Source organism: Ensifer sp. NPDC090286 (assembly GCF_044769565.1).
Classification (GTDB): Bacteria; Pseudomonadota; Alphaproteobacteria; order Rhizobiales; family Rhizobiaceae; genus Ensifer.
Map to the genome: position 1 here is coordinate 1992772 of NZ_JBIVYF010000001.1, position 54659 is coordinate 2047430.

Sequence of the window (54659 nt, forward strand, 5' to 3'; positions counted from 1 at the left end):
ATCGATAGAGATAACGCAACAGCTGTGATGATGGGTCCGCGCGGAACCGATGTCCAACGGGATCAGGGGGATAGAGACAAAAAAGCCGGGGACGAACCCCGGCTTTTCGATCGGATCAGACCGTTAGACGAGCGGCTTCAGCCGCGCCTCGATCTGGGCACGCTTCGGCTCCAGGAACGGTGGCAGCGACAGGCTTTCGCCAAGCGTTTCCATCGGTTCGTCGACGGCGAAACCGGGACCGTCGGTGGCGATCTCGAAGAGAACGCCATTCGGTTCGCGGAAGTAGAGCGAACGGAAGTAGTAGCGTTCGACCTCGCCGCTCGACGGCAGGCGGAAGCCGTTGAGCCGTTCCGTCCACTCCGTCAGCGCCGCATTGTCAGGCGCCCGGAAGGCAACGTGATGCACGGCACCGGCGCCCTGCCGGGCAATCGGCAGACCCGGCTGAACCGCGACATGCAGTTCGGCCGCAGGACCGCCCTCACCCATGGTGAAGACGTTGACTTCTCCCTCGCCGTCCGGCGACGGATAGGTCCGGCCCTTGCTCATGTTCATCACATGCGTGAGGACAAGCTCGGTGTTGGTGATGTCCGGCACGCTGATGATGATCGGACCGAGCCCCTTGATCTGATGCTCGGCCGGAACCGGGCTCTTTTCCCAGGGATGCGAGGGCTGAAGCCCGCCGTCGTCGACCAACCGGAAACGCTGGCCTTCGCCATCCTCGAAATCGAGCGAGATGCGGCCATCGATCTCGGTGACGTCTCCGGCCATGACCTTGAGTTGGTCGAAGCGGTCCTTCCACCAGCGAACGGTTTCGGCGCTACCGACCCGGAGGCCCGTGCGCGAGATGCTGTGCGTACCGCGCCCTTCCGGCCCGACCGGCCAGTCGAAGAAGGTCAGGTCCGTTCCGGGCGTTGCGCGCCCGTCGGCATAGAAGAGGTGATAGGCGGTGGTGTCGTCCTGGTTGACGGTCTTCTTGACCAGCCGCAGCCCGAGCACTTCGGTGTAGAAGCGCAGGTTTTCCGGTGCGTTGGCGGTGATCGCCGTCAGGTGATGGATCCCAGTCAGTTGCAAGCTCATGATTGCCTCCAATGCGTTGGCATTGCTGTTGAGCACCATATGGGATGTCCGATCGTTTCCGACAGTGGACCAATAGAGAACAGAACGTTCTCCTCAGGTGAACAACAAACGGCCCATCAGCGCTGTCGTCGCTGAGACGCAACTGCAGTCGGCGCCCGCTCAACGGCGATTGAGATCGCCGAGATAGGTGTTTTCAAGGCGGGAGATTGCGTAGGTCTTGGGGTCGATGTCGACGAGGAGCACGGCCTCCTGCCCCGATCCCGCTTTGGCGAGCAGCTGCCCGTCGGGTGCTGCAATGCGCGACAGCCCGGCGAAGGAGAACAGCGGGTCCGAACCACAATGGTTGATATAGGCGACGAACACCTGGTTCTCGAAGGCGCGCGTCTGGATCATGTGCTCGGCGATGAAATCGCCGGACCAACCCGCCGGCAGCGCCGTCGGCACCAGCACGGCTTGCGCCCCGGCGAGCGCCAGGCGCCGGACGTTTTCCGGAAACTCGACATCGTAGCAGATCAGCATGCCGCAGGTGACGCCGCGGTGCGCGAAAAGCCGGGTCGATGGTTCCGGCGCGCGGAAGATCGAACGCTCATAGTCGCCGTAGAGGTGGGACTTGCGGTAGACGACCGGTGCGGCATTGCCATCGACATAGACGGCGCTGTTATAGACGTCGCTGCCGTCGCGCTCGGCAAAGCCAGCGATGAGCGCAATGCCGGTTTCCGCCGAAATCGCCTTGAGGCGCTGAACGATCGCACCGTCAGGCGCTTCGGCGAGTGCCGTCAGCGCTTCTCCGGCGCCGTAGCCGGTGACACCGAGCTCGGGCGTCAAAAGCAGTGTCGCCCCTTGGGCCGCGGCTTCCGCCGCCGCGCGGGCAATGCGGTCGAGATTGGCGGCGACGTCACCCGCCGCCGATTGCATCTGGAGGGCAGCGAGCTTCATCATTTTCCATCCGACGACATGGCGCCCAGCAGCTTCGGCAGGTCGCCGAAACGGGCGACGAGGCTGAAGATCACCGCGGCGGTCGTGACGAAGAGAACCGTCACCGAGGCCATGGTCGGCGTATAGCCGTAGCGCAGCGCATTGAAGATCTTGATCGGCAGCGTTTCCACCGTGAAGCCGACTGTCATGTAGGCAACGATGTACTCGTTGAGCGACAGCACGAAGGCGAAAGCGTAGCCCGATACGATATAGGGCAGGATCAGCGGCAGCACGACGGTGCGGAAGATCGTGCGCTCATCGGCGCCCATGGTCGAGGCCGCCTCGACGAGAGACCGGTCGATCGAGGTGAAGCCGAGCGAAAGGGTCACGAGCGGCAGCGTCACGAAGAAGATCGCGTGGCTGACGACGGCCGTCCACGGCTGGCCGTAGAAGCCGACGGTCGCCCAGAAGGTGAGCATGCCGAGCGCGGTGATAACCGGCGGCAGCGTGAACGGTGCGACACCCAGAAGCTGGAAGATGTTCGCCCAGGGCGCGATGCGCCGCCACAGGAACCAGGAGAGCGGCAACGCGATTGCGACGGCAAGCGCTGCCGAAAGCACCGCCAGCGTCACCGAGGCGAAGAGCGCATTGCGCCATTCCGGATTAAGGAAGATCTCGCCATACCAGGAGAGCGAAAAGCCCTGTGGCGGAAAGGCGAGCGTCTGCTTCTCGTTGACCGAAACGCCGGCAACGACGATCAGCGGCAACGACAGGAACAGGCCGATCAGGAAGAAATAGACCTTGCGGAAAATCGAGGTCATGCCGCTTCTCCCTTGCGTCCGGCAATCACGGTGAGCGCCACCAGCCCGAGCGTGACGAGCACGAGGAAGACGGCCATGGCGGCGGCGAACGGCATGTTCGACTGGTAGATCGCCTGGTCGGTGATCAGCACCGAAAGCGTCCAATGCTGCGGCCGACCGAGAAGCTGCGGCAACAGATAGGAGCCGAGCGCGAAGATGAAGACCATGATCAAGGTGGCGGTGATGGTGTTTCGCAGCGCCGGCACGACCACGGTGAAGAAGGCTCGAAGTGGCGAAGCGCCGAGTGTGCGGGCGGCCTCCGTCAGCGTCGGGTCGAGGCGGACGAGCGCAGGGAAGAGCACGAGCACCGTATAGGGGAAGGCCTGGTAGACCATGCCGGTCAAGACCGCCCCGAAGCTCGGCGTCAGCGCCTTGGCTTCCGCCATGATTCCGAGCGCGACGAGAATATTGGTGATCCCTGCCGTGCGCGAAAACAGCGTCGACCAGGCAAAGCCGATGATGACTTCCGAGAGCGACAGGATCGACAGAAGCGCCACCAGCCAGACGACCTGCACCTTCCGCGCCATGCGCGTCAGCATGTAGGTGAAGGGCAAGGCGAGCACGACGCAGCAGATCGCGACGATGACGGCCAGCATCAGCGAAAAGCCGAGCACGCCGCCGAAGAAGACCGAGAGGAAGCGGGCGTAATTGTCGAAGACGAAGGCCGGCGTGTAGAAGCCGCCCTGCTGGCGCTGGAAGAAGCTGACGGCAATCATCGTGCCGAAAGGCACGACGAAGAAGATCGTCAGCATCGCTGCGGGAAAGAGGAGCGGCAGATAGTCGCCGAGGGTCTGGGGCGGTTCGCGTCTCATTTCTTCAGCACCACGCAGACATCGGGGGTGAGCGCGATGCCGACCTCCTGGCCGACCGAAACGTCGGGCCGGGCGCGCGGCGTGGAGACGGCGACGATCTGGCGGCCGGCGATGTCGAGGAAGGTTTCGATCGTGCCGCCGAGATCGCGCACGAAGGTGACCTTGCCGGTGAGCGCACCGGCGCCAGGCGCCGTCAGGTGCACGTCTTCCGGGCGAACCGACAGCGTGCCTTTGTTGGCTCCAGCCGGCAGGACAAGGCCCGGCACGACCTGGCCCAGCACTTCGGCACGGCCGGCGCTGTCGGCCTGGACCTCAAGCAGGTTGGTCTGGCCGATGAAGTCGGCAACGAAGCTGTCGGCCGGGCGGCGATAGATCTCGATCGGCGACGCGGCCTGGCGGATCTCGCCGCCGCTCATGACGACGACGGTATCGGCCATGGTCATCGCTTCGCGCTGGTCATGGGTGACGACGATAGTGGTGATGCCGAGCTTCTGCTGCAACTGGCGCAGTTCCACCTGCATCGCCTCGCGCAGCTTGGCGTCGAGCGCCGAAAGCGGCTCGTCAAGTAGGAACAGTTTCGGCGAGATCGACAGCGCCCGCGCGATCGCCACGCGCTGGCGCTGGCCGCCCGAGAGCTTGGCGACCGGCCGGTCGGCATAGCCAGAGAGATGGATCATCGACAGGAGTTCGTCGACGCGCTTCTTCTGGTCTTCTTTTGCCGCACCGCGGATGCGCAAGGGATAGGCGATGTTTTCGCCGACGGTCAGGTGCGGAAACAGTGCCAGCGACTGGAACACCATGCCGAGATTGCGCTTGTGCGTCGGCACGCGGGTGATGTCCTCGCCGTCGAGCCGGATCGCCCCACCGGTCGGCAGATCGAGACCGGCGATCATGCGCAGCAGCGTGGTCTTGCCGCAGCCGGATGGTCCGAGCATGCAGACGAAGGTGCCGTGCGGCACGGTCAGGTCGACATTGTTGACGGCCCTGAAGGCTCCGAATTCCTTGACGACGTTTTGAAGGGCAAGTCCGGACATTGTTTCTCCGCGGGAAAGGCCCCTCCGCCTCATGGGAGGGGTTCAGGCGGGGAGCGGCTGAAGGCCCCTCCCCGTCGTTACGCTTTGGCGCTCCCCGGCAAGCGGAGAGCAGTCGGGATCAGCCGACGATCAGCTCGGTCCACTTCTGGTTCAGCCAATCCGACTTGGTCTGGTAGAGATCGTAGCGCGGAATGATCGGCTCGATGTCCGACGAAACGGCTGCGAATTCCTTGTCGGTCAGGTCCGTGACCTCGCGCTTGACGGTCGGCGACGTGCCGACTTTCCGTGACAACGTCGCCTGGATCGAGGGCTGGCACATGTAGTCGATGAAGATATGCGCTTCCTCCGACTTCTGCGAGGCGCGCGACAGCGCCCAGCAACCGGAATCCTGGATGCCGCCTTCCTTCGGGAAGGTGGAACGGACCGGATGGCCGTCGGCAGCCGCAAGGCCGGTCACGTCGTGATAGTACTGGCCCATCGGGATTTCGCCCGACTTCAGCGACTGCTCGAACTGCGCTTCGTCGCGGTACCAGAGGCGAACGTTCGGCTTGACTTCGGCCAGCTTGTCGAAGGCCTTGAGCAGACCCTCTTCCGTGTCGAGCGCATTGGTGCCGCCCATGAAGGTCTTGGCCGTCACTTCGAGCAGGAACGAGTTGGAAACGAGCGCCAGCAGACCGAGCTTGTCGGCATTTGCCGGATCCCAGAAGGCGGACCAGGAGGTCGGCGCTTCCTTGTAGACGTCGGTGTTGGTCACCAGCGTGATGTACCAGGAGACGGCGCCGATGCCGGCGATGCGGCCATCCGGATACTTGTTGACGAAGCGATCGAGCAGGTTCGAGGCGTTCTTCATCTTCGCGGTGTCGAGCGGGGTCCAGAGTTCGGTGGACTGTCCCTTCAGCATCGCCACCTGCGACATCATCGAGACGTCAGCCGGCGCCTGGCCGGCGCGGGCAGCCTGCTCGAGCTGGACGAGCCAGGCTTCACCGGTCGGCTCGGCGATCGATTCGACGGCAATACCGGTTGCCTTGGTGAATTCCGGGAAGATGTTCTTGTCGAACGAGGTTTTGAAATAGCCGCCATAGACGCCGACCTTCAGCGACTTGTCCTGCGCGCGCAGGACCGACGGCATCGCCAGCATGGAGGCACCGGCAAGGCCGGCGCCGAGCAGCGTGCGGCGCTTGATGGAAGTGGTGATCATTCGCGTTCTCCTTTGTTCCGGCGGTGATCCGCCTTGTTCCCTGTTCTGTTTGATTTCTTGCACATTTTCAGTCTCAGTGCGCGGCTGTTTTGCGCTCCAGCATGCGCGAATATTGTGTCAGCGGATAACACAACACGAAGAAGATCACCGCGACCAGCCCATAGACCGTGAAAGGTTCGAAGGTTGCATTATTGATCGCATTCGCGGTTCTGAGAAGCTCTTCGAAGCCGATGATCGAGGTGAGCGCCGTGCTCTTGATCAACTGCACGAGAAAGCCGACGGCCGCCGGCCGGGTGATCGCGAAGGCCTGCGGCAGGATGACGAGCCGCAACTCTTGCAGACGATGGAGTCCGAGGCTCGCACCGGCGTCCCATTGACCGCGCGGCAACGCTTCCACCCCGCCGCGCCAGATTTCGGCGAGATAGGCGCTGGCATAGAAGGTGAGCCCAAGGGCGGCGGCTGTCCACGGCTCGATGCGGAAACCCAGCATCGGCAGGCCGAAGAACATCAGGAACAACTGCATCAGGAGCGGTGTGCCCTGGAAGAGCGCGATATAGCCGGAGCCGAAGCGCCGAGCCCAGCGGCGCTCGGAAATGCGTGCGGCGAGGATCATCAGCCCCACGGCCGCACCGCCGGCAAAAGCAACAGCCGACAGCAGGATCGTCCACCGCGTGGCGAAGATCAGGTTACGCAGGATATCCCAGAAGGTGAACTCGATCATGACACGCCCGCTCCAAGCACGCGGCGACCGCCGGCGACGAACAGCCGCCGAAGCGCCATCGACAGACCGAGATAGATCAGCGTGACGACGAAATAGGTCTCGAACGAACGGAAAGTGCGCGCCTGCAGCAGGTCCGCCTCATGCGCCAACTCGCGCACCGCGATCTGCGAGACGACGGCCGATTCCAGCATCATGATGATGACCTGGCTGGTGAGCGCCGGGAAAATCACCTTCAGCGCCTGCGGCAGGATGATCTTGACGAAGACCTGGCGCGGCTTCAGCCCGAGCGCAAACGCCGCCTCGCTCTGCCCCTTCGGCACCGCATCGAGACCCGCACCGACGATCTCGGTCGTATAGGCCGCCATGTTGAGCGTCATGGCAACGATGGCCGCGACGATCGGGTCGAGCCTTATGCCGAGGCTCGGCAGGCCGAAATAGATGAAGAACAGCTGCACCAGGAACGGCGTGTTCCTGACGACCTCGACGTAAACGGCCACCGCCTTGCGCAGGACGCCGTAGCGGCTGCGGCGGGCGGCGGCAAAGAGAATGCTGATCAGGATGCCGAGCACCGTGGTGCAGGCGATCAGGAACACGGTCATGGCCGCGCCATGGGCGATTGCGCCCGCGGCGTCCTTGAGCCAACCGAAGCTGAGGCCGTAGCCCATCGTCGCAACCTTTCCTCAAGCGGGCCGCGAGGGGGCTGCCCCCGCGGCCTCCGAGCTTGTTAGTCCTTGAGGTTGTCGGGGTTGAGCGGCGTCTTCAGCCAGGCCTCCGAACTCGCGTTCAACTTGCCGTCCGAGAGCATTTTGGCAACGGAGTCGTTGACCGCCTTCTTCAGGCCATCCTCGCTCTTGTTGAGGCCGATATGCGACGGCGAGGTCAAAAGCTGGAATTTCTGTTCCGGCTTCAGCGCCTCCTGACGGGCCAGCACCTGGGCGCCGACGTCGTTGCCGACCACCATCAGCTGCGTCTGGCCGGAGATGAAGGCCTGGATGACAGCATTGTAGTTGTCGAAGCGCTGGATGTCGGCGTTGGCCGGCGCCGCCTCGGTGAGCGATGTGTCTTCGAGCGTGCCGCGGTTGACGGCGATGGTCTTCTCGGCGAGGTCCTCCTTGCCGGCGACTTTGAGTTCGGCCGGGCCGATGACGGCGATGTAGTAAGGCGCGTAGGCCGCGGCGAAATCGATCACCTCGGCGCGCTCCTTGGAGAAGCCGACGCTCATCAGGATGTCGACGCGCTTGTCGTTGAGATAGGGAATGCGGTTCTGGCCGGTGACGCTGACAAGGTTGAGCTTGACGCCGAGATCATCGGCGATCTGCTGCGCCACATCGACATCGTAGCCCTTGATGCTCATGTCGGCGCTGGCCGAGGAGAAGGGCGGGAAGTCGGAGAAGATGCCGACATTGATCTGGCCGGCGGACTTGATATCGGCGAGCGCATCGGCCTTGGCGATGCCGGCGGCGGCCCCGAGCATCAGGGCGGCGGCGAAGGCTGTCTTCAGTTTGGTATGGATCGTCATGGTAATTCCCCTACCCGGAAGCTTTGTGATTGTGCAGTCTGGTGGTCGGCCGCCGTTTCCGGTCCGGCAGCCGACGAACCCTTAGTCAGGCCTCAGGCGGACTTGCCGGTGATCGCCGGGCTGAAGACCATGAGGCTCAGGATTTCGAACAGCACCTGCGCACCCGCATGGGCCGTGTTGGTGGTCGAGTCGTATTGCGGCGCCACTTCGACGACGTCGCCGCCGACGAGGTTGATACCCTTGAGGCCGCGGATCAGTTCCAGCACCTCACGGGTCGTGAGACCGCCCACTTCCGGCGTGCCGGTGCCCGGCGCGAAGGACGGGTCGAGGCTGTCGATGTCGAAGGAGAGATAGGTCGGGCCGTCGCCGACGATCTTCTTCGCCTTTTCGATGATCGCGGGAATGCCGAGGCCGGTCACTTCCTCGGCGTGGATGACGGTCATGCCAGACTCGTAGGAGAACTCCCAGAGATATTCGGCCGAGCCGCGAATGCCGATCTGCACCACGCGGGTCGGATCGAGCACACCGTCGAGCACGGCGTTGCGGAACGGACCGCCATGGTGGAACTTGGTGAGGTCGTAGGCGCCGCCGGTGTCGCAGTGCGCGTCGATGTGGATCATGCCGACCGGGCGCTTCTTGCCGACGGCTTTCAGGATCGGATGGGTGATCGAATGGTCGCCGCCGACCGACAGCGGCAGCACACCGGCATCGACGATCTGGTTGATGCGCTTCTCGATGTCGTCATGGCTGAGTTCCAGCCGGTAGCGGCTCTGGAACGGCACGTCGCCGATGTCGGCAACGCGCAGTTCCTGCACCGGCGTGCAGCCGAGCACGTGGTTATAGGGACCGATGCGCTCGATCGTGCGCAGCGCCCGCGGTCCGAAGCGCGAGCCCGGGCGGTTGGTGACGCCGAGATCCATCGGAACGCCGACGATCGCCACCTGCAGATTGCCGAAATCCGGGTTTTCCGCGTCGACCGGCATGTGCGGCGCCGTCAGGAGGGTCGGGATGCCGGAATAGGGTGCAAGCCGCGTGCCGCTCTTGTTGAAGATCTTGTCGGCGACCTTTCGGAAGGTCGGGTCGAACAGCTCGCCGCCGTGGCTTTCGCCATACTTTGCCTTCAGTTCGGCAAGCTTGTTGTCGTTCCAGGCCATCAGTCAATCCTCCGTCTTCCATAGCCTGAGGCATGCGCGCGAAGGCGCCACAGATATCTGTCTGCGGAAGGGGCCGGCTCGTCCGGCGCGTTCATGTTCCCCAGGCGTTTTCGCCTTTGTTGGTGAATATTAGGCGGCAATTCCCCTAGAAAATCAATTGACATTGTTATAGCGTTTCGTGTGAGAAAAATTCACATGATAGCAACCGCCGGATCGTCTCGATTTGTCCAGCCGCCTGCCTCCCTTGAACCCCTTGCGTGCCTTCGAAGCGACGGCGCGGCGGGGCTCCGTTTCGGCCGCCGCCCGCGAGCTCAACGTCACCCATGGGGCGATCAGCCACCAGATCCGGGCGCTTGAACTCTCGGTCAAGGCGGCACTGTTCGAGCGCGGCGGCAAGCGGCTGAAACTGACGCCGCAGGGCGCATTGCTACTGCCGGCCGTCACCCACGCCTTTGCCGAAATCGCCGCGGCAACGGCGGCGATGACGCGGCCGACGACGAGCGGTGAACTGCGTATCACCTGCGTCCCGGCGCTGCTGTCCTTCTGGCTGATCCCGCGGCTGCATCTCTTTACCGAGCAATATCCGGACGTGCGCCTGACGTTGATCGCCTCCAATGACGAGGCCTATCTGCATTCTCCGGATGTCGATGTCTGCCTGATCTACGGTGACGGCAACTGGTCCGGTGCCTGGGCAAAACTCTGGAGCCGGCTGGAACTTTTCCCTGTCGTCAGCCCAACGCTGCTCAACATGCGGCCCTTGCGCTCGGTGCGGGACCTGCGCGACCACGTGATGCTGCATGGCGACGACGGCCGCGAGTGGAACACCTGGCTGGCGGCGGCCGACGCCAGCGACCTGCAGCGCGGACGGCAGCATTTCATGAGCGACGCGCGGCTTTCGACCGAAGCAGCGCTGCATAACCAGGGCGTGGCGCTTGGCGATACGATCACCGCCGGCAGCCTGATCGCGCGCGGCGAGTTGATCGCCCCCTTCGACTTGACGGTGCCCGCCAACGACGCCTTCTTCGTCGCCTGCCGCAACGAGGTGCTGGCGGCACCGATCGTGCGCATTTTCATCGACTGGATGTTCGAAACACTCGAAAGCGACCCGATGCCGGAACTGCAGACATCGGCGCGCACGATTATTCGCAGCCGCACCTCGAAATCCGAGCCGACTGATCGTAAATCGGAGAAGAACGGTTTTCAGCCGGTTTCGGCGCCGAGCCATGCTCGCCGTACCGATCGTCCGCAGAAACGCAAAGCCAAGGCCTAACCCACAGGAAGCCCCCCATGCCGCATTTCAACCCGCTCGTCGAAAAGCTCTCGCCGCCGCCCGTGCCTTCGGTGCTGGCCTGGGCGAAATCCTACGACGGCTCCCGTGGCCCGCTGATCGACCTGTCGCAGGCCGTGCCCGGCTATCCCGCCCACCCGGACATGCTGGCCTGGCTCGGTGAGGCCGCAGCCTCAACCGCCTATACCGGATACGGGGCGATCGAGGGCGAAGCGGTGCTGCGCGACGCCTATGCGGCCCATGTCGCCGCGCTCTACGGTGCTTCGCTTACCGCCGACAACATCCACATCACCTCGGGCTGTAACCAGGCCTTCATCTGCACGGCGATGGCCATTGCCGGCGCGGGCGACACGATCCTGATGACCAACCCCTATTACTTCAACCAGGAAACGACGCTGTCGATGCTCGGCATCAATGTCGAGCTCGTGCCTTGCGATGCCGGCGCAGGCTTCCTGCCTGAAGTCGATGCGATCGCCGCAGCGCTCCACCCCGGCATTCGCGCGCTGGCGCTCGTTTCGCCTAACAACCCGACCGGCGCTGTCTATCCGCCGGAGCTGCTCGCCCGTATCCATGAGGCCTGCCGTGCCAAGGGCGTCTGGCTGATCCTCGACGAGACCTATCGCGACTTCCTGCCGGATGCGTCCGCGGCACCGCACGGCCTGCTCACAACCGAAGGCTGGCAGGAGAGCTTCATCGGCCTCTACAGCTTCTCCAAATCCTTCTGCATCCCCGGCCATCGCCTGGGCGCGATCACCGCCGGTCCCGATGTCATCGAGCAGGTGACGAAGATCATGGACAACCTGCAGATCTGCGCGCCGCGCTCGGCCCAGGCCGCGGTCGCCAAAGCCATCCCCGCACTTGCCGACTGGCGCGAGGGCAACCGCGCCGAGATCGCGGCCCGTGCCGATGCAATGCGCGACGTGATGAGCCGCCTGCCAAAGTGGAAGCTGCAGGCGGTCGGCGCCTATTTCGCCTATGTCCGCCACCCCTACCCGGATATCGACTCGCAGTTCATCGCCGAGAAGCTGGCCAAGCTCGCCGGCGTCGTCTGCCTGCCCGGCGACTATTTCGGCGAGGGCCAGGAAAACTACCTTCGCTTCGCCTTCGCCAACGCGGATGCCGACACGATCCGCCAGCTCGAAGAGCGGCTGGCGAACTTCACGCCGCCGGGTCTCTGAGACTTTGAATGACGCAATTCCGGACGGAAAACCGCTTCACACTTTTCCTGGAATTGCTGTCAGACCCGGACCTGTTTTGAAGAAAGCGCGCGGCATTATCCGCGCCGCGCGATCAGGATACCGACAAGCACGATCGCGCCGCCGATCGCCTGCATCATGCCGACAGGCTCGGCAAGCAGGATCCAGGCAAGGATCGCCGCCACGACCGGCTGCAACAGCAGTGTGAGCGAGGAGAAGGCTGGCGGCAGATAGGCGAGCGCATAGGTGATCGCCACCTGCCCGCCAGCATGACTGACGAAGGCCAGCCCGAACAACATTGCCCAACCGAACGCCGTCGGCGGCAACAGCGTCGGCTCGAACAGGATGGCCATCGGCAGCATGCAGATCGCCGCAGAGGCTGTGCTCCAGATCATGATGCGCACGGTGCTGAAGAGACTGCGCAGCCGCCCGATCGCCAGGATGTAGCCGGCATAAAACATCGCCGCGACGACGGCGACGCCATCGCCGAGCAGATTGCCATCACCCAGCGCCATCGGGCCGCCCTTGAGGGTGATCACACCGATCACAGCCGTCACCAGGCCGACCGCAAACACAACGCTGATCCGCGCCCGGAATAAGAGCCAACTGGCAAGCGTCACGAAGACAGGCGCGAGATTGGCCAGCAACGTCGCATTGGCAACCGATGTCTTGGTCAGCGCATAGTGCCAGGCACCGAGATCGATCGCCAGGAACACGCCGGGCAGGATCAGAAGCGCATATTCCGAGAGCTTTTCCGGCCGCCGCCCGCCGGCGCCCTCGGGGCGAAACCAGGTCCAGGCGAGAAGCGGGATCAAGGCCAGGGCCACACGCCAGAAGGCAGTTGCCATCGGCCCCACTTCCGACAACCGCACGAAGATCGGCGAGCCACCGATCGCAGCGCCGCCGATGAGAAGGGCAGCCATGGCAACGCGGTTATGGGATTGAGAAGCTTGGGTCACGGGAGGCATCCGGAAAGGCGCGGTCTGAGGCGGGAAGCCGACGAGCTACCAGAAGCGGACGGCCGGTGACAGCCCTGTCAGCGCCGAAGCCTGAAAGAAAAACGGCCGCCGCAGATTGCGACGGCCGTCGTTCAAACCGTGTGGCGCTGATTTCAGGCAGCGTCGGGAACGTGGACAGTCTTCACTTCGAGGAAGTCCTCGAGACCGAAGATGCCGCCTTCACGACCGTTGCCCGACTGCTTGTAGCCTCCGAACGGGCTGCCATAGCGGTGCGGCCCGCCGTTGATGTGCACCATGCCGGCGCGCAGGCGCGCGGCGACGCGCTCGGCCCGCTCCGGGTTGCCGGTCTGGACATAGGCGGCAAGGCCGTAATTGGTGTCGTTGGCAACGGCGATCGCTTCCTCCTCGGTGTCGAAGGGGATGATCGCAAGCACCGGACCGAACACCTCCTCGCGGGCGATGCGCATGTCGTTGTTGACGTCGGCAAAGATCGTCGGCTTGACGAAGTAGCCGGTCTCGAAGCCCTCGGGCTTGCCGGCACCACCGACGAGCAGGCGCGCGCCTTCGGCAATGCCGGCCTCGATCAGCGCCTGCACCCGGCCGAACTGGACATGGCTGACCAGCGGGCCGATATGGCTGCCTTCCTGGGTTGGGTCGCCGACTTTGGCCTCGCGGCCGACGCGCTTGGCGATCTCGACCACCTGATCATAGACGCTGCGCTCCACCAGCATGCGGGTCGGCGCATCGCAGGACTGGCCGGAATTGTTGAAGCATTCGAGCACGCTGCCGGTAACGCGATCTTCGAGATCGGCGTCGGCAAAGACGATGTTCGGCGACTTGCCACCGAGCTCCAGCGTCACGCGCTTGACGGTCTCGGCCGCATCCTTGCTGACGGCGATGCCGGCGCGGGTCGAGCCGGTAAACGACATCATGTCGATGTCGGGATGCTTCGACAGCGCCGCACCGGCGTTGATGCCGTCACCGTTGACGAGGTTGAAGACGCCAGCGGGGAAACCCGCCTCATGCACCATTTCGGCATAAAGCATGGCGTTGAGCGGCGTGAACTCGCTCGGCTTCAACACGCAGGTGGAGCCGGTCGCCAGCGCCGGTACCACCTTCAGCGCGATCTGGTTGATCGGCCAGTTCCAGGGGGTGATCAGGCCGCAAACGCCGATCGGCTCGCGCAGGATGACGTCGCCGTTCGGCAGCCGGTCGCGGCTCTTCAGGCGCTTTAGCGCATCGATGAAGCCCTGAAGGTGGCCGACGCCGACATCGGCCTGCTGTTCACGCGTCATGGTCTTCGGCGCGCCAAGTTCCATGGTGATGGTGTCGACCATCTCGTCATAGCGGCGCTTGTAGACGGCAAGCAGCTTTTCGAGCAGCGCCAGGCGTTCTTCGACGCTCGTCCGGCTATAGGCGGCAAAGGCCTTCTTGGCGGCGGCAACGGCCCGGTCGATGTCCGCGGCTGTGCCCATCGAGATCATCGCAACCGGCTTTTCCGTCGCCGGGTTCAGCACCTCGAGATCGTTGGCGACGATGGGGTCCACCCAGGCGCCGTTGATGTAGAACTTGCGTTTGTCGAGCATTCGCTCCTCCTTCCCGTCAGTTTGTCTTTTGTTTTTCAGCGAGCCAGCCCCGGATCAGAACGCGATAACGCTCACCGGAAAAGCTCGGAAAATGTCCGCCGTGAACGATACGCGCGGGTATCTTCAGCAGCCGTTCCATCGACGCCAGGTAGTCGTCGGCATTGGAATGATAGGTGTCCTCGATCAGCGGCCCGTCGTAGAGGATGTCGCCTGAGAACATGATCCCAGTCTTCGCCTCATAGAGCGCGATGCCGCCCGGCGAATGGCCGGGCGTGTGGATCACCTCGAAGACCCGGTCGCCGAGATCGATATGGTCGCCGTCTTCGAGCAGCCGCGTCGCCGGCGCCGCCTTCACCGCGTAGGTGGTCGAGAGATAGGGCTCGGGCGGCAGCGCATCGAAGATCTCGTCGGCCACATAGGGGTCGGCGAGCGTGTTCTTGCGGGTGGGATGCGCCAGAAGATCGGCTTCAGCGGAGTGCACGCAACGGCAGTCGAACTCGTGATGGCAGCCGATATGGTCGAAATGGGTGTGGCTGGCGACGGCATCCAGGGCGCGCTCGGTGACGAGCGGCACCCATTGCCGGAGCGACACGACGCCCATGCCGCTGTCGACGAGCATGTCACGGTCGCGGCCGCGCACATGCCAGATGTTGCAGCGGTAGAATTCCTGGATATAGGGCTCGTCGATGGCGGTGACGTCGTCGTCGAGCCGCCGCACCCGGTACCAGTTCTCAGCGGAAATTCTCTGCATCGTGCTACGCGTGTCCACCTGTGGCGGGCAAGGCTACGACGTCGGCGGCGCGCACGGCAAGCGGCACAATCTCGCCTTCGCGCACGCTTGCCGATTGCGGCAGGTGCGCAACCAGTGATCTCGTATCGGCCGCGCAAGGCTGCAGGTGGCAGCGGTAATGCGTGCCGAAGAAGGCGCTGCCGGCGACGCGCGCTTCGCCGAGCGCCACTGTCGGTCCCTCTGCCTTGTCGTCGGCGCGGAAATGTTCCGGCCGGATCGTCAGCGTGATGCGGTCGCCGGCCTTCGGCGACGAGGCGGTGAAATTGCCGGCCGGCAGCGCCAGGCTGCCGAGCGGCGTTTCGACATGGGCGGAGCTGGCATCGGCCGCAGCCACACGGCCCGAAACGAAATTGACCTCGCCCATGAATCCCGCCGAAAACAGCGAGCGCGGGCGCATGTAGATTTCCGATGGCGGGCCGAAATCCTCGATCCGCCCCTGGTTCATCACCACGATCCGGTCGGCGATCGCCATCGCCTCTTCCTGGTCGTGGGTGACATGCACGAAGGTGGTGCCGACCCGCTTCTGGATCGCCTTCAGCTCGTCCTGCATCTGGCGGCGGAGCTTGAGATCGAGCGCGCCGAGCGGTTCGTCGAGCAGAAGCACGTCCGGATCGACGGCCAGCGCGCGGGCGAGCGCCACGCGCTGGCGCTGGCCACCCGAGAGCTCATGAGGCCGCTTGCCGGCAGACGCTTTCAGACCCACGAGATCCAGAAAACCGAGCGCCTTTTCGTCGCGCTCGGCCTTGGCAAGGCCCCGCATCCGGAGCCCGAAGCCAACATTGTCGACGAGACGCATGTGCGGAAACAGCGCATAGTCCTGGAACATCGTCGTCGTCGGGCGCTTCGCCGGCGCCACATAGGTCATGTCCTGCCCGGCGATCGTCACGCGGCCGGCGCTTGGCGACTGAAAGCCGCCGAGGATGGAGAGCAGCGTGGTCTTGCCGCAGCCCGACGGCCCGAGCAACACGATGAACTCGCCGGCCCGGATGTCGAGGGAGACATTATCGAGCGCCGTAAATGCGCCGAAGATCTTGCTGACGTTTTCGATCGAGACGGAGGCGGTCATTGTTTTTTCGTCCTTCCGAACAGGGAAAGCTCAAGGATGAGAAGCACGGCGACGGAGGCGAGAAACACCAGCGAGCCGATGGCATTGGTCTTGGGGTTGAGGCCGGAGCGCAGCATGCTCCAGATCTCGACCGGCAGCGTCACGTCGAAGCGCGACAAGAGGAAAGCGATGATGAACTCGTCCCAGCTGAAGGTGACCGAAAGGAAGAAGGCGGCGAGGATCGACGGCATCAGCATCGGCGCCGTCACCAGCGCCATCACTTTGAAATCGTTGGCGCCGAGATCACGTGCAGCCCGCTCGATGTTGATGTGGTGGTCGCCCATCGAGGCATAGATGATGGCAAAGCACAGCGGCAGGTTGATCACCACATGGCCGATGCCGACCGTCATCAGCGACAGAGGGATATGCAGCGCGTTCATCAGCGACAAAAGGCCGAGCGCGATGATCAGGTAGCTGACCGTCATCGGCGCGATCAGCAGCCCTCTTTGCAGGGCCGAGCCCGGCAGTTTGTATCGCGCGAGCGCGTAAGCCGCGAGAAAGCCGAGCAGCACGGAGATGGTGGAGGAGACGAGCGCCACGACCATCGAGTTGCCGAGTGCCGCCATCAGCTTGCGGTCGGCGAACACCGCCTCGTACCATTGCAGCGAAAAGCCGTTGAACGGCGGCACCGGTAGACGGCCGTCCTGGAACGAGAACAGCACCAGCACGGCAACCGGCAGGAAAATGAAGGCGTAGACGAGGACGAGATAGGTCCAGGAGAGCACGCTTGCAAAGATCTGGCGCAGCATCGTCAGGCCCTCTCGATCTTCAGCCAGCGGGCGCAGGCGAGATAGGCGACGGTGACGGCCAGCATCAGCACGATCGACAGCGCCGCCGCCATCGGGAAATCCGCGCGGCGTCCGAGCTGCAGCATGATGATCTGCGGCAGCACCAGCTCGTTGTTGCCGCCAAGGATCTGCGGCGTGACATAGTCACCGATGCAGAGCACGAAGGTGAGAAACGCGCCGGTCATGATGCCGGGCAGCGTCAGCGGCAGCACCACGTGCCAGAAGGTCTGAAAGGCATTGGCGCCGAGGTCCGCTGCGGCGCGGCGGTAGTTCGGCGACAGCTGGATCAGGTTGGAATAGATCGTCAGCGTCAGGAGCATCACGAAGAAATGCACGAAACCGATCACCGTGGCGGTCCGGGTACTCGCCAGTTCCAGCGGCTCGGAGATCAGGCCGATGGTCATGAACATCTGGTTGATCACGCCGTTCTTCGACAAGACCAGCAGCCAGGAATAGGAGCGCACCACGTAGGAGGTCCAGAACGGCAGGATCGCCAGGATCAGCGCCATGCGCTGCAGCCGCTTCGGCACGCGTTCGGCGATGATCCAGGCGAGCGGATAGGCAAGCAGCACCGAGATTATCGTGACGATGACCGTGATCTCAAGCGAGTTGACGAGCCCGCGGAACAGGGCGTTCTCGGAGAAAAAGCGGATGTAGTTGTCGAAGTTCCAGGCATGGACGATGTCCCGCCCCTCGCGCTTCCAGAGGCTCATCGCCGCCATGAAGGCGAAGGGCACGACGAAGAAGGCGACGGTCCACAACAGCGCCGGAGCAACGAAGCCCCAGGCCTTGCGGCGGTCGGCGTCTTCAAGCGCTGTCGCTGATGTCAAAGCGGTGTCTGCCATTACCGTCCCAGATCAAAGGATTTCGGGCGAGCAAAGAAAAATGGCGAGCGCGACACGACGCGCCCGCTGCTGTCGTTACTGCTGCAGCATCTCCGTCCAGGCGTCCTGGAACTTCTGGTCGAGTTCGGCCGAGGGGATCGGATAGAGCTGCGTCTTCTTCAGGTATTCGGCCTGCTGGTCGAAGCGAAGTGCTGCCTTCTGCTGGTCGGTCAGGTGCTCGCCCGCCTTTGCATTGGCCGGCATCGCCCAGTAGCAGGAGGAGGTTGCAAGCCGCGCCTGGCCCTCGGGGCTGACGATGTACTGAACGAACTTCAGCGCCAGATCCTGCTTGGTGGAATCTTTCATGACGCCGATCGATTGTGCCCAACGCACCGCACCCTGCTCGGGAATGGTCCAGTCGAGGCTCGGCTTGTCGGCCGAAAGAACTGCGGTGATCCATTCGCCGCCACCGACGAGGATGTCGACTTCGCCGGTCGCAAGTGCGGTCTGCGAGGAGACGACGTCGCTCACCTGCTTGGAAACCGCGCGCATCGCTGCGAGCTTTTCCTTGATCGCCGGCATGTCCGCGTCGCTCAGATCGGCAGTCTTCTTGCCGAGGCCAAGCCCGACGAGACCGATCATCGGCAGGTAGTAGTCATAGAGCGCGATGCGGCCCTTGTACTTGTCCGACCAGATGATCGACAGGTCCTGCATGTCCTTCGGGTCGACCTTGGTCTTGTCGTAGGAAATCGTGTTGTAGCCGAACTTCTCGGTGACGGCGTAGGTCTTGCCGTCCTTCATGTTATTCGCCTCCATGCGCACTTCCGGGAAGATATCCGCGGTCGGCAGCGCATCGGCCGGCATTTCAGCCAAAAGGTCGAGATCGATGGCGCGATGCACATCGACACCGTCGATCACGAGCACGTCCCAGTCCCCCGGCTGCGACTGGTCGAGGATCGAGAGCCCTGCCCCGGTGCCCTCATAGACCTTGACGTTGACCTTGACGTCGTTGGCCTTCTCGAACGGCTCGAGAAGCGCCGGATCTGTGTGGTCGCACCAGACGAGCGCATTGAGCTCTTCCTGGGCAAAGACCGGCGCGGGGGCTGCGACCGTCGACAGAGCGGCGATCGCGATTGCGGCCGTGGAGGAGAAAAAACGGCGCAGGCGCGCACCGTCACGAACTGACTGAATCATGCTGTTGCCCTCTTGTTTTGACGCTCGTTTCGGCGTCTTCAAAAAAAGATTGAATGAATTCATTTTTTAAGTCAATCTCAATTTTGAACCAATTCATAATTCGGGGAAACACTGGAATGACAGGGCTGCGCGCACGGCAAAAGGCGGATCGCAACAGGCGCATTCTCGACGCCGCCGCCGTGCTTTTTCGCGAAGTCGGCTATGACAGCGCGCGCATCGAGGACATTGCCGAGCGCGCCGAAATCTCGGTCGGCACCTTCTACAACTACTATGAAAACAAGGGCGACATCCTGCTTGCGACCGTGTCGATGGAAGTCGAGGAAGTGCTCGCCGGCGGCGGATCGATCGTCGACAACCCGCCCGCCTCCGTCATGGGTGCACTCGATGCGCTGATCGGCGAATACTACGACCACTCGCTCTACTATCTCAGCAAGGAGATGTGGCGCACCGCCATGGCGATCGCCATCCAGCAGCCGGAAAGCCCGTTCAGCAAGCGCTATACCGAACTCGATCGCCGGCTGTGCGATCAGGTTTCGACGCTGATCCGCAAGCTGCAGGCCAAGGGCGTCGTCGCAATCGATATCGACGCCGAGGCGGTCGGGGAGATGTTCTTCAACAATCTCAACATGATGTTCACCGAGTTCGCCAAGCGCGAACCGATGACGCTCGACGACCTCAAGGCGCGGGTATCGCGCCAGAACCGCCCGCTGGCGACGCTGATCGCGGTGCGCTGACCATCACAAAAACCACCGGAGCAATCTGCTTCCGGATAAAGAGGGAACCCCATGAACGATCTCGAGCAGTCGGTGCTTCAGGCCGCCGACCGGCTGGTTGCCGCCTTCGCCAGGCACGACCGGACCGCCTATTTCTCGGCCTTTGCGCCGGAAGCGACCTTCATCTTCCACACGCTCGACCGGCCCCTGAAAAGCCGTGCCGAATACGAGGCAGAATGGTCGCTTTGGGAGGAACGCGACGGGTTTCGCGTGCGCGCCTGTCGGTCGAGCGAGCGGCATGTTCAAACCGTGGGTGATGTGGCGGTCTTCACCCACCGTGTCGAAACCGACCTGGAATTCAACGGCGCGCCGACGACCGCGGACGAGCGGGAAACGATCGTTTTCCAACTGTTGTCGTCAGGGGAATGGGTGGCCGTGCACGAACATCTGTCGCGCCGCAGCGAGTAAGGTCGAAGGATCGGTCAGAAGGCGCCGACGACGACGGCGCTGACGAAGGAAAACGCGGCCACGATGGCAATTGCGTGCGGAACCAGATGAACATGTGAGCGGCGTTGCGGTGTCGCCCCAAAAACAGCGTAGCGGGACTGGATCATCGGTTTCGCTGCGTTCATCGCGTCTCTCCGTTCCTGCGGGGGCCATGGCCCATCGACTGTCTTGTTCTCCTATATTCTCCATTGAGTTTGTAGATATTAAATTCCGCAAATCGCAGAAATCGTAAAAAATCGGTTCGCCGCAATCGCGCTCGTCAATGGCGGTTGCGGTCGCGGTCCTGAAGATGTTTCGACCAGGTTTCGCTGAACCATGGGGTGAGCAGCGAAACGTCGGAGGCACGGTGCGAGCCCTTGAGCGCGCTGTCCGTTTCGACGCAGGTCCAGACGGTGAAAGCGGTCAACTCATGTTTGCCGAAGGTCTGGATCAGCGGAATGTCCGCGGCGTCGCGGCCACGGGCGACCGCGATGCGCCCTGCACGCCGCTGGTTGTTCTTGGCGTCGAAGGTATGCCAGCGATCACCAAGATAGACGTCGAACCAGGCATTGAAATCCATCGGCGCAGGATTTTCGCTCTGCGGGAGGTCTGCCATATAGCCGTTCACGTAGCGCGCCGGCATGTTCATGCAGCGGCAGAGGGTGATCGCCAGATGGGCGTAGTCACGGCTCACACCAACACGATCCTCATGGGTCTCGAGCGCCGTACGCATCGCCTGGGCATAGCCGTAGCTGAACACCAGCCGCTCGTGCACGTAGTCGCAAATCGCCTGGACGCGCTCCCAGCCGGCCGGCACGTCGCCAAACAGACGCCAGGCGAGCGCCCCCAGCCGGTCCGTCTCGCAATAGCGGCTGGCCGCGAGATAGGGCAGTGTTGCCGGCGGCAGGGTCTCAACGGGCACCGCCTCGGCCAAGGGATCTGAGGCGTCGAGCCTGCCGTCGTCTTCTATGACCGCGTCATAGGAAAGCTTGAAATCCCCCTCCGGAGCCGTCATCCGCAGGCAGCCGTTGCCATGCGGGTCGGTAATTTCCTCCATCTGCACAAGCGGAAACGGCAATGGCCCGTGCTCGCGGCGAAGCCCCGCTCGCCGCTCCTTCACCACGGAAAGATAGGTCATCATCGGTGTTGGTTGCGGACAGCGAATACCGATCTCATAGCCGAAGCGTACGAACATCTCAGACCTCCAAGCTCGACGGAAAGCAATGCTTTCCGTCTGTCTTGCCCCGCCCGATGACGTGGCACCCCCTTGGTATCCGTAGGCAGGGCCGCGCAGTCGGCCCCATGTCAGCAATTGCTACGCGCCATGCCCTCCCGCGGACAGGCCGATCCCGGAGCCGATAGTAGCGCATCCGGCAGCGAGGCGATATCGCGATCGTGGCGAAAACGCCCCTTCCCGCATGCGCATTCTCTTAGGCTGCAGTCGCCAGTCTTCAGCCTAAAGACCGACGGCGTCCTTGAACTGGTACCACCAGGAGCCGATCGTCGAATATTGCGCGCGGAATATGCGCCCGCCGGGGAATGGGTACCAGGGCAGTTTCTCGAAGACATCATAGCGCGTCGTGTCGCCGTCGATCGCCTCGGCGAGTGTGCGGCCGAATAGATGCGAACCGGTCACGCCGTGGCCGCTATAACCATGGGCGAAATAGGTGTTGCTGCCGATCCGCCCCATCTGCGGCACACGGGTGAAGGAGAGCGCAAAGTTGCCGCTCCAGGCATAGTCGATCTTCACCCCCTTCAGCTGCGGAAACACCTTTTCGAGGTTGGGCTTGAGCTTGGCGACAACGTCGGCCGGATCGGTACCGCCATAGACGGTGCCACCGCCGAAGATCATGCGCTTGTCGGCCGAGAGCCTGAAATAGTCGAGAATGTAGCGCACGTCCTCGACGCACATGTCGCTCGGGATGAGCGAATGGGCGAGTTCTTCGCCAAGCGGCGCCGTGGTGATCATCTGGGTCGAGACCGGCATGACGCGCGAGACGAGCTTCGGCACCGCATCGCCGAGATAGGCATTGCCGCAGAGCACGACGATGCGCGCCGAGACTTCGCCGCCTTCGGTATAGACCGTCGGCCGCGCCGCCTCGTGGTCGACCCGGGTCACCGGCGACTGTTCGTAGATCGTGCCGCCGATGCTTTCGAAGGCGCGCGCCTCGCCGAGCACGAGATTGAGCGGATGCATGTGGCCGCCGGTCGTATCCAGCATGCCGCCGCAATAGGCGTCCGACGTGACGAGCTTGCTGAGCGCCTCACGGTCGAGAAGCTGGTGATCGTCCATGCCGTATTTGCGCCAGAGCGCCTGCTTGGCTTCGAGCTCCTTCATGTGCGCCGGCGTATAGGCGGCGTAGATGTTGCCCGGCTTCAGGTCGCAGTCGATCTGGTACTGGCTGACGAGGCGGCGGATAATCTTGCCGCCCTCCTGCACCAGCCCGCCGATGAAGCGCGCCGCATCGTCGCCGTAGCGGCGCTGGATGGTCGACAAGCTGGCGTTGAGACCGTTGACCACCTGGCCGCCATTCCGGCCCGAAGCACCCCAGCCGACCTGAGCCCCTTCGATGACGACAACCTTGTAGCCTTTTTCGGCCAGGTGGATCGCCGTCGACAGACCGGAATAGCCGCCGCCGACGACGCAGACGTCGGTCTCGACGCGGCCCTGCAGCCGGACCGGCGTGCGGATGATGTTGCGGGAGGCGGCGTAGTAGCTGGTCGGGTAGCTGCCGTCGCCGGCATAGGATTTCTGTTTCGAAAGCATCAGACGATTTCCAGATAAGCGCTGAATTCGTAGTCCGTGACCTGCTCGGCAAAGCCTGCGATCTCCTGGCGTTTGCAGGCGATCAGCATCGAGCGCAGCACGGGATCGAAGATTTCGGCGGCAATCGGCCCTGCCTCGAAGCTATCGACCGCCTGCCCCCATTCGGAGGGAATTTTGGGCAATTTCTCCGTTGCATAGGCGCGCCCTGAAACCGGCGCCGGCGGCTTCCACTTGTTGCGGATGCCGACCAAGGCGGCACCGAGGATCGCGGCGATGACGAGATAGGGATTGGCATCCGCGCCGGCGACACGATGTTCGATGCGGCGCGCATAGGGATTGCCGCCGGGAATGCGGATCGCCGAGGTGCGGTTCTCATACCCCCAGCACACGGCTGTCGGCGCATGCGTGTCGGGCCGCAGCCGCCGGTAGGAATTGAAGTGCGGCGCAAAGAGCAGCGTCGTCTCGGCCATGCCGCGCAAGAGACCGGCAACGGCATTCTTGAGGATCGGTGACCCCTCGTCACTGCCGTCGTTGAAGACGTTGTTGCCCTCCTCGTCGAGCAGGCTGAAATGGACATGCATGCCATTGCCCGAGCGGGTGCCATAGGGCTTGGCCATGAAGGTCGCAGCAAGACCATGCTTGCGCGCCACGCCCTTGACGATGCGCTTGAAGAAGATCGCGTCGTCGGCCGCCTTCAGCGGGTCATCCGTGTGAAGCAGGTTGATCTCGAACTGGCCGATGCCGTTTTCGGCGATCGCCGCATCCGCCGGCACGTTCTGCCGGGCGCATTCCTTGTAGACGTCGGAGAAGAACTCGCCGAAGTCGTCGAGCTCGTCGATCGACAGGATCGCATCGGAATCGAGACGCTTGCCGGTATAGGGCGAGATCGGCGGCACCGCGCTGTCGGGCTCCGGATCGATCAGGTAGAACTCCAGTTCGGTCGCGACGACGGGGCGAAGGCCGAGCTCCTTGTATTCCCGCACGACCGCCGCCAGTGCCTGGCGCGGATCGGCAAGGAACGGCTTGCCGTCCTCGAGCTGCAGCCAGAGCGGCACAAGCGCGCTCGGCCGCGAGGTCCAGTTGACCGGCAGCGCACCGCGGCCGGTGACGCCGCAGATGCCGTCCCGGTCGCCGCTCGCAAACACCTGCTCGCTGTTGATGATGTCCTCGCCCCACACGTCGACGCCGACGATCGAGAGCGGCATGCGGATGCCGCCACCGAGAACCTTGCCCGCCTGTTCCACCGGCACGCGTTTGCCCCGCATGATGCCGTTGAGGTCGCAGACAACCGCCTGGATGCTTTCGATCGGCCCGTTCTGCTCGAGCCATGCCTTGAATGCGCTGGGATCTTCCGCGTCGAGCGACATATCGCAAATCTCTTTTTGTGATCACATTTTCCGAAAGTTGACATAATTGAGGAATTGGAGTCAAGCAGCGGCAATGCTATCAGGCATTTGACGTAGCGCGGGACGAGGGAAAGTGTATGTCGCATCCCCCGCACATCGTGATCCAGGCAGAAGGACATGCGCCCTTGAAACCCCTTGTGTTGCCGCCACTTTCGCGCCCCGACGGCATGACCACGCACGACTACGCCTTCAATCGGCTGCGCCAGGCAATCATGGTTGGCGCCTTCCGGCCTGGAACGTCCGTCACCATCCGCGGCCTTGCCGAGGCGCTTGAAAGTAGCCCGACGCCCGTGCGCGAGGCGCTGCGCCAGCTGACCTCGATCGGCGCGCTGCAGTTTCTCGAAAACCGGCGCATCGTCGTGCCGCACATCACCCCTGCCCGCTTCGAGGAGCTGATATCGCTGCGCATCGCGCTTGAAAGCCACGCGGCGCGGCGCGCCGTCGCGCACCTTTCCGAGCGCCAGATCGAGAGGATCACAGCAATCGACGACAGCATCGAGACGGAGATCCGTCGCGGGGACAAGGTGGCAGCGCTGATCGCCAACCAGGCGTTCCATCGTTTGATCTACACCGCCAATCCCGATGCCGTTGCCATGCCGCTGATCGAGAGCGTCTGGCTACAGCTCGGCCCGATCCTCGGCATCGCCATGGAACACGTCACCGAGCTTTATGTGGTCGACCGCCACCGCGAGGCGATCGAGGCCTTGCGGCGACGTGACGAGGATGCGGTTGCTGACGCGATCGCCGCCGACATCCGCGAGGGGATCGGCGGCTTCGACCAGCAGGCGGTCGCGCGGTTGCTGCGCTTGGCCGCGTGAGATCACTGCCGTCAAAATTTTAGTGTGACTAAAATTCCGTATTGACAACGTTCAATCACGGCACCAAAGTCGTGCAAATACAGACGCATAGTGACGGGAAGCGAGCAACTTCCCGGCTTCATGTCCGTGCATTCGAGGGGGAGGAGTCCGCTTGAAGAGCCAAAGACCCAAGTCCCGCCACAAGACAGGCGCGGGCCTCAAGCATTCCCCATAGCCGACTTTGCGCCGATCTCCGGCGCTCCTTGCACCCATCACCGTCGACCACAACCGCCTGACCGGTTGGCGGCATCTGATTTTCTCAAGCCAGAATTGGAAACACCATGAAGGAACTCACCAAGAGCCGTTTTGCGGCGCTCCGCCGCACGATGGCCGAAAGCAATGTCGGCCTCGTCGCGCTGGCCCCGGGATCACACATGGATTGGCTGATTGGCTACCATCCGCATCCGGACGAACGTCCTTGCCTGCTTCTCATCGGCCCGGAAAAGGAAGCGTTCCTGATGCCGGCGCTGAATGCCGAAGGCACGCGCGAGCACACCGATATCGCCTTCCACAACTGGGCCGACGACATTGGCCCGAGCGACGCCCTGACCGCAGCGCTTGCCGATGTCGGCGCCGCAAAGCCCGGCCGCGTCGTGCTCGACGAAACCATGCGCGCCGATTTCGCGCTGCTGCTCATCGATGCGCTGCCCGCCGATACCGCCCGCGAATTCACCCCGGCAACGCTTGGGAGCCTGCGCATGCGCAAGGACAAGAGCGAATACGCGCTTCTGAAGATGAACGCCGGCATCGCCGACCGCGCCATGCAGGCGGCGTTTGCGAAGATCCGCCCGGGTATGACGGAGAAGGAACTGGCCGCCGAAATTCGCGGGCACTTCGCGTCCGAGGGTGCGGCACCGGCCTTCTGGATCGTCGGCGCCGGCGGCAACGGCGCTTTCCCGCATCACTCGGCGAGCGAACGGGTGATCGAGGAAGGCGATGCCGTCGTCATCGACATCGGCGGCCGCAAGCAGGGATTTCCGAGCGACATCACCCGCATGGCGATCGTCGGCCGCGCGCCGGAGGGATACGGCCAGATCCACACCATCGTTGAAAGAGCGGTACAGGCCGCACTGAAGGCGGCCCGTCCGGGCGTGCTTGCCAAGGAGGTTGACGCAGCGGCCCGCAAGGTGATCGCAGACGCCGGCTATGGCGAGTACTTCGTCCACCGCACCGGCCACGGCATGGGCATCGACGGTCACGAACCGCCCTACATCACCGCGACCTCGGAGACGGTTCTGGAAGAAGGCATGGTCTTCTCGATCGAGCCCGGCATCTATCTGCCCGGCCGCTTCGGCATCCGGCTCGAAGACATCGTCATCCTGCGCGAGGACGGGCCGGAGGTTCTCTCGTCCCTGCCCCGCGACGTTCACGTCGCAAGCGTCTGAGCGCCAGAGCGTTTCAGTGTTTCGGCGAAACGCTGAAACGCTCTGAAAGAACGCGAGCCCGGACGGAAAGCCGTTTCATGCTTTCCTGGATTTGCCCTATCGCGGCGGCTTCGGGCGCCGCTTCCTTTCCTGCCTTTCGTGCGCCCCGGAACGCCTAGCGTGCCGGGCGTTTGCGGGGCTTTGGCGCCGGTTTCGCCGTTCCCGGCTTGTCCTTGTGGACGGGCTGCAATTGGTCGGCCGGCGGCCAGATCCAGTAGTGGCCATAGGGTTTGCGCTGGATCCCCTGATAATACTCGCCCTTTCTGATGCGCATCTGCGCCTCTGCATCGCCGGCGACGGCCGTTGCGGCAAGGACCGCAGCGGTAAGCGCGGCGACAACAACATATTCCGATTTCGTCATCTTCGAGCTCCTTGCCTCCTGTCTACGCCTGAAGCGAGAGAGGTCAATGGCCGCCGCTGTCTATCAGTTCTTGCTTGACGACCCCAACCAGCTTGATCATATTGGTGAGATGTCAGACCAATTTGGCCTCTGGGGAGGGAGCCGAATGAATGAACCGGCAAGAGCGGCACTGATGCCCCTGCCCCCGGCCGATCGGGCCCAGCAGGTGATTGCCGCATTGGCTGACTACATCGAACAATCGGGCCTCAAAGCTGGCGAACGCCTGCCAGCCGAGCGCGAACTGATGACGGCGCTGGCTGTCGGCCGCTCGACCATCCGCGAAGTCATCCGCCACTTCCAGGCACTCGGCGTCGTCGAGGCACGCAAGGGCAGCGGCACCTATCTCTTGCGCACGATCTCCGGTGCCACCGTCCATATGCCGCTCACGCTCGACGCCGCGCATCTGCGTGACGTGCTGTTGATGACGCTCGAAGTGCGCCGGGGCATCGAGGTCGAGGCAAACATGGTCGCCGCCCGCCGGCGCACCGAAGACGACCTGAAGATCATCGAAATCAAGCTCAACGAGATGGAGCGCGTGCATATCGCCAAGGGCACGTCGGGGCCGGAAGACCTCGCCTTTCACCTGGCGATCTACGACGCCACCCACAATCCGCTGTTTCGCCAACTGCTCGAGCAGATGCGCGAAGCCTTCGAGCGCTTCTGGGACCATCCTTTCGACCGAACGGACTTCGCCCGGCGCTCCTTCCCGTTCCACCGCACCCTCTTCAACGCGATCGCCGCTCAGGACCCTGAGACTGCTCGCGAAGAAACGCTGAAAATCCTCGCGATCGTCGAGGAAGACATCAAGGAAATGTCCAAATGACCACCGGCCTCGATCCGTTCGACCACGCCTCGCTGATCGTCGCGCATGACGAAGGCAACGCCTTCGACGCCGTCGTACCACCGATCGTGCAGACCTCGCTCTTCACCTTCAAGGATTACGACGACATGGTCGCCTCCTACAGGGGCGAGCGCGTGCGGCCGATCTATACCCGCGGCCTCAACCCGACCGTGCGCATGTTCGAGGAGATGCTGGCGAAACTCGAAGGCGGCGAAGACGCGATCGGCTTTGCCAGCGGCATGTCGGCGATCTCGTCGACCGTGCTTTCCTTCGTCGAGCCGGGCGACCGGATCGTCGCCGTCAATCACGTCTATCCCGACGCCTTCCGCCTGTTCGGCACGCATCTGAAGCGTATGAAGATCGAGGTGACCTATGTCGACGGCCGCGACGAGGAGGCGGTCGCGAAGGCTCTGCCCGGCGCCAAGCTCTTCTACATGGAAAGCCCGACAAGCTGGGTGATGGACACCCATGACGTCGCCTCGCTCGCGCGCCTCGCCAAGGACCAGGGCATCATCACCGCGATCGACAACAGCTGGGCAAGCCCGATCTTCCAGCAGCCGATTTCGCTCGGCGTCGATCTCGTCATCCATTCGGCATCCAAGTACCTCGGCGGACACTCGGACGTCGTCGCAGGCGTCGTCACCGGTTCGAAGGACCTGATCGGACGCATCCGCTCGGAAGCTTATCCCTATCTCGGCGGCAAGCTCTCGCCCTTCGACGCATGGCTGCTGATCCGCGGATTGCGCACCCTGCCGATCCGCATGAAGGCACACGAGCGCTCGGCGCTTGAAGTCGCGCGGCGGCTGCAGGCCCATCCGCTGGTCGAGACCGTCTGCCACCCCGGCCTCGGCAACACGCTGCCGCCGGGCCTATCCGGCACCTCGGGCCTCTTCTCCTTCATCTTCCGCGAAGGCGTCGACGTCAGGCGTTTCGCGGATCATCTCGAGCTCTTCAAGCTCGGCGTTTCCTGGGGCGGCCATGAAAGTCTCATCGTCCCGGGCGAAGTCGTGCTGTCGCAGAAAGCACAACCCAATTCCGCGGCCGCCTTCGGCATCTCGCCGCGGTCGGTACGGCTGCATGTCGGTCTGGAGGGAACGGAGGCCCTCTGGAGCGATCTCGAAGCGGCGCTCGCCGTCGCTTCGACTGACTGACAGGGGCGGGATCAAGATCCCGCTCCGCCCACTTTGAACCAAAACCAACGAGAAAAGAGGGAACAGACATGAAGAAACTGATCACTGCCACGCTTCTCGCCACCCTGATGGCCGGAAGCGCACTCGCCGACACCAAGCTGAAACTGGTCGAAGTCATCACCAGCCCGGAGCGCACCGAGACGCTGAAGTCGATCGTTGCCAAGTTCGAGGCCGCCAACCCCGGCACGACGGTCGAGATCATCTCGCTTCCCTGGGGCGAAGCCTTCCAGAAGTTCGCCACCATGGTTTCGGCCGGCGAACTGCCTGACGTCATGGAAATGCCCGACACCTGGCTGTCGCTCTATGCCAACAACGGCATGCTCGAAAGCCTCGAGCCCTATCTCGCCAAGTGGGAGCACACCGGCGGGCTGACGGAGCGCGCGCTCGAACTCGGCCGCGACATCAACGATACCGCCTACATGCTGCCCTACGGCTTCTATCTGCGCGCGATGTTCTACAACAAGAAGCTGCTCTCGGAAGCCGGCGTCAGCGAGCCGCCGAAGACCATGGACGACTTCGTCAAGGCATCCGAAGCCGTCTCGAAACTTCCTGGCAAATCCGGCTACTGCCTGCGCGGCGGCCCGGGCGGCCTCAACGGCTGGGTGATGTTCGGCGCGACCATGGCCGGCAGCAACACATTCTTCAACGAGGACGGCACCTCGACCATGAACAGCGAAGGCTGGGTCAAGGGCCTGACCTGGGTGATCGACCTCTACAAGAAGGGGCTGGCACCGAAGGACAGCGTCAACTGGGGCTTCAACGAAATCGTCGCCGGCTTCTACAGCGGCACCTGCGCCTTCCTCGACCAGGATCCGGATGCGCTGATCGCCATTGCCGAGCGCATGAAGTCGGAAGACTTCGGCGTCACCACCATGCCGAAGGGCCCGAGCGGCAAGGCGTTTACCACCATCGGCTTTGCCGGCTGGTCGATGCTATCTGCAAGCCAGAACAAGGACCTCTCCTGGAAGCTGATCGAGACGCTCGAAGGGCCGGAAGGCAACATCGAGTGGAACAAGCGCACCGGTGCGCTGCCGGTGCACAAGTCTGCCGAGAAGGACCCCTTCTATGCCAGCGCTCAGTTCAAGGGCTGGTTCGACGAACTCGCCGACAAGGACGTCGTCCTGACGGTCATGCCGACCTACCTCGAGGAATTCGCCTTCTTCAAGGATTCGCTCGCCATCAAGACGACCCAGGAAGCGCTGCTCGGCGACATCACGCCGGAACAGCTCGCCAACCAGTGGGCGGAATACCTCACCAAGGCGCAGCAGAAGTTCCTTGCCAGCAAGAAGTAAGCCTTCGGCCGGCGGCGGCTTTCCGCCGCCGGCCTTTTGATCTCGCGCGGAACAAAATGGGCGCGGTCTCCGCCCTTTCCGCTCCGACCTAGAATCGAGGCACGCCCGAAAAACCGGCGGCCGCACAGGGGAAATTTCGATCGATGGCCTATGTCGCCCGCCAAAGCGGCCTGCCGGCAAGCAGGACGCCGCTGAAGAAGCGCATCGCCGATGGCGCCGCACCCTATCTCTATAGCGCGCCGGCGCTGATCCTGATCGTCACCGTGATGCTGGTGCCGCTGGTGCTCGGCGTCTCCTATGCCTTCCGCGATATCCAGCTCCTGAACCCGTTCTCCGGCGCCTATATCGGCCTCGATCACTTCCGGGCGCTGTCCGAGGATCAGGCCTTCTACCGGGCGCTGCGCAATACGCTGTGGTGGACCGGCGCCTCTGTGTTCTTCCAGTTCGTCTTCGGCCTAATCCTGGCCCTGCTGCTCGATAAACCCTTCTATGGGCGCGGCCTCGCCCAGGCTCTCGTCTTCCTGCCCTGGGCCGTACCGAGCTTCCTTGCCGGCCTCAACTGGGCCTGGCTGTTCAATCCGGTCGTAGGCCCCCTGCCGCACTGGTTCTACGCGCTCGGCCTCATGAGCGAGCCGCACAACATCCTGTCCGACCCGCAGCTTGCCATGTGGGGGCCAATCGTCGCCAATGTCTGGTGGGGCATTCCCTTCTTCGCCATCACGCTGCTTGCCGCCCTCCAGGCGATCCCGCGCGACCTCTATGAGGCCGCAAGCATTGACGGCGCCGGCCCGGTCCAGCGCTTCCTCTCGATCACCCTGCCCTTCCTCGCGCCGACGATCGCCATCACCATCCTGTTGCGCACTGTCTGGATCTCCAACTTCGCCGACCTGATCATCGTCATGACCAATGGCGGACCGGCCGACCGCACCCAGATCGTCGCCAGCTACATCTTCACCCAGGCCTTCAAGCGGCTGGATTTCGGTTACGCCTCGGCGATCGCGCTCGTGCTTCTGGCGCTGCTGCTCGCCTATTCGATGCTAATCGTCATCCTGCGCCAATGGCTGCTGAGCAAGGATTGAACCGATGCGCGCCAAACCGCTTTTCCTCATGATCGCGCACCGGCTGGCAATCCTTTCCTATATCGCGTTTGCGCTCTTCCCGCTCTATTGGCTGTTGAAGGTCGCGGTCACGCCGAACGACCTGCTCTACTCCGAAGGCATTCGGATGTGGCCGTCGCGTGCCAGCCTCGAGCACTTCGACTTCGTGCTCCGCCACAGCGCCTTTCCTGTCTTCTTCAAGAACAGCCTGATCGTCTCGGGCTCGACTGCTGTCATCGTCACCATTCTCGCCTCGCTCTCGGGCTATGCCCTGTCGCGCTTCAACTTCCGTGGCAAGTACTGGCTGGTGGCGCTGATGCTTCTGACGCAGATGTTCCCGCTGGTGATGCTGGTCGCGCCGATCTTCAAGATCCTCTCGCCGATGGGCCTGACCAACAGCCTGACCGGCCTCGTCATCGTCTACACCGCCTTCAACGTGCCCTTCGCCACCTTCCTGATGCAGTCCTTCTTCGACGGCATCCCGAAGGATCTTGAGGAAGCGGCGATGATCGACGGCGCCACCCAGTTCGTCGCTTTCCGCCAGATCATCCTGCCGCTGACGCTGCCGGGCATCGCCGCAACGCTCGGCTTCGTCTTCACCGCCGCCTGGAGCGAGCTATTGTTTTCGCTGATGCTGATCTCCGGCAACGACCAGGCGACCTTCCCCGTTGGACTTTTGTCCTTCGTGTCGAAGTTCTCCGTCGACTTCGGGCAGATGATGGCCGCCGGCGTGCTCGCACTCATCCCCGCCTGCCTCTTCTTCCTGCTCATTCAACGCTATCTCGTCCAGGGCCTCACGGCCGGCGCGGTCAAAGGCTGAGGATTGCTCTCATGGCTTCCATCGATATCGCCAATATCCAGAAATCCTACGGCATCCACCCGGTCCTGCACGACGTCGATCTCAAGATCGGCGACGGGGAGTTCGTCGTGCTCGTCGGCCCGTCCGGCTGCGGCAAGTCCACGCTTCTGCGCATGATCGCCGGCCTTGAAAGCGTCACCTCGGGCGAGATCCGCATCGCCGGCAAACGCGTCAACGAGCTGGCGCCAAAGGACCGCGACATCGCGATGGTGTTCCAGTCCTATGCGCTCTATCCGCATATGTCGGTCGCCAAGAACATGAGCTACAGCCTGAGGCTCCGGAAGACCGCCAAGGAGAAGATCGCAAGCGTCGTCTCGGGTGCGGCCGCCAAGCTTGGGCTCGATCCGCTGCTCGAACGCCGGCCGCGCGCGCTCTCGGGCGGCCAGCGCCAGCGCGTCGCCATGGGCCGCGCCATCGTGCGCGAACCGAAGGCGTTCCTGTTCGACGAGCCGCTGTCGAACCTCGATGCCCGCCTGCGCGAGCAGATGCGCGCCGAAATCAAGAAGCTGCACAAGGATCTCGGCGCCACCTCGATCTACGTCACCCACGACCAGATCGAGGCCATGACGCTCGCCGACCGCATCGTCGCCATGAACGGCGGCTTCGTGCAGCAGGTCGGAAGCCCGCTCGACCTCTATGACCGGCCGGCCAATCTCTTCGTCGCCGGCTTCATCGGCTCGCCCGGCATGAACTTCTTCGAGGGCACCTACCGAAACGGCGCCGCTCCCCGCTTCGAAACAGATGGTGGCATCGTCATCCCGGCTCAGCCGCATCCTGCCCTCGCCGACGGCGGCAAGGCGACGCTCGGCATCCGGCCGGAACATGTGGAGATCGGCGTCGAAGGCCCGGATGCGCTGAAGGCCAATGTCGACCTGGTCGAGCCGACCGGCTTCGGCATCATCCTGCACCTTTCCTTCGGCCGTGCCGGCTTCAAGGCGTTTACCAACGACCGCCGGTTCCTCAACGTTTCCGGCTCGCTGCCCGTGCGCCTGCCCGTCGAACGGCTGCACTTCTTCGATGCCGACGGCAATCGCGTCTGATTGCCGGCACCGGCCATGGTGAAAAATTAGTCGGCGAACTGGCCGACGCCGCCGGTTGACTTCCTGAGGACGAGGCGTACCGTTTCGGTGTCGCAAGTATCAACCGCCGTGGCGCCAACTTAAGAGAAGCAAGCACCGCCAAAACGACAGATTGACGATAGCCTTCCTTGCCTGCGCCCGGCGATTTTGAGGAAGTGTCATGCGAATTCTTGTTGTTGCCCTTGCCTTTTCGACAACCTTGCTCTGTCCGCTCGCCGCCCTCGCGCAAGAGGGCGATGCCACGGCCGGAGCCACGGTCTTCAAGAAATGCGCCGTCTGCCATATCGTCGACAGCGATACCAACAAGGTCGGGCCCTCGCTCAACCATGTCCTGGGGCGAACCGCCGGCACCCATCCCAACTTCAGCTACTCCACGGCTATGGTCGATGCCGGCAAGGGTGGCCTGGTCTGGGACGAGACGACGCTGCGCGACTATCTGCACAATCCCAAGGCCAAGGTGAAGGGCACGAAAATGGCCTTCGTCGGGCTGAAGGACGACACGGACATCTCCAATCTTCTCGCCTATCTCAAGCAGTATTCGCAGTAGGCTGAAAAGACGAAACGCAACCGCCGCTCGCCACGTCGGCGGCGAATTGCGACTATTGGACGTTCGTGCAATAATTGCATCTACAGCGCCGCGCGCCTGACCAGACGCAGAGAGGTCGCTGTAGAACTTTGAATTCCTGCATGTTTTCATCCCTGGATCGGCGACGACCAAGGAAAACGTGCAGCAGAGATCTACGGATTGCGTCTTCATGCCCACAGCCGCCAGCGGCGAGGAGGGACAGAAATGGCCGTGGTCGTTATTCTGGTTTTACTGGCCGTCGGATCGGTATTGTTTCATCTGTTGAGCCCGTGGTGGTGGACACCGATCGCGTCCAACTGGAGTTACATCGACAATACGCTGATCATCACCTTCTGGATTACCGGCGTCGTCTTCGTCGCCGTGGTTCTTTTCATGGCCTATTGCGTGCTCCGCTTTCGCCATCGCCCGGGAAACCGGGCGGCCTATGAACCGGAAAACCGCAAGCTCGAAGGGTGGCTTGCCGGCGGCACGACGCTCGGCGTCGCCGCCATGCTCACCCCCGGCCTTTTCGTCTGGCACCAGTTCGTGACCGTTCCCGACGGAGCGGCCCAGGTTGAGGTCGTCGGCCAGCAGTGGCTGTGGAGCTTCCGGCTCCCCGGCGCCGACGGCAAGCTCGGGACATCCGAGACCCGCGACATCACGCCGGAAAACTCGCTCGGCCTCAACCGCAACGATCCGGCAGCGCTTGACGACGTGGTCATCGAGGGCGGCGAACTGCATCTGGAAGTCGGTAAACCGGTCAAGATGCTGCTGCGCTCCGTCGATGTGCTGCATGATTTCTACGTGCCGGAGTTTCGCGCCAAGATGGACATGGTGCCCGGCATGGTCACCTATTTCTGGCTGACGCCCACCCGCACGGGCACGTTCGAGGTTCTGTGCGCCGAGCTTTGCGGCGTCGGTCACCCGCAGATGCGCGGCACCGTCGTCGTCGACAGTGCGGAGGACTATCAGGCCTGGCTTTCGCAGCAGCAGACCTTCTCGCAGCTGCAGGCACAAGCAGAAGTGCAGACGAAGGAAACGGCGCAGGCATTAAATGCCGCCCCGGCGCAATAGAGGCGCCCCGACGGCCAAGCGGGATGAGGAAAAGTGCTCGCGGTATCCGCCCGCATCCCGCTCGTGAGGAGACGCAATTCCATTGTTGGACGTGCGGAATTGCAGGTTCAAGGCGTTGGATCGAGATGATCCGGTGTTGGGAGGTTCTCGCAGATGGTCGATATCCGGTCAGGCACGGGCGAACCGATTGGCCCCGCGGAAGTGGAGGACGTGGAGCTCTATCATCCCCATAGCTGGTGGACGCGCTACGTCTTCAGCCAGGATGCCAAGATCATCGCCGTGCAATATGCCTCGACCGCCATCGCCATCGGCATGGTCGCCCTGGTGCTCTCCTGGCTGATGCGACTGCAGCTCGGCTTTCCCGGCGCCTTCGCCTTCATCGATGCCGAGCGCTACTACCAGTTCATCACCATGCACGGCATGATCATGGTGATCTATCTCCTGACCGCGCTCTTTCTCGGCGGCTTCGGCAACTACCTGATCCCGCTGATGCTCGGCGCGCGCGACATGGTCTTTCCCTATGCCAACATGCTGAGCTACTGGCTCTATCTGCTCGCCGTCCTCGTGCTCGTCGCCAGCTTCTTTGCCCCTGGCGGGCCGACCGGCGCCGGCTGGACGCTCTATCCGCCTCAGGCGGTTCTGTCCGGAACGCCCGGCGGCAAGGACTGGGGCATCATATTGATGCTCTCCTCGCTCATCCTCTTCGTCATCGGCTTCACCATGGGCGGGCTCAACTATGTCGTGACCGTGCTCCAGGGTCGCACGCGCGGCATGACGCTGATGCGCATGCCGCTCACCGTCTGGGGCATCTTCACCGCGACGGTAATGGCGCTCCTCGCCTTCCCCGCCCTCTTCGTCGCCTGCGTCATGATGCTGTTCGACCGGGTGCTCGGCACCAGCTTCTTCATGCCGGCGATCGTCGAGATGGGCGAACAGCTGCAGCATGGCGGCGGCAGTCCGATCCTGTTCCAGCACCTCTTCTGGTTCTTCGGCCATCCCGAGGTCTACATCGTGGCGCTTCCCGCCTTCGGCATCGTCTCCGATCTCATCAGCACCCACGCCCGCAAGAACATCTTCGGCTACCGCATGATGGTCTGGGCGATCGTGATCATCGGCGCGCTCTCCTTCATCGTCTGGGCGCACCACATGTATGTCAGCGGCATGAACCCCTATTTCGGCTTCTTCTTCGCAACGACCACGCTGATCATTGCCGTGCCGACGGCGATCAAGGTCTACAATTGGGTCCTGACGCTCTGGCGCGGCGATATCCACCTGACGCTGCCGATGCTTTTTGCGCTCGCCTTCATCGTCACCTTCGTCAATGGCGGGCTGACCGGCCTCTTCCTCGGCAATGTCGTCGTCGACGTGCCGCTCTCCGACACGATGTTCGTCGTCGCCCACTTCCACATGGTCATGGGTGTCGCGCCGATCATGGTGATCTTCGGGGCGATCTATCATTGGTATCCCAAGATCACCGGCCGCATGCTCAACCAGGCCATGGGGCAGATCCATTTCTGGGTCACCTTCGTCGGCGCCTATCTGATCTTCTTCCCGATGCACTATCTCGGGCTGATCGGTGTTCCGCGCCGCTATTACGAGATGGGCGAGACCGCCTTCGTGCCGGCGTCCGCCCACACGCTCAACGAGTTCATCACCATCATGGCGCTGATCGTCGGTGCCGCCCAGATCGTCTTCCTCTTCAACCTCGTCTGGAGCATCCGCCATGGCCGCGAGGCCGGCGGCAATCCCTGGCGGGCAACGACGCTCGAATGGCAGACGCCGGAAACGCCGCCGCGCCATGGCAACTGGGGCAAGGAGCTGCCGGTCGTCTACCGTTGGCCCTATGACTACAGCGTGCCGGGAGCCGCGGAAGATTTCATTCCGCAAACTGAGCCGGGTCCGGTAGGCCACGCGCCGGAGGGTGCCTCATGAACGTCACCCTCGTCTTCCTGGCGGTGGTCTTCGCGATCGCCGCCTGGTGGCTCAGCCGGCAGCGGCTGTTCTCGAAACCCTGGCTGGAGGTCGGCCACGCCCACGACCCGCGCCCACTCGGCAGGCCTTCGATCCCGCCAGCAAAAATCGGTCTCGGCGTCTTCCTCGCCGTCGTCGCAGCGCTCTTCTCCCTCTTCATCAGCGCCTACTTCATGCGCATGGCCTCCACCGACTGGTGGTCGACGCCGATGCCGAAGATCCTGTGGCTGAACACCGCCATCCTCGCACTCGGCAGCCTGCTTCTGCATGCGGCCCGCGTCACTGCCGAACAGCATCGTGAAGAGGCGAGCCGCACGGCGATGATCGCGGCGCTTGCCGCCGGTCTCGCCTTCCTCGCGGGCCAGGTCTTTGCCTGGCGCGAACTCTCTGACGCCGGCTTCCTGCTCGCCGACAATCCGGCCAACAGCTTCTTCTACATGATCTCGGGCATGCATGGCCTGCACATTCTCGGCGGCCTGTTCGCGCTGACCCGGGTCATCGTCAAGACGCGCGCCGGCGCGATGGGCGACAAGGCCGTGCTGTCGATCACGCTCTGCGCCACCTACTGGCATTTCATGCTGGCCGTATGGCTGGTGCTCTACGCGCTCTTTTCCGGCTGGGCCAACGACTTCGTCGAGCTCTGCCGATCCCTCTTGACTTGAAGGAGCCAAGGCATGTCCGCCGAGACACATTCGCCTGTCCGAGAGCCGCTCCACCGCCCGGCGGGACTTGCCGGCTTTGCCGCAGACTGGGCGTCGGACCAGCGGACGTTCAAGAACGTCTCCTGGGGCAAGGCGATGATGTGGATCTTCCTCTTGAGCGACACCTTCGTCTTCGGCTGTTTCCTCATCGCCTACATGTCGGCGCGCATGTCGACGGCCGTGCCCTGGCCCAATCCGAGCGAGGTCTTCGCGCTGCACATCGGCGGCTCCGATGTGCCGCTAATCCTGATCGCCATCATGACCTTCGTGCTGATCACCTCGAGCGGCACGATGGCCATGGCCGTCAATTTCGGCTACCGGCGCGATCGCAAGAAGACCGCACTTCTGATGCTACTGACCGCCCTTTTCGGCGCCACCTTCGTCGGCATGCAGGCCTTCGAATGGACGAAGCTGATCACGGAGGGCGTGCGCCCCTGGGGCAATCCTTGGGGAGCGGCCCAATTCGGCTCGACCTTTTTCATGATCACCGGGTTCCACGGCACCCACGTCACGATCGGCGTCATTTTCCTTTTGATCATCGCCCGCAAGGTCTGGCGCGGCGATTTCGAAACCGAACGGCGCGGCTTCTTCACGAGCCGCAAGGGACACTACGAGATCGTCGAGATTACCGGCCTCTACTGGCACTTCGTCGACCTCGTCTGGGTCTTCATCTTCGCATTCTTCTATCTGTGGTGAGGCATGGCCATGACAGAAACGACTGTTCACACCCACGCGGCACCGGCAGCAAAGGCGGAAAGCCACGCCCAAACGCACCAGCAGCATCCGATCGGGCTCTATCTGGTCGTCTGGTTGCTGCTCTTCGTGCTCAGCACCTTTTCCTACCTCGTCGACTATGTCGGGCTGCAGGGCTATCTCAGGTGGTCGCTGATCCTGATCTTCATGGTGCTGAAGGCGGGGCTGATCGTGGCGATCTTCATGCACATGGCCTGGGAGCGGCTGGCGCTGATCTACGCCATCCTGCTGCCACCGCTCTTGGTGCTGGTCTTCGTAGCGCTGATGGTGTCGGAATCGCACTACGTGCTCTTCACTCGCCTCACCTTCTTCGGCGCGGCGCCGTGAGCATGAAAGCGGCGCCGCCCGAGCAGGCGGCGGCGCTGGCTGTCTTGTGACTCAGTGTTGCTGAAGCCCGGTGATCATCGCGATGATCTCGTTCTTGTCGGTCTTCGCCGTCTCGCGAATGCCGATCTGCTTGCCGCGACGCAGAACGCAGATGCGATCCGACAGCTTGAAGACCTGATCGAGGCTGTGGCTGATGATCAGCACGCCGATGTTGCGGCTTTTCAGCGATTCCACGATCTCCTCGACCTTTGCTGTTTCCGCGACGCCGAGCGCTGCCGTCGGTTCGTCGAGAAGAATAAGCTTGCTCGCCCAATGGGTGGCGCGGGCAATGGCGACGCCCTGGCGTTGCCCGCCCGAGAGGTCGCGGATCGTCGCATGGGCCGAGGGGATGCGGACATCCAGTTCCTTCACCAGCGTCTCCGTCTCGGAAATCATCCGGCGACGGTCGAGCAGGCCGAAACGGTTTACCGGCTCGCGGCCGAGAAACATGTTCATGTAGACCGTCTGCTGGTCGGCAAGTGCCAGGTCCTGGTAGACGACCTCGATGCCATGGGCGCGCGCCATGGTGGCGTTCGACATCGCCACGGTCTGGTTCTCGATGGTGATCGTTCCCGAGGTCGGCGTGTAGACGCCGGAGATGATCTTGATCAACGTCGACTTGCCGGCGCCGTTGTCGCCGACGAGCGCGACGATCTCGCCCGGACGGACCTCCAGCGAGAAGTTCTCGATCGCGGTGACGCCGCCAAAGGTCTTGCGGATGTCCTTCAGCTTCAGGACCGGCTCTGCTGCAGCACTAACGTTCGCGTTCATGATGTCGCCCCTCATACCGGCCAGGCTGCGGTTTCGCCGAAACCATTCTCGATCGTTTCCACCTTCGGCGCGCCCTTGGAGATGCCCGACACGCCGACGACATAGGCGCGCGTGACGAAGGCCTGGCCGCGGAAGCCGAACACCGCCGTGTCGCCGGGCTTGGGCGCAGCCGGTCCACTGGCGTCGATCATCGCATAATAGTCGATCGCCGAGGGCGGTGGCACTTCGACGCTTCGAAGCGCCGATGCGGCCGTGGTCGGCTCAGTCGATACGATCGCCTTGACGTCGTAATCCGGGAAGATCGGGTCGATGTAGAAGCCGCCACCGAAGCAATAGGCCTTGCCGCCCGATAGATGGGAGACCTCGGTGAGGTAGAGCACCGCCGGCAGTTCGGGCAGGTCTTCCATCACGTGCAGCGCGGTGGTGCCATGCAGGCCGTTGCCCGGCTCGCATTGCGTCGCCCCCGCTTCGGCAAGGGCCGGCAGCATGACGCTGGAGGTCGTGCCCGGTGCGTTCACCTCGATCCCGTTGCGCCCGGCCTTGGCCAGCGCCTCGGCCGCTTTCGAGAGCGTGGCCAGGTTGTGCGTCGGCTTCACCTTGCGGCTTTCATGATCGAAGAGCAGCGCCGGAAAGGTGGTGATGCCGGCAAAACGGCCGCCATCGAGCGCATCGAGCCGATCGGCGACCGCGGCAACGTCGCTGGCATCGAACCCGCCTTCATGGCCGCGGTAGAAGGTGTCGCCTTCCGCCCTGATGCGGGCAAGCAGATCCTGCCGATAGCCGGCGGCATGCGCGCCGGCTGCCGCTTCTGCTGCCTTCTCGGCGTTGAAGACCGTCCAGTAGTCCGGCCGGAAGGTCTTCGCCGCGGCCGCAGCCTCGTGACGGGCGACCTGCTGCAGGTGGCCGAGATGGCCGACCTTCAGGCCGGCCCTGTGGGTGGCGCGGGCGCAGGCCATGTCGACGGCAACCGAACGGTCGATGCCGCCGCGCTGGACGGCATCACAGAACGAGCTGGAGCGGCCAACCTGCTTGGTCATGGCAAAGGTCTTCAGGCCCAGGCGACGGGCCTCGTTGCTCATGATCGCCGCATTGGCCTCGACCGTGTCGAGGTCGAGCACATAGGCGTTGGCCGGGATCTTGCCCTGCTGGTGCAGGGCCATTGCCGCTTCGATGAAGGCCGGGTTGCGGCGGCGCAGAACGTCGAGAAACATGAAATCCTCCTTCAGCGGGACTTTTCGCGCAGCGACACGGCGACCGCAGCGAGGATGATGAGACCGCGAACGATCATCTGGTCGGAAACGGAAAGGCCCATCAGGATCAGGCCGTTGTTGAGCATGCCCATCATCAGCGAGCCGACGAGCGCGCCGACGATCGTGCCCTTGCCGCCGTTGAGCAGCGTGCCGCCAACGATGACGGCGGCAATCACCGTCATCAGGTCGGTCTCGCCGAGCGTGTACTTGGCGGCTTGCAGGCGGCCGGCATATAGCAGGCCTGCAAGCCCCGCGAGACCGCCGCTAATCATCAGGACGGCGAGCCGAATGCGCGGCACGCTGATGCCGGAAACACTCGCCGCCCGGCTGTTGTCGCCGGTCGCCAGCACATGGGCGCCGAAGCGGGTCTCGCGGTAGATGACGTGACCGCAGACGACGGCAACGATGGTCCACCAGATCAACGACGGCACCCCGAGAAACGAGCCCGAGCCGAAGAAACCGGTAAAGGTGCTGTCGGTGACCGGGATCGAGCGCAGGTTCGTCATCGAGCGCGAAACACCGGCAAAGAGCCCGAGCGTCGCAAGCGTCACCAGGAACGACGGCAGCTTGACATAGGCGACGAGCACGCCGTTCAGAAGCCCGATCAGCACGCCGGCGCCGATGCCGGCGACAACGCCTGCAACCAGGCCATACTCATTGACCGTTACCGCCGCCGCCAGCGCCGAGACGGCGACCGTCGAGCCGATCGACAGATCGATCTCGCCGGCCGACATGACGAAGACGAGGCCGATCGCCATGATCGTCACCGGCGCCGTCTGCAGCATGATGTTCGACAGGTTGCGAACCGTCAGAAAACCGCTGTCCTTCAAGACGATGGCGAAGAACAGAAAGATCGCCAGGAAGCCGAGATAGACGACGTATTGCTGCAGGTTGAGGCGGCTGACGAGGCTTGCCGGCTGGCCGCTCGCGCTGGAATGGGCACTGGACATTATTCTTCCTCCGAAGGCAGGGGGAATGCTCCCCCTGCACTACGGCGCCGCACGTCCGGTCAGACGCGCGAAGGTCGCCGTAGCACTATGAGAAGCTGCATGTTTCCCACATGCAGCGGGCATCATTTCATCACTTCATCGCATCCGCGATCGTCGCGGGTACGTCCCTGTTCAGAGACTTCTTCCAGCCGTAGGCGACCGTCGCCTTGGTGACGGCAAGCGAGTTGACCACCAGGAAGGGCTCGGCCTTCTGGCCGACCAGCGAGCCGGCCGCGGCACGCGCTGCGGTGACGCCGATATTGTAGGCTTCGTCGGCGACGAGCGCTGCGATGTTGCCGCCCTTGACCATATCCAGCGCTGCCGGTTCGTTGAGGTCGAGCGTCACGATCTTGGTGTGGGTGTTGCCCGCTCCGCGCAGTGTCGAAAGCACGCTCAACGCCGGCTCCGCCCAGGTGACATAGATGCCGTCGAGATCCGGGTTCTGGGTGATCATGCCTTGCGCGATTTCCTCGCTGCGGGCGGGATCGGCCATGCCGGCCTCGGCAACGATCTTCATGTCAGGATAGTCCTGCTCGATCGTCGACTTGAAGGCGCCGTCGCGCTGGTTGGTCACGTAGAAATCAGCGTCGTGGTAGATGTAGCCGAGCTTGCCCTTGCCGCCGAGGGCATCCGCCATGGCCATGGCCGCCTTGTTGCCCATCTGGAACAGGTCGTCCGAGACGATCGTCACATAGTCCTTGCCGTGTTCGTAACCGGCCGGCGAATTGTCGACGAAGGCGAGCTTCACGCCGGCGGTGCGCGCCGGATCGTAGACCACGGCAGCCGTTGCCGGATCGACCGGCAGCGACAGGATGATCGAGGGCTTCTTGGCAAGCACCGTCTCGACATCCGCCTTCTGGCGGGCGGCATCGAAGCCGGCATCGGTCTGTGCGACCACCTCGACGCCGAGGCGCTTGAACTCGTCCTGGGCGCCGCTATTGACCGCATTGGTGTATTCGCTCATCTCGTGCCAGACGAGCGCTGCGGTAAATTTGCCGTCCTTGATCTGTTGTTCCTGCTCCGCCGTCAGCGTCAGGCTGCTCGCGGGCGTCGGCGCCTCGCCATGCGGCCCTGTGGTCTTGCCGTCAGCGGCAAAGCCGGATGTTGCGGCAAATACCGTCGCCAGCAACGCGAAATGTCTCACTGCCCTGTGCATCTCTGCCTCCCTTTGGGATGGTGCCGCCGGAAACGTCCTCTCTCCCGGCGGCCATCGCATGACTTCGCTGCCTGATTACTTGGCCGCGTCGAGCACCGACTGCGGCGCATCGCGGTTGAGCGACTGCTTCCAGCCGTCCGCGACGTTTTCCTTGGTTACGGTCAAAGCCGGGGCAACGACGAAGGCCGGCGTCTGCTGCCCGAGCAGCGACTTCAGACCGGTCGCAGCCATGGCGCGTCCAAGCTCATAGGCCTTGTCGGCGACGAGCGCGGTGACGTTGCCGCCCTTGACCATGTCGAGTGCCACCGGTTCGGCAAGATCGAGCGTGACGATCTTGGTTTTGGTATTGCCGCTCGAGCGCAGGGCGGAGAGCACGCCGTCGGCGGGCTCGGCCCAGGTCACGTAGATGCCGTCGAGATCAGGATTCTGCAGCAGCATCGCGCTTGCCAGTTCCTCGGCACGTGCCGGGTCGGAGATGCCCTGCTCGGCAACGATCTTGATATCCGGATAGTCCTTCTCGATCGTCGACTTGAACGCCTGGTCGCGCTGGTTCGTCACATAGTAGCTGGCGTCATGGAAGATGTAGCCGACCTTGCCCTTGCCGCCGATCGCCTTGGCCAGCGCATCGGCCGCCTGCTTGCCCATCTGGAAGAGATCGTCGGTGACGATCGAGGCATAGTCCGTGCCCTGCTTGTAGCCGCTTGGCAGGTTGGAAAGGAACACCAGTTTGCTGCCATCGGTGACGGCCTGGCGGAAGGCTTCGGCCGAGGTGACCGGATCGAGCGGCAGCGCCAGGATGACGTTCGGCTTGGCGGCAAGCGCGGTCTCGATATCGCTGCGCTGGCGGGCGGCGTCGAAGCCGGCATCCGTCGTCACTGCGATCTCGACGCCGGCGCGGGCAAACTCGTCCTTGGCACCGGCCGAAACCGCATTGGTGAAATCGGACGAGGTGTGCCACAGCAGCGCTGCCTTGTAGCCTTTGCCCTTGAGCGCGCCGATATCGGCATCAGTCAAGGCGACATCGGCACTCGGCGTCGCGGTCTCCCCGGACGGACCGACCGTCTGGGCGGATGCGGCATTGGCGGCAAGCACGAAACCGCTGACGAGCGCAGCAGCCATCAATTTCTTCAAGATCATTTTCGTTCTCCCTCTTGTTTGGCAGTTCAGTCCATGACGCCGCAGTAGCGCGCCATGAAGGCGGCAAATCCGACGATCCCGGCGAGGTATTCCTCCACCTCGACCCGCTCCTCGTAGGTATGGCAATTGCGGATGTCGCCCGGCGCGCAATAGACGGCAGGCACGCCCAAGCGATTGACGAAGAACGGCGATTCCGACCAGAAGGGGGCACCTTCGATCACCCCGCGTCCGGCCATGGCTTCCGCCATGGCGGTCGACAGCGCACCGACTTCGCCAGCCGTTTCGTCGATTTCAGCCGCCGTGCCACCAAGCGCGTGGTCGCGGCCGGCCGGATAGGAAAACTCGACCGTGATTTCCGGATCGGTGATCGCCGAGCGCACCGCAACCTCGATCTCGGCTGCCGCCGTGTCCAGCGATTCCCCCGGCAGGAGCTTGCGGATCAGCGACAAGGTGCAGCGCTCGGGCACGGCAATGTAGCCGCCGCCGGCAAGGCCGGTGATCAGCAGAAAACTGCGGCCGATCAGCTTGTGCTCGGCGCGCGCGGCAACCTCATCGGAGTGTTTCCAGAGTGCCGACATCGCCGCATGGCTGGCGCGGAGCGCGTCCTTCCCAAGCTCAGGCACGCCGAAATAGGCCGACTTTCCTGTAATCGTGATGTCGGTGATGAAAAAGCCGATCTGCGCCGGATAGACCGAAAGCCGGGTCGGTTCGACATAGACGACGAAATCCGGCCGCGCGATCTCACCCGCCTCGATCCGGCCGACCAGATCCTTGATGCCGGCCGACACGCCGGTGCCCGGCTGGCCGCTTTCCTCGTCACCGATGAAGGCAAAGGCCACATCGCCGACGAGATCCACGCCAGCCTTGTCGAGCAGCGACAGCGCCGCCAGCGACGCGCAGATGCCGGCCTTCAGATCACCCGAACCACGGCCCCAGACCGCGCCGTCGATGATCGGTGCGGCGAAGGGATCCTCGCGCTCGGTACCGACCCAATGTTCGCGCCAGCCGTCGACATGCACCGTATCCGTATGGCCGATGAACAATAGGCGTGGCCCCTTGCCACGGCCCTTGCGCTCCGCCCAGACGTTCGGCCGACCCGGCAGGAATTCCGCCGTTTTCAAGCCTTCAAGGTCAAGGCGCTGCATCGTTTCGGCCAGAAAGGCGACGAAATTCGCCTCGTTGCCGGTAATGCTCTCACGCCCGATCGCGCCACGAAAAAGATCGATCGCCGCGTCGCGGTCAAGCACCGCGCGCAAACGTTCGACCAGACCGTCATTCATCGTCATCACATCGCCTCCCGAAGCGCGTTGACGTTTGCCCGTGGCAGCGAAATCCGACCGTCGGGTGCATCGACCCCGAAGAGTGTATTATGCAACTGACCGAGCCCGATCGCCGCCGCCCCGATGATTGCGGCGCGCGCGCCGAGTTCACCGGTCTCGACATTGACCGGATAAGGGAAGCACTGCGGCAGGAAGGCCTTCACCCGCGAAAGCATTTCCGGACGCAGCCCGATCGACCCACCGAGAATGACCTTCTGCGGGTTGGCGATCGCCGCAATCGCCGCAACACCGGCGGCCAGATACCGCGCCGTGTCGTCCAGCACGGTCAGCGCTGCCGCATCGCCGGCTTCCGCCTTGGCAAAGATGGTGGGCACGGTGACCGTGTTGCCCGAAAGTGCCGCGTAGCGCTCCGCCATGCCATGCGAGGCGACAGCCCGCTCGAAGGCGCCGGTGCGCAGCGATTCCGCCTCGAACGGATCGGCGCCGAGCGGCAGAAAACCCATCTCGCCGGCGGCATTGCTGACGCCGCGCACCAGGTGGCCGCCGACCATCAGGCCGCTGCCGACACCGGTGCCCAGCGCCACATAGGCGAGGTTGTCGATCCCCTGCCCCTGGCCAAGCCAGTTCTCGCCGAGAACCGCAAGGTTGACGTCGTTCTCGAGCATGGCGCCGAAGCCGAGCACCTCTCCGAAAGCGCCGACGACGTCCATGGTGTCGAAGCCGGCGATGTTCGGTGCGAGCAGCACGCGGCCGGTCTCGCTGCAGGGCGCGCCGGGAACACCGACCACCGCAAGCCGGATCTTCTCGCGAGCAATCTTCTGCCGGTCGGCCGCCTCAAAGGCCATCGCGGCGATCTGCTCGACGACGAAGCGGCCGCCACGCGGATCGGTCGGCGCCGTGTCTTCGGCAAAGATCTGGCAGGCGAGATCGGTGATCGCCACGCGCACCTTCGTGCCGCCGAGGTCGACGGCGATGATGAAGGCGGCATCGCACACCAGTTCGTAGGTGACGGCCGTGCGCCCGACATGACCGCTGGTGCGCCCCGTCTCCTGCACCCAGCCCTCTTCCTCCAGGCCGCGGACGATCTCGGAAATGGTCTGCTTGGAAAGGCCGGTCTGCTTCGAGATCGACGCACGCGAAATCGGCCCGCCCTGGACGATCGCCTCCATGACGGAGCGCTGGGAGAACTTCCGGGAGATGCGCAAGCTGTCGTTCACGGGGACCTCTTTTAATTCGTTCTGTTACCGAACTTATTAAGATCAGGCATCGCTGTCAATCTTGCCCGATAGGATTATCTTTCACGGCGAACGGCGCGGTCTGCGGAGAAACAGGGCAACGGCGATGACGCATTCGGATGCGTCGCCATTTGCGATATGCTAGATGAAATCAGATTGGCGCGGAGGGGCGCTTTTTCTCACGAAATCAGTGGCATGACCGTCTCGACAGCTCTCGTTCCGCGATCCGCAAAATGCTCGGCTCTGGTCGTGCAGTTTGATGAGAATGTCGTAGACAGGCTCTGGTCGGGGCGGATCAGGCCCTAAAATCCGGCATCCAATCCAACCAGGGTCGCAATCAATGGCAGAGTTTCCGCAAAAGGCGAAAGTCGTAATCATCGGGCTGGGGGGCATCGTCGGCGCCTCGATCGCGCATCACCTGATCGAGCGCGGCTGGGACGACATCGTCGGCATCGACAAGTCGGGCGTGCCGACCGATATCGGCTCGACCGCACACGCCTCGGACTTCTGCTACACCACCAGCCACGATTATCTCTCGGTCTGGACGACGCAGTATTCGATCGATTTCTTCGAGAAGATGGGCCACTACGCCCGCATCGGCGGCCTGGAAGTGGCCCGCACCGGTGACGATGTCTGGATGGAAGAGATCAAGCGCAAGCTTTCCTCCGCCAAGGCCTTCGGTACCCGCGCCCATTATGTTTCGCCGGCTGAAATCAAGGCAATGTTCCCGCTGATCGAGGAAGATCAGGTCATGGGCGGCATGTTCGATCCGGATGCCGGCCTCGTCATTCCGCGCTCGCAGACGGTTGCCGGCAAGCTCGTCGATGCCGCGGAAAAGTCGGGCAAGCTGCAGGTCTTCGGCAACACGCCGGCAAAGTCGCTGATCGTCGAAAACGGCCGCATCAAGGGTGTGGTCACCCATCGCGGCACGATCATGGCCGACCACGTCATCGTCTGCGCCGGCATCTGGGGTCGTCTGATCGCCGAAATGGTCGGCGAGGATCTGCCGGTCATGCCGGTCGACCACCCCCTCACCTTCTTCGGCCCGTACAACGAATTCGAAGGCACCGGCAAGGAAATCGGCTTCCCGCTTCTGCGCGACCAGGGCAACTCCGCCTATATGCGCGACACCGGCGACCCGAAGACCACCGAAGGTGGCCAGATCGAGTGGGGCTACTACGAAACCACCAATCCCCGCCTCTGCCATCCGCGCAACACCCTTGAAAAGCACGAGGCACGCCTGTCGCCGTCGCAGCGTGACCTTGAGATGGAACAGATCATCGAGCCGCTTGAGCGCGCCATGGAGCTAACGCCGATCCTCGGCGAACTCGGCTATAACGAGAGCCATTCCTTCAATGGCCTGCTTCAGGTATCGGCCGCCGGCGGTCCCTCTTGCGGTGAGAGCCAGAAGGTGCGCGGCCTCTGGTATTGCGTTGCCATCTGGGTGAAGGACGGTCCCGGCTACGGCAAGCTGATCGCCGACTGGATGACCGACGGCCGCACCGAGATCGACCACGCCTCGATCGACTACTCCCGCTTCTATCCGCACCAGCTCGAAGAGAAGTTCATCGAGGGTCGCTGCTTCGAGGCGGCGCAGAAAATCTACTATCCCGCCGTACACACCCGCGAGCCCTATGCCAGCGGCCGCAACGTCAAGCGCTCGCCCTTCTACGAGCGCGAAAAAGAGCTCGGCGGCTACTTCATGGAACTCGGCGGCTGGGAACGCGCCCATGGCTACGCCGCCAACGAGCATCTGCTCGAGAAATACGGCGATCGCGTACCGGTGCGCGAAAACGAGTGGGACAGCCGCCATTTCTGGCGCGTTTCCAACGCCGAACATCTGGCGATGAGCGAGGATTGTGGCATCGTCAATCTCTCGCACTTCCACATGGTCGACATCGAAGGTCCTGACCACGTGGAGCTGCTGGAATGGCTGTGTGCCGCCAAAATCGGCGGCGACGCCAACATCGGCAAGGGCATCTACACCCACTTCCTCGATGACGAGGGCATGGTGCGGGCGGACTTCACCGTCTTCCGCATGGCTGACCGCGGCCGTCTCGTGAACGGCGCTGACGCCGGCCCGCGCGACTTCCAGTACATGCGCCGTGTCGCCGAGGACCGTGGCCTCGACGTCACCATCACCGATGTCTCGGAGAAGTTCATCACCATCGGTATCTGGGGTCCCAATGCCCGCGAGAACCTGAAGAAGGTGGTTGCCGATCCGGCAGGCCTCGACATCGAGAACTTCGCCTTCGCCGCAATCAAGCCGATCGAGATCGCCGGCAAACATGTGACCGCCTTCCGCATCTCCTATGTCGGCGAGCAGGGCTGGGAACTGCACATGAAGTACGACGACGGTCTCGCCGTCTGGGACGCGCTGCGCTCGACCGGCGTCATGGCCTTCGGCGTCGAAACCTATGCGAACTCGCGCCGCATGGAAAAGAGCCTGCGCCTGCAGAACGCCGATCTGCTCACCCAGTACAACCTGATCGAGGCCGACCTTGCCCGTCCGAAGGTCAAGGACGTCGACTTCCGCGGCAAGGCCAAGCACCTGGAATACAAGGCGCGCGACCACCAGCCGGCCATGCTCTGCACGCTTGTCCTGACGGAAAACACCGACCGGAACGGCGTCAAGCGCTATCCGGTCGGCACGCTGCCGGTCATCGATCCGGAAACCGGCAAGGTTCTCATCGACGAGCTTGGCCGCCGTTCCTACACCACCTCGATCGCCTTCGGCCCGACGGTCGGCAAGAACATCGCGCTTGCCTACCTGCCCTGGTCCCATTGCCAGGTCGGCCGGAAGCTCAACGTCGAATACTTCGCCGAGACCTATCCGGTCGAAGTCGTCGGCATCGGCTACAAGCCGCTCTACGACCCGGAAAACCTGAAGCCGCGCAGCTGATCGAGCGGCATCAGTCACAAAAACGCAAAAGGCCCGCTCGGATCCGAGCGGGCCTTTTGCGTGGCGATCAGGATTGCGTCAGGGCAGCACATGTCCCGCCGCGGTAAAGAGACGATACCAGTCCTCTCGCGATAGCGTGATGTCAGCGCCGGGCGCGATATCGGCCAGCCGCTCGGGGCTCGTCGTTCCAAGCACCACCTGAATGTTGGCCGGATGGCGGGCGATCCAGGCATAGGCGATGGCCGATGGCGAAACACCGTACTTGGCGGCGAGCTCGTCGAGCACCCGGTTGAGCTCCGGAAAGTTCTTTTCGTCGCCAACGAAGACACCGCCGAAGACCCCCTGCTGGAACGGCGACCAGGCCTGCAGCGTCATGCTGTTGATGCGCGAGTAGACGACCACTTCGCCATCGCGATCGATCGATTGCTCGAGACCTGCCATATTGGCGGCAATCCCGAAAGCGACCGAGGGCGCATGGGCAATGCTGAGCTGGATCTGGTTGGCGACGAGCGGCTGGCGCACCGCCGTTTTCAAGAGATCGATCTGTCGCGGCGTGTGGTTGGAGACGCCGAAATGCCGGACCTTGCCGGCCGCCTGCAATGTGTCGAAGGCCTCCGCCACCTCCTCCGGCTCCACCAGCGCGTCCGGGCGATGCAGCAAGAGAAGGTCGAGATAGTCGGTCTTCAGCGCCGCCAGCGATCGATCGACCGACTGCAGGATGTGCTCTTTGGAGAAATCGAAATAGCCGCGGCGGATCCCGCATTTGCTCTGGATGACGATCTGCTCGCGCTCGGCCGGCTTCAGCCGCAACGCATCGCCGAAACGGCGCTCGCAGGCATGCAGCTCGCCACCATAGATATCGGCATGGTCGAAGACGTTGATCCCGACGCCCCTTGCCTTGCCATAGAGCCGGTTTATGGCGTCATCGCTGAGATCGACAATCCGCATCAGGCCGAGAACGGCAGAAGAAACGGAAAGGTCGGTTGGTCCCAGATTGAATCTTTTCATCGGCTCGCACCATCAACATCGTTTCGAGGAAGGATTTTCGCAAAGGTGCGGCGCAGCCGACCTTGCGAAATCTTTGATCCTCAATCTCTAAGCAGCCCAAGGGCGCTTGGCAAACGCCTTTGGGACAAACCATAGAGACGATGCGACCGCTGCGCCCAAGCGGAAAAGGTCCGGGCATCGAACATCCCAACAGACGCGGGGTTCCGAGCGGACGTCGAACGCCCGCCCCTACCTGGACCGGTCAGGCCGCGGGCCGATAGCGCTCGGCCGGCAACGACTGTGCAAAATTGGGCAGCATTGCCTGCCGTGCCGTATCGAGCGTGTTCCACTGATCGGCATCGGGAAGCGGCGGGATGGTCACCAGTTCGCGCCGGTCGTAGCCGATCAGCGCCGCATCGACGAGATCGCCGACCTCCATTACGCCTGAAAGCGTGTCAACATCGACGCCGGCATGATCCCAGATCTCGGTGCGTGTCGCTGCGGGCAGCACCGCCTGAACGTAGACCCCTTTGGTGGCGAGCTCGACGTTCAAGCCTTGGGAGAGGAACAGCACGAAGGCCTTGGTCGCACCGTAGACGGTTGCTCCCATCTCCGGCGCAAGCCCGACGACCGACGCGATGTTGATGATCGCCCCCTCGCCCCTCTCCGCAAAACCCGGTGCTGCCGCATGCGCCAGCCGGGTGACGGCCGTGACGTTGAGCGCGATCAGCTTTGCGATGTCTTCGTTCTGCTGTTGCAGAAAGCCGCGCGGAATGGACGTTCCCGCATTGTTGACCAGCACGCCGATGCTGCGGTCGTCGCGTAACCTTTGTTCGATCATGGCGAGATCCTGCTCGTCGGTCAGGTCCGCCGGCACCACATCCACCGCCACGCCGGTTTCGTTCTTCAGGCGCTCGGCGAGCGCGTCGAGCCGCGCCGCATTGCGCGCGACCAGAACGAGATCGTGACCGCGACGGGCAAAGCGCTCCGCATAGACGGCACCAATACCGGTGGAGGCACCGGTTACAAGGACTGCTGGCTTGCTGCTCATCGATTGTGCTCCTTGGAATTATTCATGATGATAATCATGTATTTGGATATATGATAGCTATCATGTATAATGTCAATCGAAATTTCAGGAGGCGATGATGCGCGTGAGCCGGAAGCAGGTCGAAGAAAACAAGAAGACGATCCTGGAGGCGGCCGGACAGCTGTTCCGGGAGCGAGGCTTTGAGGCCGTCACCGTTACCGATGTCATGAAGGCGGCGGGCCTCACCCATGGCGGCTTCTACGGCTACTTCAAGTCGAAGGAGGATCTGATCGCGCAGACGTTGGCCGGGCTGCAGGGAGAAACCGAGCCGCTAGCGATGGACCTGGCATCCGTCGCCCGACGTTACCTCACGCCGGAGCATCGGGACGACTTTGGCCACGGCTGCCCGCTTGCGGCCCTCGCATCGGAGGTGAGCCGCCAACCGGGGGCTGCACGGTCGGAGATGACGGGCGCCTTGAAGCGCCAGTTTGCCCGGTTCGGCAAGGTCGCGCCCGGGACGGATGAGCATGAGAAGCGCCGCGCGGCGATCGGCAGTTCTGCAGCCATGATCGGCGCGCTTATCTTGGCGCGTATGACCGACGACCCTGACCTGTCGACGGAAATTCTGGATGAGACGCGGGCATGGCTTTCCGGCCGCGATCACGGAGAACTGGCAAGCCAGGATCTCTTCGAACGAGAGACCGGCGCGGAAAGCTAGGCCAGTCGGCGAAAAGCGCGCAACGGTTTTGCGATCGCGGCAGACGGAGGAGCAACATCTAGAGCGCCAGGGGCAAAGCTGACCGCTGCGACGCGCTTGGCAATCCTTTAGCGCGTCGAATGCGCGCAGGTCAGACCTGTGCGCCGGATCGATATTTTCTGCAAGACACGGGCATCGTTGATGCGGCGAACAAGCTACCCGAAGACAAGCCGTTAAGACGCGTTCCCGACTTGAGCGCAGAGCGGCTTGCCCAAACGGCCCGCCCGTCCGTCGCGCGGCGATCCATTATCGCGCCGTCACCGGGCCCTCCGGCCAGCCGAATTTCTTCGTCCAGTAGCCGTTCCAATCATTCACTGACTGTTGCGTTCGCCGGTAAATGCGCTCGGCCGCCTCTTCCACCTTCAGAGCCTCCGCCAGCGCAGCGTCACCCTTCGCATTGAACCGCGCCTCGCGCGCGATGCCCAAACCGATCCGCGCTTCTTCCCGCGCATCCGCCAGGAAGCCGCCAGTGCTATGGCCATCGGCATCGGCTACGTAGTGCAACTGGTCCGCTGCGATCTTCAGATCATAGCCAAGCACGATTTCGGATTCGGCAAACCGGCTGCGATTGCCGCGCACGGTCGCCGTCAACGCATTGGCGATGGCCTCTTCCTGCTTCAGGTCCGGATCGTTGAGCAGTTCCGCTTCGACCCGGCCTGCGAAAACCTCGCCCTGCTCGTTGAGGATCGCCTTCAGTGTCGCCTTGACATTCGGGTCGCTGGATTTGAAGCGGTCGGAGTTCACCAGTTCCAGCGCCATCCCGACAAAAGCGTCGGCCCTCGCCTTCAGTTCCAGCATGCTGTTGTTGATTGCACCCTGCGCCTGCGTCGTTGCTCGGCCAGGCTCCGCTGAAACGCCATTCGCGGCCTTGAGGATGCTGTTCGCGCTGTCGGCAGAACCAGCTTTCTCCTCGGCCTCGGTGGCTGTCCGCCTGAGGATTTCCAAGGCGACATTGCTCGTTGGCGATATGGTGGTCACGGGTGGATCTCCGCGGCGAAGGCCGTGCTCCTGCACCGGCCTGCCAAATGGGTGCGCACAGCCTCATGCTATCGCGGGAATCAAGAATGAAAGCAACTATCGATTGCATACGTTAATAAACGGGTAATGCCAATCATCGAGGCAGACCACGCAGCTGCCTCACCCATCTCCGAAGCGAACCCGACAATGCGCCCGATTTGAGCGCGTCGATCAATGCTTCTGCTTCCCGAACACTGCGACGAAGGTCCTGCCCCTCCTCCGATGAGGGGACCAAGCCTATGCGCTGCGCGTCGGGTCGCTATGTGTCCGCGTTGGCGGCGTAACGGATCGGTTGCTCGGGGGCGTTCAGGCCTCGCGCCTGACCTCGATGCTTGCGCGACGTCATTCTCGGCGGAAGCGGACGCATCGTATTACGGCGCCCTCCCCTTCAGGCTCGGCGCCTTCGGCTCGCGGTTGCCATGGCCTGTCTTGTCCTTTGTCGCGGTACCGTTAGAACGCGGAAAGCCCGCCGGATTTCTCCGAGCGGGCTTTTTTGATTTGGTTGCGGGGGCAGGATTTGAACCTGCGGCCTTCAGGTTATGAGCCTGACGAGCTACCGGGCTGCTCCACCCCGCGCCAAGCGTAAACCGCTTCAGCGGTTTATCGCGGTAACGTAAATCCCGAAGGGATTTATGGTCTCTGCCGAGCAAATCCGTGAGGATTTGTCTCGTGTAAGGGACGCACTGCTTATTCGACATTACAGAATCAAAAAGGCCGCTTGTTGGCGGCCCTTGTGTTTCGGCAGGGCCGAAGAGTGTGTCGAGAAGATTTCCGGTTTTTTTCGCCGCTACCTTATCCTTCTCGGCTATGCCTCGAAGGGGAGCGGCGTTTTATCTTGCGATTTGCAGACCTGGCAGCGACCTACTCTCCCGCGTCTTAAGACGAAGTACCATCGGCGCTGGGGCGTTTCACGGCCGTGTTCGGAATGGGAACGGGTGCAGCCACCCCGCCAGAACCACCAGGTCGGCAAAGCGCAAGATTTGAGCTTGCGGGCTCAAACCGGATTGAGAAGCTGGTTGAAGTTTTCACTTCATTTGTTTTGAACACGTCTTACGTCTTATCCGGATATTTCCAGCAGCCGGCAAAGCCGAGCCGCCGGTATCCGGCGCGCCGTCCGCAGCGAAGGCCAAAGGCCGACAGCGTGAGGACGTATATAGCATCATCGCAGCGCCGAAGGCGCTTCGATGAGCATAAGCAATGGGAACGATCAAGCCAATCGAACGATTAGTACTGGTAAGCTTCATGCGTTGCCGCACTTCCACACCCAGCCTATCAACGTGGTCGTCT

General features: G+C 63.1%; 52 protein-coding genes, 1 tRNA gene and 2 rRNA genes. 20 read left to right on the forward strand and 35 right to left on the reverse strand.

The genetic code is table 11. The features are described from left to right. Positions 1 to 123: 123 nt before the first annotated feature. From ACIQUG_RS10070 to speB, 10 genes are all read right to left on the reverse strand, one after another. Positions 124 to 1077 (reverse strand): ring-cleaving dioxygenase, encoded by a 954-nt coding sequence (locus tag ACIQUG_RS10070; RefSeq protein ID WP_402320374.1) that lies wholly within the window; start codon positions 1075 to 1077, stop codon positions 124 to 126. Positions 1078 to 1236: 159 nt separating this feature from the next. Then, positions 1237 to 2016, reverse strand: coding sequence for a carbon-nitrogen hydrolase family protein (locus ACIQUG_RS10075; protein WP_402320377.1), 780 nt, complete (start codon positions 2014 to 2016; stop codon positions 1237 to 1239). Next, positions 2013 to 2813 (reverse strand): ABC transporter permease, encoded by an 801-nt coding sequence (locus ACIQUG_RS10080; RefSeq protein WP_402320380.1) that lies wholly within the window; start codon positions 2811 to 2813, stop codon positions 2013 to 2015. Before ACIQUG_RS10080 ends, ACIQUG_RS10075 begins: the two co-directional genes overlap by 4 nt. Next, positions 2810 to 3664, reverse strand: coding sequence for an ABC transporter permease (locus ACIQUG_RS10085; RefSeq protein ID WP_402320383.1), 855 nt, complete (start codon positions 3662 to 3664; stop codon positions 2810 to 2812). Before ACIQUG_RS10085 ends, ACIQUG_RS10080 begins: the two co-directional genes overlap by 4 nt. After that, positions 3661 to 4698 (reverse strand): ABC transporter ATP-binding protein, encoded by a 1038-nt coding sequence (locus ACIQUG_RS10090; RefSeq protein WP_402320386.1) that lies wholly within the window; start codon positions 4696 to 4698, stop codon positions 3661 to 3663. Before ACIQUG_RS10090 ends, ACIQUG_RS10085 begins: the two co-directional genes overlap by 4 nt. A 118-nt stretch (positions 4699 to 4816) precedes the next feature. Continuing rightward, the gene (locus ACIQUG_RS10095; RefSeq protein ID WP_205237987.1) at positions 4817 to 5896 is read right to left on the reverse strand and encodes a PotD/PotF family extracellular solute-binding protein; all 1080 of its coding nucleotides are present in this window, start codon (positions 5894 to 5896) and stop codon (positions 4817 to 4819) included. 73 nt (positions 5897 to 5969) lie between these two features. After that, positions 5970 to 6617 carry an amino acid ABC transporter permease gene (locus tag ACIQUG_RS10100; RefSeq protein ID WP_402320390.1) on the reverse strand — a complete coding sequence of 216 codons (648 nt, stop codon included), beginning with the start codon at positions 6615 to 6617 and terminating at the stop codon, positions 5970 to 5972. Continuing rightward, positions 6614 to 7282, reverse strand: coding sequence for an amino acid ABC transporter permease (locus ACIQUG_RS10105; protein ID WP_034798866.1), 669 nt, complete (start codon positions 7280 to 7282; stop codon positions 6614 to 6616). The genes ACIQUG_RS10100 and ACIQUG_RS10105 overlap by 4 nt, the downstream gene beginning before the upstream one ends. A gap of 59 nt (positions 7283 to 7341) precedes the next feature. Next, entirely contained in the window at positions 7342 to 8136 is a 795-nt protein-coding gene (locus ACIQUG_RS10110; protein WP_402320394.1) for a transporter substrate-binding domain-containing protein, read from the reverse strand. 92 nt (positions 8137 to 8228) lie between these two features. After that, complete coding sequence (gene speB / locus ACIQUG_RS10115) at positions 8229 to 9290, reverse strand: agmatinase (RefSeq protein WP_402320397.1); 1062 nt, start codon at positions 9288 to 9290, stop codon at positions 8229 to 8231. Positions 9291 to 9513: 223 nt separating this feature from the next. Between speB and ACIQUG_RS10120 the strand changes: the two genes are divergently transcribed. Both ACIQUG_RS10120 and ACIQUG_RS10125 read left to right on the forward strand, forming a co-directional pair. Further along, entirely contained in the window at positions 9514 to 10560 is a 1047-nt protein-coding gene (locus ACIQUG_RS10120) for a LysR substrate-binding domain-containing protein (protein WP_205237986.1), read from the forward strand. A gap of 17 nt (positions 10561 to 10577) precedes the next feature. Beyond that, the gene (locus ACIQUG_RS10125) at positions 10578 to 11756 is read left to right on the forward strand and encodes an aminotransferase (RefSeq protein WP_402320401.1); all 1179 of its coding nucleotides are present in this window, start codon (positions 10578 to 10580) and stop codon (positions 11754 to 11756) included. A 95-nt stretch (positions 11757 to 11851) separates the two neighbouring features. Here ACIQUG_RS10125 and ACIQUG_RS10130 read toward each other — a convergent pair whose 3' ends face one another. The 7 genes from ACIQUG_RS10130 to ACIQUG_RS10160 form a co-directional block, all read right to left on the reverse strand. Further along, positions 11852 to 12742 carry a DMT family transporter gene (locus ACIQUG_RS10130; protein ID WP_402320404.1) on the reverse strand — a complete coding sequence of 297 codons (891 nt, stop codon included), beginning with the start codon at positions 12740 to 12742 and terminating at the stop codon, positions 11852 to 11854. A gap of 143 nt (positions 12743 to 12885) precedes the next feature. Then, a complete protein-coding gene (locus tag ACIQUG_RS10135; RefSeq protein WP_402320407.1) occupies positions 12886 to 14319 on the reverse strand; it encodes an aldehyde dehydrogenase family protein in 1434 nt (477 codons plus the stop codon). 16 nt (positions 14320 to 14335) lie between these two features. Then, a complete protein-coding gene (locus ACIQUG_RS10140) occupies positions 14336 to 15070 on the reverse strand; it encodes an MBL fold metallo-hydrolase (protein WP_402320410.1) in 735 nt (244 codons plus the stop codon). Positions 15071 to 15074: 4 nt separating this feature from the next. Continuing rightward, positions 15075 to 16175, reverse strand: coding sequence for an ABC transporter ATP-binding protein (locus ACIQUG_RS10145; protein WP_402320413.1), 1101 nt, complete (start codon positions 16173 to 16175; stop codon positions 15075 to 15077). Further along, entirely contained in the window at positions 16172 to 16963 is a 792-nt protein-coding gene (locus ACIQUG_RS10150) for an ABC transporter permease (protein WP_402320416.1), read from the reverse strand. Before ACIQUG_RS10150 ends, ACIQUG_RS10145 begins: the two co-directional genes overlap by 4 nt. A 2-nt stretch (positions 16964 to 16965) precedes the next feature. Next, positions 16966 to 17847 (reverse strand): ABC transporter permease, encoded by an 882-nt coding sequence (locus ACIQUG_RS10155; protein ID WP_402320419.1) that lies wholly within the window; start codon positions 17845 to 17847, stop codon positions 16966 to 16968. A gap of 75 nt (positions 17848 to 17922) precedes the next feature. Next, positions 17923 to 19020, reverse strand: coding sequence for a PotD/PotF family extracellular solute-binding protein (locus tag ACIQUG_RS10160; RefSeq protein WP_402320422.1), 1098 nt, complete (start codon positions 19018 to 19020; stop codon positions 17923 to 17925). Positions 19021 to 19136: 116 nt separating this feature from the next. On the opposite strand from ACIQUG_RS10160, the gene ACIQUG_RS10165 reads away from it, so the two are divergent. Together ACIQUG_RS10165 and ACIQUG_RS10170 are read left to right on the forward strand one after the other, a co-directional pair. Then, positions 19137 to 19754 (forward strand): TetR/AcrR family transcriptional regulator, encoded by a 618-nt coding sequence (locus tag ACIQUG_RS10165; RefSeq protein WP_043611261.1) that lies wholly within the window; start codon positions 19137 to 19139, stop codon positions 19752 to 19754. Positions 19755 to 19805: 51 nt separating this feature from the next. After that, a complete protein-coding gene (locus tag ACIQUG_RS10170; protein ID WP_402320425.1) occupies positions 19806 to 20201 on the forward strand; it encodes a YybH family protein in 396 nt (131 codons plus the stop codon). 14 nt (positions 20202 to 20215) lie between these two features. Here ACIQUG_RS10170 and ACIQUG_RS10175 read toward each other — a convergent pair whose 3' ends face one another. From ACIQUG_RS10175 to ACIQUG_RS10190, 4 genes are all read right to left on the reverse strand, one after another. Further along, a complete protein-coding gene (locus ACIQUG_RS10175) occupies positions 20216 to 20365 on the reverse strand; it encodes a hypothetical protein (RefSeq protein ID WP_043611259.1) in 150 nt (49 codons plus the stop codon). A gap of 134 nt (positions 20366 to 20499) precedes the next feature. Further along, positions 20500 to 21414 (reverse strand): transglutaminase family protein, encoded by a 915-nt coding sequence (locus tag ACIQUG_RS10180; protein WP_402320429.1) that lies wholly within the window; start codon positions 21412 to 21414, stop codon positions 20500 to 20502. 261 nt (positions 21415 to 21675) lie between these two features. Beyond that, on the reverse strand, positions 21676 to 22989 hold the full coding sequence (locus tag ACIQUG_RS10185; RefSeq protein ID WP_402320676.1) for an NAD(P)/FAD-dependent oxidoreductase: 1314 nt from the start codon (positions 22987 to 22989) through the stop codon (positions 21676 to 21678). Then, entirely contained in the window at positions 22986 to 24353 is a 1368-nt protein-coding gene (locus ACIQUG_RS10190) for a glutamine synthetase family protein (protein ID WP_192447109.1), read from the reverse strand. The genes ACIQUG_RS10185 and ACIQUG_RS10190 overlap by 4 nt, the downstream gene beginning before the upstream one ends. A 164-nt stretch (positions 24354 to 24517) precedes the next feature. Here ACIQUG_RS10190 and ACIQUG_RS10195 point away from each other — a divergent pair, with 164 nt between their 5' ends. Together ACIQUG_RS10195 and ACIQUG_RS10200 are read left to right on the forward strand one after the other, a co-directional pair. Then, entirely contained in the window at positions 24518 to 25210 is a 693-nt protein-coding gene (locus tag ACIQUG_RS10195; RefSeq protein ID WP_402320679.1) for a GntR family transcriptional regulator, read from the forward strand. 320 nt (positions 25211 to 25530) lie between these two features. After that, positions 25531 to 26634 carry a M24 family metallopeptidase gene (locus tag ACIQUG_RS10200; protein WP_402320432.1) on the forward strand — a complete coding sequence of 368 codons (1104 nt, stop codon included), beginning with the start codon at positions 25531 to 25533 and terminating at the stop codon, positions 26632 to 26634. A 154-nt stretch (positions 26635 to 26788) separates the two neighbouring features. On the opposite strand, the gene ACIQUG_RS10205 is transcribed toward ACIQUG_RS10200, so the two are convergent. Then, entirely contained in the window at positions 26789 to 27034 is a 246-nt protein-coding gene (locus ACIQUG_RS10205; RefSeq protein ID WP_402320435.1) for a hypothetical protein, read from the reverse strand. A gap of 145 nt (positions 27035 to 27179) precedes the next feature. Between ACIQUG_RS10205 and ACIQUG_RS10210 the strand changes: the two genes are divergently transcribed. The 12 genes from ACIQUG_RS10210 to ACIQUG_RS10265 all read left to right on the forward strand — a co-directional run bounded on the left by ACIQUG_RS10210 (position 27180) and on the right by ACIQUG_RS10265 (position 38822). After that, the gene (locus tag ACIQUG_RS10210; RefSeq protein ID WP_043611249.1) at positions 27180 to 27896 is read left to right on the forward strand and encodes a FadR/GntR family transcriptional regulator; all 717 of its coding nucleotides are present in this window, start codon (positions 27180 to 27182) and stop codon (positions 27894 to 27896) included. Beyond that, positions 27893 to 29065 (forward strand): PLP-dependent transferase, encoded by a 1173-nt coding sequence (locus ACIQUG_RS10215; RefSeq protein WP_402320438.1) that lies wholly within the window; start codon positions 27893 to 27895, stop codon positions 29063 to 29065. Before ACIQUG_RS10210 ends, ACIQUG_RS10215 begins: the two co-directional genes overlap by 4 nt. Positions 29066 to 29133: 68 nt before the next feature. Next, positions 29134 to 30396, forward strand: coding sequence for a sugar ABC transporter substrate-binding protein (locus ACIQUG_RS10220; protein WP_205237974.1), 1263 nt, complete (start codon positions 29134 to 29136; stop codon positions 30394 to 30396). A 143-nt stretch (positions 30397 to 30539) separates the two neighbouring features. Further along, complete coding sequence (locus ACIQUG_RS10225; protein WP_052201536.1) at positions 30540 to 31475, forward strand: carbohydrate ABC transporter permease; 936 nt, start codon at positions 30540 to 30542, stop codon at positions 31473 to 31475. Between the two features lie 4 nt (positions 31476 to 31479). Continuing rightward, on the forward strand, positions 31480 to 32313 hold the full coding sequence (locus ACIQUG_RS10230; RefSeq protein WP_402320443.1) for a carbohydrate ABC transporter permease: 834 nt from the start codon (positions 31480 to 31482) through the stop codon (positions 32311 to 32313). An 11-nt stretch (positions 32314 to 32324) separates the two neighbouring features. Beyond that, positions 32325 to 33392: an ABC transporter ATP-binding protein gene (locus ACIQUG_RS10235; protein WP_043611242.1), complete on the forward strand. Its 1068-nt coding sequence runs from the start codon at positions 32325 to 32327 to the stop codon at positions 33390 to 33392. A 199-nt stretch (positions 33393 to 33591) separates the two neighbouring features. Next, entirely contained in the window at positions 33592 to 33978 is a 387-nt protein-coding gene (locus ACIQUG_RS10240) for a cytochrome c family protein (RefSeq protein WP_043611241.1), read from the forward strand. A gap of 243 nt (positions 33979 to 34221) precedes the next feature. Further along, entirely contained in the window at positions 34222 to 35070 is an 849-nt protein-coding gene (locus tag ACIQUG_RS10245) for a cytochrome c oxidase subunit II (protein WP_402320446.1), read from the forward strand. Between the two features lie 153 nt (positions 35071 to 35223). Continuing rightward, positions 35224 to 37002 carry a cytochrome c oxidase subunit I gene (gene ctaD, locus ACIQUG_RS10250; RefSeq protein ID WP_402320449.1) on the forward strand — a complete coding sequence of 593 codons (1779 nt, stop codon included), beginning with the start codon at positions 35224 to 35226 and terminating at the stop codon, positions 37000 to 37002. After that, entirely contained in the window at positions 36999 to 37703 is a 705-nt protein-coding gene (locus ACIQUG_RS10255) for a cytochrome c oxidase subunit 3 (RefSeq protein ID WP_402320452.1), read from the forward strand. Before ctaD ends, ACIQUG_RS10255 begins: the two co-directional genes overlap by 4 nt. Before the next feature lie 12 nt (positions 37704 to 37715). Continuing rightward, complete coding sequence (locus tag ACIQUG_RS10260; RefSeq protein WP_043611232.1) at positions 37716 to 38438, forward strand: heme-copper oxidase subunit III family protein; 723 nt, start codon at positions 37716 to 37718, stop codon at positions 38436 to 38438. A 9-nt stretch (positions 38439 to 38447) separates the two neighbouring features. Further along, positions 38448 to 38822, forward strand: a complete 375-nt coding sequence (locus tag ACIQUG_RS10265) for a cytochrome C oxidase subunit IV family protein (RefSeq protein ID WP_402320455.1) — start codon at positions 38448 to 38450, stop codon at positions 38820 to 38822. Between the two features lie 51 nt (positions 38823 to 38873). Here the strand turns inward: ACIQUG_RS10265 and ACIQUG_RS10270 are convergent, their stop codons facing one another. The 7 genes from ACIQUG_RS10270 to ACIQUG_RS10300 all read right to left on the reverse strand — a co-directional run bounded on the left by ACIQUG_RS10270 (position 38874) and on the right by ACIQUG_RS10300 (position 46661). Beyond that, on the reverse strand, positions 38874 to 39632 hold the full coding sequence (locus tag ACIQUG_RS10270; protein WP_104668541.1) for an ATP-binding cassette domain-containing protein: 759 nt from the start codon (positions 39630 to 39632) through the stop codon (positions 38874 to 38876). 11 nt (positions 39633 to 39643) lie between these two features. Next, entirely contained in the window at positions 39644 to 40843 is a 1200-nt protein-coding gene (locus tag ACIQUG_RS10275; RefSeq protein WP_402320459.1) for an alanine racemase, read from the reverse strand. An 11-nt stretch (positions 40844 to 40854) separates the two neighbouring features. Beyond that, positions 40855 to 41832 (reverse strand): ABC transporter permease, encoded by a 978-nt coding sequence (locus ACIQUG_RS10280; protein WP_402320462.1) that lies wholly within the window; start codon positions 41830 to 41832, stop codon positions 40855 to 40857. Positions 41833 to 41962: 130 nt separating this feature from the next. Further along, on the reverse strand, positions 41963 to 43027 hold the full coding sequence (locus tag ACIQUG_RS10285; protein WP_402320464.1) for a substrate-binding domain-containing protein: 1065 nt from the start codon (positions 43025 to 43027) through the stop codon (positions 41963 to 41965). Between the two features lie 75 nt (positions 43028 to 43102). After that, positions 43103 to 44164 carry a substrate-binding domain-containing protein gene (locus ACIQUG_RS10290; protein ID WP_043611221.1) on the reverse strand — a complete coding sequence of 354 codons (1062 nt, stop codon included), beginning with the start codon at positions 44162 to 44164 and terminating at the stop codon, positions 43103 to 43105. A 26-nt stretch (positions 44165 to 44190) separates the two neighbouring features. Continuing rightward, on the reverse strand, positions 44191 to 45450 hold the full coding sequence (locus ACIQUG_RS10295; protein ID WP_402320467.1) for a M20 family metallopeptidase: 1260 nt from the start codon (positions 45448 to 45450) through the stop codon (positions 44191 to 44193). Further along, positions 45450 to 46661 (reverse strand): ROK family protein, encoded by a 1212-nt coding sequence (locus ACIQUG_RS10300; protein WP_402320470.1) that lies wholly within the window; start codon positions 46659 to 46661, stop codon positions 45450 to 45452. The genes ACIQUG_RS10295 and ACIQUG_RS10300 overlap by 1 nt, the downstream gene beginning before the upstream one ends. 358 nt (positions 46662 to 47019) lie before the next feature. Between ACIQUG_RS10300 and ACIQUG_RS10305 the strand changes: the two genes are divergently transcribed. Further along, positions 47020 to 49581, forward strand: a complete 2562-nt coding sequence (locus ACIQUG_RS10305; protein WP_402320473.1) for an FAD-dependent oxidoreductase — start codon at positions 47020 to 47022, stop codon at positions 49579 to 49581. A 78-nt stretch (positions 49582 to 49659) separates the two neighbouring features. Here the strand turns inward: ACIQUG_RS10305 and ACIQUG_RS10310 are convergent, their stop codons facing one another. Both ACIQUG_RS10310 and ACIQUG_RS10315 read right to left on the reverse strand, forming a co-directional pair. Beyond that, the gene (locus ACIQUG_RS10310) at positions 49660 to 50589 is read right to left on the reverse strand and encodes an aldo/keto reductase family oxidoreductase (RefSeq protein ID WP_402320476.1); all 930 of its coding nucleotides are present in this window, start codon (positions 50587 to 50589) and stop codon (positions 49660 to 49662) included. 241 nt (positions 50590 to 50830) lie between these two features. Beyond that, positions 50831 to 51619, reverse strand: a complete 789-nt coding sequence (locus tag ACIQUG_RS10315; protein ID WP_402320479.1) for an SDR family NAD(P)-dependent oxidoreductase — start codon at positions 51617 to 51619, stop codon at positions 50831 to 50833. Positions 51620 to 51716: 97 nt separating this feature from the next. On the opposite strand from ACIQUG_RS10315, the gene ACIQUG_RS10320 reads away from it, so the two are divergent. Next, positions 51717 to 52316, forward strand: coding sequence for a TetR/AcrR family transcriptional regulator (locus ACIQUG_RS10320; RefSeq protein WP_402320482.1), 600 nt, complete (start codon positions 51717 to 51719; stop codon positions 52314 to 52316). Positions 52317 to 52601: 285 nt separating this feature from the next. On the opposite strand, the gene ACIQUG_RS10325 is transcribed toward ACIQUG_RS10320, so the two are convergent. The 4 genes from ACIQUG_RS10325 to ACIQUG_RS10340 form a co-directional block, all read right to left on the reverse strand. After that, the gene (locus ACIQUG_RS10325; protein WP_402320485.1) at positions 52602 to 53333 is read right to left on the reverse strand and encodes a hypothetical protein; all 732 of its coding nucleotides are present in this window, start codon (positions 53331 to 53333) and stop codon (positions 52602 to 52604) included. A gap of 538 nt (positions 53334 to 53871) precedes the next feature. Beyond that, positions 53872 to 53948, reverse strand: a tRNA-Met gene (locus ACIQUG_RS10330). A 272-nt stretch (positions 53949 to 54220) separates the two neighbouring features. After that, positions 54221 to 54335, reverse strand: a 5S ribosomal RNA gene (gene rrf / locus ACIQUG_RS10335). Between the two features lie 240 nt (positions 54336 to 54575). Continuing rightward, positions 54576 to 54659, reverse strand: a 23S ribosomal RNA gene (locus tag ACIQUG_RS10340); the annotation flags it as partial.

What these genes read in the sequence shown, in the direction of transcription:
- ACIQUG_RS10070 (WP_402320374.1), bottom strand. Translation starts at nt 1,077, where the DNA reads ATGAGCTTGCAACTGACTGGGATCCATCACCTGACGGCGATCACCGCC.
- ACIQUG_RS10075 (WP_402320377.1), bottom strand. Translation starts at nt 2,016, where the DNA reads ATGATGAAGCTCGCTGCCCTCCAGATGCAATCGGCGGCGGGTGACGTC.
- ACIQUG_RS10080 (WP_402320380.1), bottom strand. Translation starts at nt 2,813, where the DNA reads ATGACCTCGATTTTCCGCAAGGTCTATTTCTTCCTGATCGGCCTGTTC.
- ACIQUG_RS10085 (WP_402320383.1), bottom strand. Translation starts at nt 3,664, where the DNA reads ATGAGACGCGAACCGCCCCAGACCCTCGGCGACTATCTGCCGCTCCTC.
- ACIQUG_RS10090 (WP_402320386.1), bottom strand. Translation starts at nt 4,698, where the DNA reads ATGTCCGGACTTGCCCTTCAAAACGTCGTCAAGGAATTCGGAGCCTTC.
- ACIQUG_RS10095 (WP_205237987.1), bottom strand. Translation starts at nt 5,896, where the DNA reads ATGATCACCACTTCCATCAAGCGCCGCACGCTGCTCGGCGCCGGCCTT.
- ACIQUG_RS10100 (WP_402320390.1), bottom strand. Translation starts at nt 6,617, where the DNA reads ATGATCGAGTTCACCTTCTGGGATATCCTGCGTAACCTGATCTTCGCC.
- ACIQUG_RS10105 (WP_034798866.1), bottom strand. Translation starts at nt 7,282, where the DNA reads ATGGGCTACGGCCTCAGCTTCGGTTGGCTCAAGGACGCCGCGGGCGCA.
- ACIQUG_RS10110 (WP_402320394.1), bottom strand. Translation starts at nt 8,136, where the DNA reads ATGACGATCCATACCAAACTGAAGACAGCCTTCGCCGCCGCCCTGATG.
- speB (WP_402320397.1), bottom strand. Translation starts at nt 9,290, where the DNA reads ATGGCCTGGAACGACAACAAGCTTGCCGAACTGAAGGCAAAGTATGGC.
- ACIQUG_RS10125 (WP_402320401.1), top strand. Translation starts at nt 10,578, where the DNA reads ATGCCGCATTTCAACCCGCTCGTCGAAAAGCTCTCGCCGCCGCCCGTG.
- ACIQUG_RS10130 (WP_402320404.1), bottom strand. Translation starts at nt 12,742, where the DNA reads ATGCCTCCCGTGACCCAAGCTTCTCAATCCCATAACCGCGTTGCCATG.
- ACIQUG_RS10135 (WP_402320407.1), bottom strand. Translation starts at nt 14,319, where the DNA reads ATGCTCGACAAACGCAAGTTCTACATCAACGGCGCCTGGGTGGACCCC.
- ACIQUG_RS10140 (WP_402320410.1), bottom strand. Translation starts at nt 15,070, where the DNA reads ATGCAGAGAATTTCCGCTGAGAACTGGTACCGGGTGCGGCGGCTCGAC.
- ACIQUG_RS10145 (WP_402320413.1), bottom strand. Translation starts at nt 16,175, where the DNA reads ATGACCGCCTCCGTCTCGATCGAAAACGTCAGCAAGATCTTCGGCGCA.
- ACIQUG_RS10150 (WP_402320416.1), bottom strand. Translation starts at nt 16,963, where the DNA reads ATGCTGCGCCAGATCTTTGCAAGCGTGCTCTCCTGGACCTATCTCGTC.
- ACIQUG_RS10155 (WP_402320419.1), bottom strand. Translation starts at nt 17,847, where the DNA reads ATGGCAGACACCGCTTTGACATCAGCGACAGCGCTTGAAGACGCCGAC.
- ACIQUG_RS10160 (WP_402320422.1), bottom strand. Translation starts at nt 19,020, where the DNA reads ATGATTCAGTCAGTTCGTGACGGTGCGCGCCTGCGCCGTTTTTTCTCC.
- ACIQUG_RS10165 (WP_043611261.1), top strand. Translation starts at nt 19,137, where the DNA reads ATGACAGGGCTGCGCGCACGGCAAAAGGCGGATCGCAACAGGCGCATT.
- ACIQUG_RS10170 (WP_402320425.1), top strand. Translation starts at nt 19,806, where the DNA reads ATGAACGATCTCGAGCAGTCGGTGCTTCAGGCCGCCGACCGGCTGGTT.
- ACIQUG_RS10175 (WP_043611259.1), bottom strand. Translation starts at nt 20,365, where the DNA reads ATGAACGCAGCGAAACCGATGATCCAGTCCCGCTACGCTGTTTTTGGG.
- ACIQUG_RS10180 (WP_402320429.1), bottom strand. Translation starts at nt 21,414, where the DNA reads ATGTTCGTACGCTTCGGCTATGAGATCGGTATTCGCTGTCCGCAACCA.
- ACIQUG_RS10190 (WP_192447109.1), bottom strand. Translation starts at nt 24,353, where the DNA reads ATGTCGCTCGACGCGGAAGATCCCAGCGCATTCAAGGCATGGCTCGAG.
- ACIQUG_RS10200 (WP_402320432.1), top strand. Translation starts at nt 25,531, where the DNA reads ATGAAGGAACTCACCAAGAGCCGTTTTGCGGCGCTCCGCCGCACGATG.
- ACIQUG_RS10205 (WP_402320435.1), bottom strand. Translation starts at nt 27,034, where the DNA reads ATGACGAAATCGGAATATGTTGTTGTCGCCGCGCTTACCGCTGCGGTC.
- ACIQUG_RS10210 (WP_043611249.1), top strand. Translation starts at nt 27,180, where the DNA reads ATGAATGAACCGGCAAGAGCGGCACTGATGCCCCTGCCCCCGGCCGAT.
- ACIQUG_RS10215 (WP_402320438.1), top strand. Translation starts at nt 27,893, where the DNA reads ATGACCACCGGCCTCGATCCGTTCGACCACGCCTCGCTGATCGTCGCG.
- ACIQUG_RS10220 (WP_205237974.1), top strand. Translation starts at nt 29,134, where the DNA reads ATGAAGAAACTGATCACTGCCACGCTTCTCGCCACCCTGATGGCCGGA.
- ACIQUG_RS10225 (WP_052201536.1), top strand. Translation starts at nt 30,540, where the DNA reads ATGGCCTATGTCGCCCGCCAAAGCGGCCTGCCGGCAAGCAGGACGCCG.
- ACIQUG_RS10230 (WP_402320443.1), top strand. Translation starts at nt 31,480, where the DNA reads ATGCGCGCCAAACCGCTTTTCCTCATGATCGCGCACCGGCTGGCAATC.
- ACIQUG_RS10235 (WP_043611242.1), top strand. Translation starts at nt 32,325, where the DNA reads ATGGCTTCCATCGATATCGCCAATATCCAGAAATCCTACGGCATCCAC.
- ACIQUG_RS10240 (WP_043611241.1), top strand. Translation starts at nt 33,592, where the DNA reads ATGCGAATTCTTGTTGTTGCCCTTGCCTTTTCGACAACCTTGCTCTGT.
- ACIQUG_RS10245 (WP_402320446.1), top strand. Translation starts at nt 34,222, where the DNA reads ATGGCCGTGGTCGTTATTCTGGTTTTACTGGCCGTCGGATCGGTATTG.
- ctaD (WP_402320449.1), top strand. Translation starts at nt 35,224, where the DNA reads ATGGTCGATATCCGGTCAGGCACGGGCGAACCGATTGGCCCCGCGGAA.
- ACIQUG_RS10255 (WP_402320452.1), top strand. Translation starts at nt 36,999, where the DNA reads ATGAACGTCACCCTCGTCTTCCTGGCGGTGGTCTTCGCGATCGCCGCC.
- ACIQUG_RS10260 (WP_043611232.1), top strand. Translation starts at nt 37,716, where the DNA reads ATGTCCGCCGAGACACATTCGCCTGTCCGAGAGCCGCTCCACCGCCCG.
- ACIQUG_RS10265 (WP_402320455.1), top strand. Translation starts at nt 38,448, where the DNA reads ATGACAGAAACGACTGTTCACACCCACGCGGCACCGGCAGCAAAGGCG.
- ACIQUG_RS10270 (WP_104668541.1), bottom strand. Translation starts at nt 39,632, where the DNA reads ATGAACGCGAACGTTAGTGCTGCAGCAGAGCCGGTCCTGAAGCTGAAG.
- ACIQUG_RS10275 (WP_402320459.1), bottom strand. Translation starts at nt 40,843, where the DNA reads ATGTTTCTCGACGTTCTGCGCCGCCGCAACCCGGCCTTCATCGAAGCG.
- ACIQUG_RS10280 (WP_402320462.1), bottom strand. Translation starts at nt 41,832, where the DNA reads ATGTCCAGTGCCCATTCCAGCGCGAGCGGCCAGCCGGCAAGCCTCGTC.
- ACIQUG_RS10285 (WP_402320464.1), bottom strand. Translation starts at nt 43,027, where the DNA reads ATGCACAGGGCAGTGAGACATTTCGCGTTGCTGGCGACGGTATTTGCC.
- ACIQUG_RS10290 (WP_043611221.1), bottom strand. Translation starts at nt 44,164, where the DNA reads ATGATCTTGAAGAAATTGATGGCTGCTGCGCTCGTCAGCGGTTTCGTG.
- ACIQUG_RS10295 (WP_402320467.1), bottom strand. Translation starts at nt 45,450, where the DNA reads ATGACGATGAATGACGGTCTGGTCGAACGTTTGCGCGCGGTGCTTGAC.
- ACIQUG_RS10305 (WP_402320473.1), top strand. Translation starts at nt 47,020, where the DNA reads ATGGCAGAGTTTCCGCAAAAGGCGAAAGTCGTAATCATCGGGCTGGGG.
- ACIQUG_RS10310 (WP_402320476.1), bottom strand. Translation starts at nt 50,589, where the DNA reads ATGAAAAGATTCAATCTGGGACCAACCGACCTTTCCGTTTCTTCTGCC.
- ACIQUG_RS10315 (WP_402320479.1), bottom strand. Translation starts at nt 51,619, where the DNA reads ATGAGCAGCAAGCCAGCAGTCCTTGTAACCGGTGCCTCCACCGGTATT.
- ACIQUG_RS10320 (WP_402320482.1), top strand. Translation starts at nt 51,717, where the DNA reads ATGCGCGTGAGCCGGAAGCAGGTCGAAGAAAACAAGAAGACGATCCTG.